The sequence below is a fragment of the Bacillus sp. RC51 genome (assembly GCF_044908115.1).
GTDB classification, from domain to species: Bacteria; Bacillota; Bacilli; order Bacillales; family Bacillaceae_G; genus Bacillus_A; species Bacillus_A mycoides.
Map to the genome: position 1 here is coordinate 1 of NZ_JBIYCW010000006.1, position 55,654 is coordinate 55,654.

Here is a 55,654-nt window from a genome sequence, read left to right on the forward strand (position 1 = left end):
TTGCTTTGAGAATTATCATCTTGCTTAGAATTTTGCTGTTTGTTTTGAGAATTATCATCTTGCTTAGAATTTTGCTGTTTGCTTTGAGAATTATCATCTTGCTTAGAATTTTGCTGTTTGTTTTGAGAATTATCATCTTGCTTAGAATTTTGCTGTTTGCTTTGAGAATTATCCACTTGTTTAGAATTTTGTTGTTTGTCTTGAGAAGAATCCTCTTGCTTAGAATTTTGCTGTTTGTCTTGAGAAGAATCCTCTTGCTTAGAGTTTTGTTGTTTGTTTTGAGAAGAATCCTGTTGCTTAGAATTTTGCTGTTTGTTTTGAGAAGAATCCTGTTGCTTAGAACTTTGCTGTTTGTCTTGAGAAGAATCCTCTTGTTTAGAATTTTGCTGCTTGTTTTGAGAATTATCATCTTGCTTAGAATTTTGCTGTTTGTCTTGAGAAGAATCACCTTGTTTAGAACTTTGTTGTTTGTCTTGAGAATTATCATCTTGCTTAGAATTTTGCTGTTTGTCTTGAGAAGAATCACCTTGTTTAGAACTTTGTTGTTTGTCTTGAGAATTATCATCTTGCTTAGAATTTTGCTGCTTGTTTTGAGAAGAATCCTCAGTTTTTTCCTTACTTTTTGGCTCGTCATTCTTATCTTTGTTATGTTCCTTTTGATCATCAGACTGTTGTTTCGAATCATCTGTCTCTTTTGTATTTGAGTTTTTTTTCTTACGTAACCAATTCCAAATCATATGTATGCCCTCTTTGATCTTGTAATATAGTGCTATTTTGTGGCTAATTTTGTATATTATTCATTTATTTATTAAAAGAAGGAGGAGATTGGTTTGCATAAAAAAAATCCTTTAGTAAGCAGTTCATAATATGACGGGAAGAAGGCGATTCTGTGCAAATTGTAAAAAAGGAGAAGTTTGTTTTAAAAAAGTTTGTGTTTGAAAATGGTAGGGAGATTCCTGTTCAAATGGGGTATGAGATGTACGGTACTCTAAATAGAGAAAGATCAAATGCGATTTTGGTTTGTCACTATTTTAGTGCAACAAGTCATGCGGCAGGAAAATATACAGAGCATGATGAGGAAGCCGGTTGGTGGGACGGATTAATTGGACCTGGGAAAGCAATTGATACAAATAAATATTTTATTATATGTACTGATAACCTTTGTAATGTACAAGTGAAGAACCCATATGTGATTACAACGGGGCCAAAATCGATAAATCCGATGACTGGTTTTGAGTATGCGATGGATTTTCCAGTTTTCACATTTTTAGATATAGCACGTATGCAATATGAGTTAATAACAGATATGGGGATTGCTAGGTTACATGCTGTAATGGGACCATCGGCAGGTGGGATGATTGCGCAGCAATGGGCTGTCCACTATCCTCATATGGTGCAGCGAATGATTGGAGTTATTACGAATCCGCAAAATCCAATTATAACGTCGGGAAATGTAGCGCAAAATGCGATTGAAGCAATTCAGCTTGATCCAGATTGGAAAGGCGGAAAGTACGGAGAGGAGCAACCAATGAAGGGGCTTCATTTAGCGAATAAAATGATGTTTATGAATGCATTTGATGAACATTTTTATGAAATGGCATTCCCGCGGAACAGTATAGAAATGGAACCGTATCAACAATTTTCTGCATTAACATCATTTGAGAAAGAAATAAATAAAGTGACATGTAAAAGTATAGATTTAGTAGATGCAAATTCATGGATGTATACTGCGAAAGCGGTCTTATTACATGATATTGCACATGGATTTTCTTCCTTAGAAGAGGCTCTTTCTAAGGTTGAAGCGAATGTACTCATGATTCCATGCAAACAAGATTTACTTCAGCCGCCTCGTTACAATTATAGAATGGTAGATATTTTGCAAAAGCAAGGGAAGTACGCAGAAGTATATGAGATAGAAAGTATAAATGGGCATATGGCAGGAGCGTTAGATGTTCATTTATTTGAAAAGAAAATTTATGAGTTTTTAAACCGGAAAGTATCTAGTTTTGTGTAGGAAATAATTAATGTGGAAAGGTGCATGATTTATAGTAGGCACCTTTTTTTACATGATTTGCAGACGGAAAATATATGAAGCGATTGATAAACCGAAGAAAGCTATACTAAGTAATAGAAATAAGAATGACATTTCTTGAGGGGATTTTATCTTTTTATTATTTTTCATACTAAGAGCAATAACTGCAAAAACTAAGAAAATGATGCCCATAATGAAAAGAAAAAGTGTCATTTTAACTGGCTCCTTTCATCAAACAAGTATATTGAGGATACAATGCGTCAGTTATGTTTGTAAAGAATAAGTTTTGCTGGAAAATTGAGAAATAAATGTTCCATTCTTTGCGTTCCTTCCTTCGCGTGCTAAAATTGATGAGAAATGATTGTTTAAAGAAGAAACTGAAGGTTTTATTGTATATAAGGAGGAACTACATATGACAGAAGTAAAAACAATTACTACAGAAGAAGTGCAAGAGCGTTTAGAAAATGGAGAAACATTATTTTTAGTAGATGTAAGGGAAGATGAAGAAGTAGCGGCAGGGAAAATTCCAGAAGCTGTACATATTAAAATGGGCGATATTCCAAATAAAGTGGATTTCTTTGAGAAAGAGAATGAATATATCTTTATTTGCCGTTCGGGAATGCGTAGTGAAAATGTATGCCATTATTTAAATGAGCAAGGATTTAAAACGGTGAACATGGTTGGCGGTATGCTTCAATATGAAGGCGAAACTAAATAAGTAGCTGCAAAAACTTGAAACGAGTCTGTTTCAAGTTTTTTTCTTTTGCATACAGTATACAAAAGGGGGAGGGGTAAATGGGGATTAACATGCGTAAAGTAAAAATTATTAATAATACAGGGGCTGTTAATGTTGGCGACTGTTATAATATCGCACCTTTTGCTGTATCGAAAATATATGCGGGTGCTGGAGGATCGAGTGCGGCTGTTTTTTTAAATGGGAAACGACAGCCAGAAGCTGTGATTAGAACATCAGTGTTTCTTCCGCCATTAGCGACGAGTACACGTACATTAGGTTCATAAAGGAAAGGTAGAGTGTAAGTATGCCTGCACGTATTAAAGAATTTATTATCGTTAATAATACTGGGAATATATTTACAGGGGATAATTTGAGTGATACTTCATTTACTGCTTCGAAATCGTATAGTGGTTCAACGGGTTGCACTTGGATTGACGTTGTTACAGTAATAGGGACGGAGACGAAGCTTTGTTTACAACCGGGAGATTCGGTGACGACAACCTATACACGAGGTACCCCTGCTGGTACTGTAACGGGAACAAACATGGGGCAAGGTGCAAATGTGTCGAGTATATCGCAAGCTGTCCCTAATACAGATAATATGGATTCAGTTTCTGGACTTCCTTAAGGAATTAAGGGAGTTTTTATTATTTAAAATAAAAATAGTCTTTGAGATTGTTTTTGTAAATACATATTAAGAAGAAGAGGTTTGTTTAAAGTAAAAAAGATGGTGTGTAGGTGGTGAAAGTGTGAAAGAGCGCGATAGACAAAATTCATTAAACTCTAATTTCAGAATTTCACCGAATCTTATTGGACCTACTTTTCCCCCCGTTCCAACGGGATTTACTGGCATTGGGATTACTGGTCCAACCGGTCCACAAGGCCCGACTGGCCCACAAGGACCAAGGGGATTTCAAGGTCCGATGGGGGCGATGGGCCCGACAGGACCTCAAGGAGTGCAAGGGATTCAAGGGCCAGCTGGACAAATGGGTGCAACAGGACCAGAAGGACAGCAGGGACCACAAGGATTAAGGGGACCACAGGGAGAAACTGGAGCGACAGGACCTCAAGGAGTGCAAGGGTTACAAGGTCCAATTGGTCCAACCGGAGCGACTGGGGCACAAGGTATACAGGGGATACAGGGATTACAGGGGCCGATTGGAGCTACCGGGCCAGAGGGACCTCAAGGAATTCAAGGAGTGCAAGGGGTGCCGGGTGCAACAGGTTCACAAGGAATACAAGGAGCTCAAGGGATACAAGGCCCACAAGGACCGAGTGGAAATACGGGAGCAACAGGAGCGACTGGTCAGGGGATTAGTGGTCCGACTGGAATAACAGGTCCAACAGGGATAACTGGCCCATCTGGAGGACCTCCAGGTCCGACTGGGGCAACTGGTGCGACAGGGCCAGGAGGTGGACCGAGTGGAAGTACAGGTGCGACTGGAGCGACTGGAAATACTGGAGTAACTGGAAGTGCGGGAGTGACTGGAAATACAGGTCCGAGTGGAAGTACAGGAGAAACAGGAGCACAGGGCCTGCAAGGAATACAAGGGGTTCAAGGGCCAATTGGATCAACGGGTCCAGAAGGTCCGCAAGGTATTCAAGGTATTCCTGGTCCGACAGGAGCAACTGGTGAACAAGGAATCCAAGGGGTTCAGGGAATTCAAGGGATAACGGGGGCAACTGGAGATCAAGGTCCGCAAGGTATACAAGGGGCCATAGGACCTCAAGGTATAACCGGAGCAACAGGAGATCAAGGCCCACAAGGAATTCAAGGGGTACCTGGTCCAACCGGGGACACAGGCTCACAAGGAGTCCAAGGAATTCAAGGGCCAATGGGTGATATAGGACCAACAGGCCCAGAAGGCCCAGAAGGACTTCAGGGTCCGCAAGGAATACAAGGAGTGCCAGGACCAGCTGGAGCAACAGGTCCAGAGGGCCCACAAGGAATCCAAGGAATTCAAGGACCAATAGGAGTAACTGGTCCAGAAGGCCCACAAGGCATTCAGGGAATACAAGGGATTCAAGGTATAACAGGAGCAACCGGAGCACAAGGAGCAACTGGAGTTCAAGGTGTTCAAGGGAATATAGGAGCAACAGGTCCAGAGGGCCCGCAAGGAGTGCAAGGTACTCAAGGGGATATAGGTCCAACAGGTCCAATGGGTCCACAGGGAGTTCAAGGAATCCAAGGAATTCAAGGACCGACGGGTGCGCAAGGGGTGCAAGGCCCACAAGGAATTCAAGGAATCCAAGGGCCGACAGGAGTAACTGGAGATACGGGTACAACAGGGGCGACAGGGGAAGGGACTACAGGAGCAACTGGAGTAACGGGTCCATCAGGTGTAACGGGTCCATCAGGAGGCCCAGCCGGACCGACTGGCCCAACAGGTCCATCAGGTCCGACGGGAGTGACAGGTCCATCCGGTGGACCACCTGGTCCGACAGGAGCGACAGGTGTAACGGGAGGAGTAGGAGATACGGGAGCAACAGGGGCGACGGGTGTGACCGGAGCAACTGGAGCAACTGGAGTAACTGGTGCAACTGGAGCAACGGGGCTGCAGGGTCCACAAGGAATACAAGGAGTACAAGGAGACATAGGCCCAACAGGTTCGCAAGGTGTTCAAGGTCCACAAGGGATCCAAGGTATAACGGGAGCAACGGGAGATCAAGGTCCGCAAGGAATTCAAGGCCCGCAAGGAATCCAAGGTCCAACAGGTCCTCAAGGAATCCAAGGAGGTCAAGGCCCACAAGGGATACAAGGGGCAACAGGTGCAACCGGAGCACAAGGCCCACAGGGAATTCAAGGGATACAAGGAGTGCAAGGTCCGACTGGTCCACAAGGCCCAACCGGAATACAAGGTGTGCAAGGAGAAATAGGTCCAACCGGTCCGCAAGGTGTGCAAGGTTTACAAGGTCCACAAGGCCCAACCGGGGACACGGGTCCAACAGGAGCGCAAGGCCCACAAGGAATTCAAGGTCCAACAGGAGCGACAGGTTCACAAGGAATTCAAGGTCCAACGGGAGCGACAGGAGCGACAGGTTCACAAGGAATTCAAGGTCCAACGGGAGCAACAGGAGCGACAGGTTCACAAGGAATTCAAGGTCCAACGGGAGCAACAGGAGCGACAGGTTCACAAGGAATTCAAGGTCCAACGGGAGGCACGGGTCCAACAGGAGCGACTGGGGTAACTGGAGTGACTGGAGTGACTGGAGTGACTGGAGTGACTGGAGTTAGTACAACTGCAACGTATGCATTTGCGAATAATACATCAGGAACCGCTATTTCCGTTTTATTAGGCGGTACGAATATCTCATTACCGAACAATCAAAATATTGGACCAGGAATAACTGTTAGTGGTGGAAATACTGTATTTACAGTTGCGAATGCAGGGAATTATTATATAGCCTATACAATTAATTTAACGGCAGGATTACTTGTCAGTTCTCGTATAACCGTAAATGGCAGTCCGCTTGCGGGAACGATAAACTCCCCGACAGTGGCTACTGGTTCATTTAGTGCACCAATAATTGCTAACTTGCCTGCTGGAGCTGCTATTAGTCTGCAGTTATTTGGATTAGTTGCAATAGCTACATTATCTACGACAACGCCAGGAGCTACTCTAACTATTATTAGATTAAGTTAATAAGCAAAAAAACCTTGGAACTTTTATGTTTCAAGGTTTTTTATCCCTCTATTTGTGGGCTAATAATCAGTGGGGATGGACAAAACCCCCACTGATTAAAGTTTCACTTTATTCACCTTAGCAAAAACATCGCGGTTCAAAAATATATTATAATAGAATGAAGAGAGGTATAAATTTGGCAGAAAGGGAGAGTGGCGATGCAGGAGAAGGTTAAAGATTTTTTCGGACGCCCACTTCAAGATTTACGCATCTCTGTCATTGATCGTTGTAATTTACGGTGTACGTATTGTATGCCAGCGGAAGTGTTTGGTCCTGATTATGCTTTTTTGAAAGATGAGTTTTTACTGACATTTGATGAAATAGAGCGATTAGCAAAAGTATTTGTTAGCATCGGTGTACGGAAAATTAGACTTACTGGTGGCGAACCCTTGCTCCGTAAGGACTTAACAAAACTTATCGAACGTCTCGTGAAAATTGACGGTTTAGTAGATATAGGATTAACGACAAATGCGATTCATTTAACGAAGCAAGCGAAGGCGTTAAAAGAAGCTGGGTTACACCGAGTAAATGTTAGTTTGGATGCGATAGATGATAATGTGTTCCGCGCAATTAATGGCCGGAATATGAATACGAAGCCAGTGTTAAAAGGAATTATGGCAGCGAAAGAAGCAGGCCTTGAAGTGAAAGTAAATATGGTTGTGAAAAAAGGAATGAATGATCATCAAGTACTTCCGGTTGCTACGTATTTTAAAGAACAAGGAATCACGCTTAGGTTTATTGAGTTTATGGATGTTGGCAGTACGAATGGATGGAATTTTGATCAAGTTATTACGAAACGAGAATTAATTGATATGATTCATGGGGTGTATCCAATTGAGCCAGCTGAAGCTCATTATTTTGGTGAGGTTGCGAAGCGGTATCGATACGTTGGAACGAATGTAGAGGTTGGTTTTATTACCTCTGTTTCTGATTCATTTTGTTCTTCTTGTACGAGAGCAAGAATTTCGGCAGATGGAAATTTTTATACTTGCTTGTTTGCGACAGAAGGAATGGATTTAAGGAAACTTCTGAGGGAGAACCTTTCGGATAATGAGTTATTAAAAGCTATAGAATATGTATGGAAGAATAGAAAAGATCGATATTCAGATGAACGGACAGAAGAAAGTGCGAAAAATCGTCCGAAAATTGAAATGTCTTATATAGGAGGATAAGAAAGGGGGATGTCGTATGCAAGAGCGATATTCAAGACAAATGTTATTTTCTGGTGTTGGGGAAGAAGGGCAACGGAAAATAAGAGGGAAGCATGTGCTCGTTATCGGTGCTGGTGCACTCGGAGCAGCGAATGCAGAAGCAATTGTTAGAGCAGGTGTTGGAAAAATAACAATTGCGGATCGTGATTATGTAGAATGGAGTAATTTACAAAGGCAACAATTATATACAGAAGAAGATGCAAAGCATTATAAACCGAAAGCAATAGCGGCAGCAGAACATTTAAAGGCAATTAATTCCGAAGTAGAAATTGTACCGGTTGTGACTGATGTAACGGTGCACGAAATGGAAGAATTAATTAAAGGTGTAGATTTAATATTAGATGCGACAGATAATTTTGAAACGCGCCTTCTTATTAATGATATATCGCAGATGTATAACGTTCCGTGGATATATGGAGGATGCGTTGGAAGCTACGGAGTAACTTATACAATCTTGCCAGGAAAAACGCCGTGTTTTCGATGTTTAATGGAGCATCCAGCGAGCGGAGCGACATGTGATACGGCCGGTATTATACAGCCAGCAGTGCAATTAGTAGTTGCACATCAAATAACGGAAGCCTTGAAAATATTAGTAGAAGATTTTGAGGCACTTCGTGAAACGATGCTATCATTTGATCTTTGGAATAATCAGCAGATGGCATTTAAAGTGAATAGGCAGAAAAAGGATACATGTTTATCTTGTGGAAAGTTACGTACATATCCGAGTTTAACATTTGAAGCACAAACGAAAACAGAAGTATTATGTGGGCGAAATACAGTTCAAATCCGTCCAGGTGTGCGTCAGGGTTTTAATTTAGAAGAAATTAAAAAGCGCTTACAAAAAAGTGTGGATGTAAAAGCAACGCCATATTTATTGTCATTTCCGGTGGAAGAATATCGTTTTGTTTTATTTACAGATGGTAGGGCGTTTATTCATGGTACGAATGATATGAATGTTGCAAAACGACTATATGCAAGATATATAGGTTGAACCTAAAGGAGAGTCCTTTAGGTTCAAATGGAAAAGGTAGGATTAAGAATTTCTAATATAATCTCCATTTTTTCCGCCCGTTTTTTCAAGTAAGTACGTTTCGCCAATAATCATACCCTTATCAACGGCTTTACACATGTCATATACAGTAAGAGCGGTAGCGGAAGCAGCTGTTAAAGCTTCCATCTCAACGCCGGTACTACCTTCTGTTTTAACTTTTACTTCAATAAGTAGTCGATATTGTTCTTCTGATTGTTTCCAATTGAAAGAGACGTCAACACCTTTTAATAATAAAGGATGGCACATTGGGATAATATCAGAAGTACGTTTTGCAGCCATAATACCTGCGATTTGTGCGACGGCTAATACGTCACCTTTACCAATTTCGTTGCGTGAGATTTTATCAAAAATTTCTTTCGAAACGAGAATGCTAGAGCATGCTATTGCTGTTCGAACGGTTATTTTTTTGTCACTTATATCAACCATTTTAGCGCGCCCTTGGTCGTTGAAATGTGTGAATGAAGACATGGAATTCCTCCTTGAAGTAATTGCGATTTAATATATAAAGTGTAATCGAGATTAGATATTTTGCAAATATGAGGTGAGAAACAATGGTAGAAAAACGAATCCCGATTCAAGTTGCTGAGGCTGTAGAGCGGGTTATGAAATATGCTAAGCATGGTGAAGTAGAAGAAGTTTCTATTACAGAAAGTTACGGGAGGATTCTTGGAGAGGATGTTGTCTCAGATCACGACGTTCCTCACTTTGATCGTTCTCCTTACGATGGTTTCGCAATTCGAGCAGAAGACACGAAGGAAGCGAGTCAAGAGCAGCAGATTGAATTTGAAGTAATAGGAGAGATCGGAGCAGGATCTGTTTTTGCAGAAGAAGTAGGGGCTTTTCAGGCGGTTCGTATTATGACAGGAGCAGCTATTCCAGAAGATTGCAATGCAGTCGTAATGCTAGAACTGACGGAAGGATTCGATAGGAACGAAAGTACATATATGAAGTTAAAACGTCCTTTCCAAAACGGTGACAATGTGTCGTTTAAAGGAGAAGATATAAAACAAAATCAAGTCCTCGTTAAGAAAGGTGTTGTAATCAATCCAGGTGTTGCCGCATTATTAGCGACGTTTGGATATAGCACTGTGAAAGTTGTAAAACAGCCTGTTGTCGGTATTGTAACGACAGGAAGTGAATTACTAGAAGTGCATGAGGCGTTAGAGCCAGGGAAAATTAGAAATAGTAACTCTTACATGATTGCCGCTCAAATTATGAAAGCTGGCGGGAAAGTGCGTTACTATGGACAACTTGCCGATGAGTTAGATGCATGTTTTACAGCTGTTAAATCAGCGATGGATAAGGTTGATATTTTAATTACAACGGGCGGTGTTTCAGTAGGGGATTACGACTATTTGCCAGCTATTTATGAAAGGTTACAGGCGAATGTACTCTTTAATAAAATAGCGATGAGACCGGGGAGTGTAACGACAGTAGCTGAAGTTGATGGAAAGCTACTCTTTGGTTTATCAGGTAATCCGTCAGCTTGTTATGTAGGTTTCGAATTATTTGTGCATCCAATTATGAAAACGTATTTGCATGCGAAGGAGCCTCACGTATATAGAACTGATGCTATTTTACAAAAAGATTTCCCGAAACCAAATCCGTTTACTCGTTTTGTAAGAGCGAAAGCGAGTATTGTTAATGGGGCACTACAAGCGATGCCAGTCGGTTTAGATAAATCGAGTGCGGTCTCTTCACTTGCGGATACAAATGCTTTTATCGTGCTGCCTGGAGGAACGAGAGGATTTGAAGCAGGAATGAAAGTGTCTGTATTATTGTTAGAATGCTCTGAGGGAAGTGATTGGCCGTGGACAAAGCCTCTTCAATCTTACAAATAGTAGGGTATCAAAATAGCGGGAAAACAACACTTGTAGAGAAGATGGTGCATGCATTAACTGAAAGAGAAATGAAGGTTGCTACAATTAAACATCATGGTCACGGGGGCTTTCCTGAAGTAGCGCAAAAAGATAGTGAAAGACACAGAAAAGCTGGTGCTGTAGTAAGTAGTGTAGAAGGTGCCGGATTACTATCTTTGTCCTCTTTGCGAGATGAATGGCCCTTGCAAGAAATTATCCGCTTGTACGAATTTTTTGAAGTAGATACGATTTTAATAGAGGGCTATAAAGCTGAGAACTATCCGAAAGTAGTGTTACTTCGTTCTGCGGAAGACGCTGAACTTTTACATAAAGTAGAAAATATAGCGGCAGTTATTACGTGGTATGATGCTTCGTCAAATGTACGAGAAGAATATAAAGTATTTCATATAACAGAAGAAAAATTGTATATAGACTGGTTTTTACAAACGGCTAGGGGTGCAAAATGATAAATACGTATTATGAAGTAATTGATACAGAAATCTCGATTGAAGAGGTGACAAAGAAAGTAGTTCGCCGTGAATGTGGTGCTGTTACAACATTTATCGGGACAGTTAGGGAGTTTACGAAAGGGCGTCGTACACTATACTTAGAGTATGTAGCTTATAAGACGATGGCAGAAAAGATGCTACAGAAAATTGGGTCAGAAGTGAAGGAGAAGTGGCCCGGTACACATGTTGCGATTACGCATCGCATCGGCACGCTGCAAATTTCTGATATAGCGGTTGTTGTTGCTGTATCAACGCCTCATCGTAAAGAGGCTTATGAAGCGAATGAATATATTATGGAGCGTATTAAGCAAATTGTTCCAATTTGGAAAAAGGAGTTTTGGGAAGATGGTGACTCATGGATTGGTGACCAATTAGAAAAAACACCATATCCAGCAGGAGAGCCTGGGAAGGAGTTATAAATATGATTCGAGTATTGTTATTTGCGAACTTGCAAGAAGAAGCAGGAACGAGTGAATTACAAATAGAGAAAGAAAATATTACTGTTGCAGAGTTAAAAGATATTGTTGCGAAAGAATATAATGTACCAGTGTCAGCGCCAATTATGGTTGCGATTAATGAAGAGTACGCAAATGAAGATGACACGATACACACTGGTGATGTAGTTGCACTAATACCACCAGTGAGTGGTGGTTAATATTGGATTTATGCTATAAAAAACGACTTTCCTAAATAGGGAAAGTCGTTTTTTTATGGCATTTTGGAGAACACTATCCTATAGGAAAAGGAGGAAGTTATGAAAAAGATATGTGTAATGATTGCAATGATATGTTCTGTTTTTTTCTTTTCTCCAAGCAATTCTTTGGCAAAGGAATCGACGGAACAGCTTTTAGAAAGTGCGTTACTGAATCGATATTACTCGGTTATAAGGCAAGTGACAGAAGATCAATATGAATGTGACTCAGTTACAAATATAAAGCGTCTAGGCAAGAAAGATGAGTTTGTTCCTAGGTTTGAAGTTACGATACAATTTCTTACATTTCAAGGGGCACATAATCCACCGAATGATAAAGTTACACTTACTTTGGAAGACAATTTAGATCACATAAAGATAAAGAAAGTGGAGCGAGAAAAGAATGTTTCTGGTGCTATTGTAGAAAAGATTTGTGCACGAAAAAACGAAAAAATAAAAGCTCACTCTAATGATTTAGAGCGATAACCTATGACATTTTGTAGAGAAAGGTAATGAGCGATGGATATACTTTTAGCGATTTTACCAGCTATATTTTGGGGGAGTATTGTGCTATTTAACGTGAAACTAGGCGGGGGACCGTATAGTCAAACGCTCGGTACAACGTTCGGTGCACTTATCTTCTCAATTGTCGTTTATATTTTTATGAAGCCGGTATTAACTCCGACCGTTATTGGAGTTGGAATTGTATCTGGCTTATTTTGGGCACTTGGTCAAGCGAATCAATTAAAAAGTATTGATTTAATGGGTGTTTCTAGAACGATGCCGATTTCAACAGGGCTTCAATTAGTCGCGACAACATTATTTGGGGTTATCGTGTTTCATGAATGGTCAACGACGATATCGGTCGTTCTTGGAGTTTTGGCGCTCGTTTGTATTATTATCGGGGTTATTTTAACATCGCTTCAAAGTAAAGAAGAGAAGAATGCAGAGCAAGCAGGAAATTTCAAAAAAGGAATTATTATTTTATTAATTTCAACAGTCGGTTATTTAGTTTACGTAGTAGTTATCCGGTTATTTAACGTGAACGGTTGGTCGGCTTTATTACCACAAGCGGTCGGTATGGTATTAGGCGGGATTTTACTCACATTTAAACATCATCCATTCAATAAATATGCGATTCGAAATATTCTTCCAGGATTGATTTGGGCAGCTGGAAATATGTTTTTATTCATTTCGCAGCCAAGAGTTGGGGTCGCAACAAGCTTTTCCCTTTCACAAATGGGAATTATTATTTCGACGCTTGGGGGGATTTTTATATTAGGTGAAAGGAAAACGAAGCGTCAATTAATTGGGATTGTTATTGGTATCGTTTTTATTATTGCAGCTGGAATTATGCTGGGGATTGCGAAAGGTTAAGGAGGTATTAAAATGTATAGCGATTTAGAAGGGAAAGTCGTCGTTATTACAGGATCAGCAACTGGTCTTGGAAGAGCCATGGGAGTAAGATTTGCTAAAGAGAAGGCGAAAGTTGTTATTAACTATCGCTCAAGAGAGTCAGAAGCGAACGATGTATTAGAAGAAATAAAAAAGGTAGGTGGAGAAGCGATTGCTGTAAAAGGTGATGTGACGGTCGAGGCAGATGTTGTAAATCTCATTCAATCTGCTGTGAAAGAGTTTGGTACGCTCGACGTTATGATTAATAATGCGGGGATAGAAAACGCGGTACCGTCGCATGAAATGCCGTTAGAGGATTGGAATAAAGTAATTCATACAAATTTAACAGGTGCTTTTTTAGGAAGTCGTGAAGCGATTAAATATTTTGTGGAACACGATATTAAAGGTTCGGTTATTAATATGTCTAGTGTTCATGAGAAAATCCCGTGGCCATTATTTGTGCATTATGCGGCTAGTAAGGGGGGGATTAAGCTTATGACAGAAACGTTAGCGTTAGAATATGCACCAAAAGGTATTCGGGTAAATAATATTGGGCCTGGTGCAATTAATACGCCAATTAATGCTGAAAAATTTGCTGACCCGAAAAAACGTGACGACGTAGAAAGTATGATTCCAATGGGTTACATTGGAAAACCTGAAGAAATCGCAGCAGTAGCAACGTGGCTTGCTTCAGCAGAGGCAAGTTACGTAACTGGAATTACGTTATTTGCAGATGGTGGAATGACTTTATACCCATCGTTTCAAGCGGGGCGTGGGTAATATGAAAGGCCAAAGAGATTTAACTCTTTGGCCTTTTTTACGCAAAAAAAAATAGCGGTCGGCTATTTTTAAAATTAATGATTGATTGTATCTTGAAGAAATTCTGTTGCTTGATGTTCTGAAACATTCTGTACGAGCGCAACTTCACTAATAACCATTTTACGCGCATTATCTAGCATTTGTTTTTCGCTCGCATTTAATGCTCTTTCTTTATTGCGACGAAGTAAATCACGAACAACTTCTGCACTATCTTGAAGATTGCCGTTCTTCATTTTTTCCATATTCATTGTATATCTTTGTTTCCAAGAGAGTGAGGGGTCTGATTCCCCATGATGAAATTCAAGAAGTATACCATCTAACGTACCTTTATCGACGATATAACGTATACCTGATTTTTGTAATTGATTCATCGGAAGCATTACTTGCATATCTTTACTAATGATGCGTATAACACAATATTGACGCGTAGTGCCTAATATTTCTTTCTCTTCAATTGCTTCGATGATTCCTGCACCGTGCATTGGATAAACGATTTTATCACCAATTTGAAACAAATCATCCACCTCCGTATGTGGTAACTACTTTTAATGATAACATACTAGGATAAAAATGTCAAATTTTATATAATATCACATCTGATATGCTGTAGTCAATATATAAAAGTCGTTTTTTTGTTTGTTTTTTTGCTCTTATAAGTTGAATAAATAGGGGGAATTTTTTTAGAAAAATAGTACAGGCGCAGAAAGAGAGCATATCCACTTATTTTTAAGCATAAAATATAAAATCGCTAATACAATATACCTAAATCCGTTCTTTGCAAGGGAGGGATAGAAGGTGGGGCGCACAATTAGAATTGATATTACAAATAAAGTTGTAGCTAAATTTAGGCAAGATTATTTGGAATTATATACGAGTAAGTTTATGATAGGTAAGTTTTATGTCTATACTGAAGATAAACAATATGTGTTAGAAGACGGATATATATATGAAGATGGAAAGTTTTATCGCATCATAGATACGCACCGTGGCAATAAACAAGCGGCGGAGGGCTGCGATCTAGGATGGTGTTAACATGATTCGTGTGAAAGTGTTTGATGAAAGTCATGAAAAGGACTTAGAAGACGCTGTAAATGTATTTTTGAAAAAAATTGATGATGGAAATTTTGTAGATATAAAGTATCAAGTTGGTGTTTCAATTAACGATGATGAAAATCAAATTTATTGTTTTTCAGCGATGATTGTTTATAAAGCATAAAAAAGAGCTGGGGAGCCAGCTCTTTTTTATGCTTTACGTTGGGACAACATGTGTCGGTAAAATATTCATAATAGATTGTGTTGCGCCTGTTTTCTTTTCCGTTAAAAGAACTTTTCCTGTTTCATGATCTTGAGCATCAGTGCACATACCGAGGTGATAACGATCACCTAAAAATGGATCAATATAAAAACCGTTTTTGAAAACTTTATCATTCGGGTGTTTTTCATGGTGAATTTCGGAACAGTTAATGCAATAGAACATAGCTTTCATCTCCTTTTTATTTTTGTTTAAAAAAGTGGGTCGGTAGTCATTTCGCTCCTAAGGAAATGTTGAGGAGAAGAGAAATAACTACCTACCCAAATGGCGGGCATACTCCTTCTGATCTTTACATATCTCGCGTATTGTCCCCGAGGGAAGGAGGAGAGACGAAGTACAGATGAGATAAGTTAGGCGCTTCTCTCAATAGGAGTGATAGGGTTCATGTTGAGGGAATTTTCTATTTTTCATTGCCTTTGTGAGTATATTATGAAGGAATGGTGAGAGGGTGTTTGTCCTGTTGAAAAAATGTTGAGAATTTCTCAACAGTGAAAAAGAGTCTTTCTTGACATGAAACCAAAAGGTGTTATATTGTTAAAGTGAAACTAAAAGGTGTTATATTTTAATGCCGAATAAAGGAGATATAAAATGGAACAACAAAATACATTAAATGATATTAAACAAACAATCGTTTTTAACGCGCCTATTCAAAAGGTATGGAATGTAGTATCAACTGCAGAAGGAATTTCGTCATGGTTTATGCCAAATGATTTTGAATTAAAGGTAGGACATGAGTTTCATGTGCAATCACCTTTTGGACCATCACCATGTAAAGTGTTAGAGATTGATGAGCCAAATCATTTATCTTTCTCATGGGATACAGATGGTTGGATTGTTTCATTTAATTTGAAAGACTTAGGAGATAGTAAAACAGAATTTACGTTAATTCACGGCGGCTGGAAACATCCTGATGAAATCCTCCCAAAACCAAATGCGAAGAGCTCTATTATTCACGAAAGAATGAGCGGCGGCTGGGTAGCGATTGTAAATGAAAAACTGAAAAAGGTTGTCGAAGGCTAAGTGTCCTCATCAGTAGCGAAATATGATGTATTTCAAGCAATTGCTGATCCAACCCGCCGAGAAGTAATACGGTTATTAAGTGACAAAGAGTTACCGATTTCAAAAATAACGGATCATTTTCCGATGAGTCGTACTGCTGTTGTAAAGCACCTTCATATTCTTTCAGAAGCGAATTTAGTGAGTGGAAGAAAGAGCGGAAGAGAGAAGATATATCGTTTGCATCCAGAACCATTAGAGGAATTACAGCAGTGGCTCTCGTATTATGAACGATTTTGGGATAATAAATTGTCCATGCTTAAACATATTGTGGAGAATGAAGAGTAGATTTTATGTAAAGAGGATGACCAAAATGGTCATCCTCTTTTTATTGTTCACTTGTTTGTTTAGCTGGCTTTAATAGGATCCAAGCGATAATTAATGTGAATACCGCTAATACGAAAGTGCTCATATAAATGACGTGTACACTTGATGCTAATGCGGATTGTGATTCGGTTGCTACGTTTGCTGTAGCCCCTCCATGTCCGCCAGAAGAAACAAGATCAAGGTTTTTAATGCCGCGTGCATGAATCATCGTATTGAAGATCGTTCCGAAGATTGCAGCTCCTAGTGTTTGACTAAATGTATTAATAAATGTATTTAAACCAACTGCCGTTCCGCGCGTATTCGCCGGTACAGCTGCTTGAATTGTTACCATGTAAATTGGTGTAACAAGCCCCATTCCTAAGCCGAATAATCCGACTGCAACATAAATAAGGAATGATGGTGAATCTGTTGATAATGTAAATAATAAGAAAGTAGCAACTGATAAAATGCTAGCTCCAAGTAAAATAATTTGTTTCGTTTGTAACTTGCCAACTAAGTTGCCGGAGAACATAGCACCGAATGTCCACATAACAGGAATCGGCATTAAAATGAGTCCAGCCTCTGTCGCATTTTTTCCTAAAACACCTTGGCTCCAAATTGGAAGATACACTGTAATACTAATAATCATTGCGCCAGCAATAAGTGTTAGTATGTTTATTGTAGATAATGTACGGTTAGAGAAAAGTGCTAGCGGAATTAATGGTTCCGGAGACTTTTTCTCGATGTATAAGAAAATAATGAATGAAACAGCGGCAAAGATTAATAGGCCGATAATTGAAATGTCTCCCCAGTTTTGCTTACTGCTACCTGTTAATAATGCGTATAGTAAAGCAATTGTACTTAATGAGAAAACTGTCGCACCAAGATAGTCGATATGTTGCTTAGCGGCGGACTTAACAGATTCCTTATAAGAAGTGGCAAACATTAAGCAAGCGATAATTCCAAAAGGAACGTTTAAGAAGAAAATATAGCGCCAAGAAAGAGAATCAACTAAAAATCCACCTACTAACGGCCCAATAACACCAGATACACCCCAAACTGCACTCATCCAGCCTTGTGCTTTCGCACGGTCTTTCGCTTCGCTATATAGGTCTCCAATAATCGTCATTGTGATCGGCATAACAGCACCAGCCCCTATACCTTGAAGAGCACGGAAGAAGATTAATTGTTCCATTGATGTAACGACTCCGCAAAGTGCAGAACCGATTAAGAAGATTGTTGCTCCGATGAGCAGAACTTTTTTACGGCCGAATAAATCAGCTAGCTTTCCGTATATTGGAGTCGAAACAGCTGTTGCAAGCATATAGATTGCATATACCCAACTAACAAGTTCGACGCCTGACAAATCACTCGTTATACGAGGGATCGCTGTACTAACAATCGTTCCTTCTACCGCAGAAAGAAACGTCATTAGCATTAAAGACATCATGACTTTTTTTCTCATTTGTTTTCCCCTTACCCTTTTTCGAATATTCAACAATATAAAATATAAAGGTACTAAGGTATATAAAGCAACAAAAAAGCAATGGGAAGTTAGGAGGAAGGGATATTTTTGAAGAAACGGTCGACATATTTAAAGTATCGCCGATATAATTTCGTGTATTACTTTGCTATTCCAACATACTAAAAAAAGAAACAGGAGTCCCTGTTTCTTCTTTAATATTGCATTTTTGAATTTTGTCCAGCGGTTGTTCCGGCAATTCGGCCAGTAACAAGGGCAGATGTAATGTTATAGCCGCCAGTATAACCGTGAATATCAAGAACTTCTCCGCAGAAGTATAAACCATTCGTGAATTTCGAAGCCATTTCTTTCGGGTTAATTTCTTTAACGGATACACCTCCGCCAGTAACGAATGCTTTTTCAATTGACTGCGTACCATTTACATGGACGGTAAATTCTTTAAAGTCTTTCACAAGTGCGCGAATCTTCTCATGAGAAACTTGTCCAGCTTGTTCGCTACCGTCAATTTCATTTTTTTCTAATAAGAATAGGAAGTAACGTTCAGGAACATAGCCTTTTAAAACGTTTTTAATTCCTTTTTTCGGATCTTCTTTCATTTGTTTCAGCATGCGCTGGAACAGTTGCTCACTATTTTCTTCTGGCAATGCATCGATACTCATGTGCACTGTGTTCGTTTTAAACTTTTTCATCGCTTTCACAACGAATTGGCTACAGCGAAGAGCAGCAGGACCAGATAGGCCGAAGTGAGTGAAAAGCATGTCCATTTTATGAGAAATGATAACTTTTCCTTTCGGGTTTAATACACTTAAGTTTACATCTCGTAAAGCAAGGCCTTGTAATGTGCGGTCACGAATAAACGGTTCGTTTGAAAGAATTGGTACTTCTGTTGGGAAAAGTTCTGTAATTGTATGCCCAGCTTTTTCAGCCCAAGCGTATCCGTCTCCAGTAGAACCAGTTTGAGGAACAGATTTTCCGCCAACAGCGATAACGACGTGATTCGTTTCTAACACTTCGCCTGTTTGTAATACAACTGCTTTCGTTTGACCGTTTTCATACTCAATCGTTTCGACAGGCGTATTCGTACGTATTTTCACACCTAAGTCTTTTAATCGTGTTAACAGTGCATCTACAACAGATTGCGCTTTATTTGATACGGGGAACATGCGACCATGATCCTCTTCTTTCAGTTGTACACCGAGATTTTCGAAGAATGTAATAATATCTTCATTACTGAAAATAGAAAAAGCACTGTATAAGAAGCGACCATTTCCAGGTATATGTTTAACGATTTCATCAAGTGGTAGACGGTTCGTTACGTTACAACGACCACCACCAGAAATCGCAAGTTTACGTCCTAGTTTATTTCCTTTATCAAGAAGTAAGACGCTTGCGCCTTCTTCAGCAGCACCGATTGCAGCCATTAGCCCTGAAGGACCGCCGCCGATGACAATAACATCATAATGCATAATATATCGACCTCATTTTCTACATTTCCTGCCTAAAAGAATAGCATGTTTTCCCTTAAAAGAAAAATAGAGTGAAGTACTGCTTAAGAGGAGAATTGTGGTACAATACAAAAGTTAGAGTTCAGCATTATCCTGCTATTTATGGGCAATAAGACTACTATCTTAAGATTTATGAGAAGTAAAGAGGGAGTTAAAAAGGTCCGTAAATGCTCGAATGATTAGTAGGAGGGGAGTCTCCCACTAATTATAGTTTCACTTTATTGTAGATGTAGGAGGATTTTCGTATGTCCGATTCAAAATTTCTGCGCGGAACGCTTATTGTGACGTTAGGGACATTTTTAGTAAAGTTCTTAGGCATGATTTACGTTTTTCCGTTTCATGCATTAGTAGGCACAGAAGGCGGAACGCTCTATACATATGGATACATTCCATATACGATATTTTTAAGTATCGCAACGGCAGGAGTGCCGCTTGCTGTTTCTAAGTTTGTTTCCAAATATAATGCACTTGGAGATTATAAAACGAGCCGGAGAATGTTCCGCTCGGGAATGGTTATGATGATAGTAACAGGAGTTCTTTCCTTCTTAGTACTGTACATGACCGCACCATTATTTGCAGAAGCAATGCTTGGTAAACAAAGTTTACAAAATAAGATAGAAGAAGTTACGACGATTATTCGCCTCGTAAGTTTTGCGCTTATTGTTGTGCCGGCAGCAAGTTTGATTCGTGGTTATTTCCAAGGCCACCAATCGATGGGACCGACTACGGTTTCACAAATTATTGAGCAAATTATTCGTATCGTCTTTTTATTAGCGGGTAGTTTCATCGTTATTAAAGTACTTGGCGGTACAGTAGCAACGGCAGTTGGGGTTGCGACATTCGCTGCGTTCGTTTCAGCAGTTGGAGCACTTGGCGTATTAATTTGGTACTGGTTAAAACGTAAAAAATATTTGGATCAATATTTAATTGAGCAAACTGTACCAGAATCGACGGTAAGTACCGCTCAATTGTTTAAAGAGTTGTTTGCATATGCAATCCCTTATGTTGTAATTGGATTAACAATTCCTTTATATCAACAAATTGATACATTGACATTTAACTCTATTATGCAGGCGATTGGTCAAGGAGATATCGCAGAGCGAGCACTCGGTATTTTCACGATGTGGACGCATAAATTAATTATGATTCCAGTATCACTTGCAACAGCGTTTAGTTTAACGCTCGTGCCAGCGATTACAAAGTCATTTACTGAAAAGCAATACCGTTATTTGAAATTACAAATTACACAAACATTCCAGGCGAATATGTTTTTAACATTGCCAGCAGTTGTCGGTATTTCTACACTTGCATATCCGATTTACACTGCTTTCTACGATTCAGACCCACTAGGTGGACAAGTATTAATGTGGTATGCGCCAGTTGCATTGTTATTCGCTTTATTCACAGTAACAGCAGCAATTCTGCAAGGGATTAACCAGCAGAAACATGCGGTTATTGCGCTTGTGATGGGTGTTATTTTGAAATTTGCATGTAACGTAATCTTTATTCGTTATTTCGGTACAGTTGGGGCGATCTTGGCTACTGCAGTCGGCTTCTTAGCTTCCGTATGGTATACGAATAGACAAATCAAAAAACACGCACACTATTCATTTGGTGTTGTATATAAGAGAACATTCCAAATTGCAGTCTTAACACTTGTAATGGTTATTGCTGTAAAACTATCACAATGGCTTCTATCCTTCATGATTTCGCCTGATGGCCGTATTGGTGCTCTTATTACAGTTGCGATTTGTGCAGGTATTGGTGGTCTTGTTTACGGATTGTTAGCGATTCGCACAGGAGTACTAGAAAGAGTATTTGGCGGAGAAGCTTTAGAGAAAATCCAGCGTAAACTTGGTAGTAGATTCAAAATAAAGTTGAAATCAAAAGGGGCGTAAATACGTCCCCTTTTCTATGATAAATAAAGAAGGTGAAGAACATGAGATTAGATAAATTATTAGCGAATATGGGACACGGAAGTAGAAAAGAAGTAAAGAAATTACTGAAAGACGGCGTTGTGAAGATTGATGGAACGCCAGTGAAAGATGCGAAGTTTCATGTGAATGTAGAAGAGCAAGAGGTTATGATTCACGGTGAAGTTGTGGAATATAAAGAGTTTGTTTATTTAATGATGCATAAACCACAAGGTGTTATTTCAGCGACAGAAGATGATAACCACGAAACAGTAATAGATTTATTAGAATTAGAAGATGCGATTTTCGATCCATTCCCTGTTGGAAGGCTCGATATTGATACAGAAGGTTTCTTATTAATCACAAATGATGGGAAGTTAACGCATCAACTATTATCTCCGAAAAAGCATGTGCCGAAAAAATATTATGCACACATTTCAGGCGTTGTAACGGAAGAGGATGTAATAGAATTCGCTAAAGGTGTAATTTTAGAAGATGGCTATGAAACGAAGCCAGGCGAACTTACAATTTTAAAAAGTGATGATATTTCTGAGATTGAACTCGTTATTACAGAAGGAAAGTTCCATCAAGTGAAGCGTATGTTTGAAGCGGTAGGGAAAAAAGTAGTTTATTTAAAGAGAACAGAGATGGGACCTTTAATGTTAGATGAAGAGTTAGAACTTGGGCAATATCGTGAATTAACAGATGAAGAAGTAGAAATGTTAAAGACGTATCAAGTAGATAACGAAAAGTAACGCCAATTTCAAAGTATAGAAAAGACCCCTTTCTAATGAGTTAGAAAGGGGGATGTATTTATTTACATACAATTATTTTTTATTATGAGGTCATTCTCACTTTCTTTCCTGTCGTTGTCCACTTGCCGCGGCAAGGGCTATACACGAGTTCATTAAACTGCAACACATTTAGATCACGTTGTATTGTTCGCGGTGTGATCCCGAACTCATCTACAAGGTCTTTCGTTGTTACCGTACCGTTTTCATTGATGTACATATAAATTGATTTAATGCGTGTTAGCATACGAGTAGTTGTAGGTTTCAAGAGAAAACCGCTCCTCTACTAGTTTTTTTGACCCCATTCAGGAAAGAAGGTCGTTACTACCATTGTACTCTACATGATAAAATTCATGCTTTAACTTACTTAAATTTTACAAAAGTTTAACAAATATTCATATAGAAAAATATTGGTAGTTGACATTTTATGTCTGGTCAGTCAACTAACTCATAAATTTCTACGTAAAACGCCAAATTCCTGCAAATTTTTTTAAAAAAATAAAAGAAAAACTAATAAGAAATATCTGAAATATTACAATTGTCCGTTATTAGGTTTTCATGTATGGCATAAGAGATTTTCGTTTGCTATGATGAAAGAGACAATATAGTGAAGGATGGATGCGTGATGTCGACGATTAATTGGACAGAAGAAGTTACAAAACGAAAAGATGATTTAATTCGTGATACACAAAAATTTTTACAAATTAAAAGTGTATGGGAAGAAGAATCTGCGAAAGAGGGCGCACCATTTGGTGAAGGTGTAGAAAAAGCCTTATCTTTCATGTTACATAAAGGAGAAGCAGAAGGTTTCGCTTCTAAAAATTTAGAAGGATATGCAGGTCATCTTGAAATGGGACAAGGAGAAGAACTAGTAGGTATTCTTTGTCACGTTGATGTTGTACCAGAAGGAGATGGCTGGACAACTCCTGCGTATAGTGCGGATATTCGCGACGGGAAGATTTTTGCACGCGGTGCAATTGATGATAAAGGGCCGACGATGGCAGCTTATTATGCGATGAAAATCGTTAAAGAATTAGGCTTACCTCTTTCAAAACGTGTTCGTATGATTTTAGGAACCGATGAGGAAAGTAATTGGAAGTGTGTAGATCATTATTTTAAAAATGAAGAAATGCCAACAATCGGTTTTGCGCCGGATGCAGATTTTCCGATTATTAATGCGGAAAAAGGAATTTCTGACATACAAGTTGTGCAAAGTGGTGGCGAAGAGAAAGAAGGCACATTTAAGCTTATTTCATTTGAGTCAGGTCGTCGTTTAAATATGGTTCCTGATTTTGCAGAAGCAGTTATTACAGGAGAAGATGTAAATACACTTACAGTAGCATATGAGGAGTATTTACAAACTGCTAAAAAAATAGGTAAAGCACTTGTAGAAGGAAAGACGGTGACGTTGCAAATCAAAGGGATTTCAGCTCACGGATCTACTCCGGAAAAGGGAGAAAATGCAGGTTTATTATTGGTAAACTTCTTAACGAAAGTTTCTCTTGATGGAAAAGGGGCTTCATTTGCCTCGTTTGTAACAGAAACATTTACGGGTGATATTATTGGAGAAAAAGCTGGTATTTCTTATAAAGATGATATTAGCGGGCCGTTAACAGTGAATGTTGGTCGCTTGTCTTACTCGCAAGAAAACGGTGGTAATTTAGGATTAAATGTACGCTATCCAGTTACAACTAACTTTGAAGAAACAATTGCAAAGTTAAAAGAATATGTTGGTACTCATGGATTTGAAGTAGCGGATTATTCTAACTCTCGCCCGCATCACGTTGACAAAGATCATACGTTAATTCGTACTTTGCAACGTGTATATGAAGAACAAACTGGTGAAAAAGCTGAATTGTTAGCAATTGGCGGTGGTACTTATGCTCGTTCATTGAAAGCTGGCGTTGCATTTGGCCCGTTATTCCCAGGAAAAGAAGAACTTGCGCATCAAAAAGATGAGTACATTGAAATTGAAGATTTATTAAAAGCGACAGCGATTTATGCTCAGGCAATTCATGAATTAGCGAAATAAAAGATATGTAAATAATGACCGCTCTCTACTTTAGAGGGCGGATTCTTTTTAGCTGAATGAGATAAGGAAGAAAAGCAACAATAACATAAAGGAGACGATGTAGATGGTGCCGCATTATTTTGTCGCAGTAACTTTACCACGTCATATAAAAGAAATTCTTTCTAATTATAAAGAGGAAATGAAGGATGAATTACCATTTCGCTCGTGGGTACATGAAGAAGACTATCATATTACCCTTTCATTTTTAGGAAGTGCGACAGAGGAACAGTTAGAAGGAATAAAGAATGGATTACAAACACTTACAGAAAAAACGGAATTATCGTTCACGTTACAAGGACTTTCTACATTCGGACAGGTGGACCAGCCTCGTATATTTTGGGCGGGGATAAGTGATAATCAAGATTTGTTTACTTTACAAAAGCAAGTGCATACAATTTGTGAAGAAAATGGCTTCTCTCTAGAGACACGTCCTTATCATCCACATATTACTGTTGCGCGTAAATGGGTAGGAGAAAAAGTGTTTGATCTGACAAATGTAAAAGAGTTACCTGTAACATCATTTCAAGCAGATACGATTACTTTGTATGAATCTCACGTTAAGGAAACGCCGAAGTATAAATCGATTACTGAAATAAAACTACAAAAATAGAATGTATGAAAACGTTTTTTATACAGGTGAATATACTATAGGGAATAATGTGTTACTGTATAGAGCTTCGCTGATAAGAAACCCCTTATCATTTGCAGCTCGTTTCATTTTAACTTTAAGAATGATGGTGATTTTTTATGTTGAAAGTAAAACGTCCATTTGATGCCTATTTAGATGAAATGAATAAAATTACAATTTTGCTCCCGCATGCGTATGGAACAAGCCGGACATTTCGTTTACAAGAAGGAAGCAATGTGAAAGAGTTACCGATTGTTCATACTATTGCTCTTCCAGATGCAACGAAGTATGAATGTTTTATAGAAGAGCCGATAGATGTGGGGAAGTATTATACAGTACGTGATGAACGGAATGAAGAAACAGATTTACAAATAGGCGCTGTGATTCGAACAGTAGTTTTCGATGAAAAATATTATTACGAAGGTACCGACTTAGGTGCTGTGTATAAAAAAGAAGAAACAATATTTAAAGTATGGGCTCCGACTGCAAGGCTTGCGAAAGTACGGATTTATAAAAGTGATAAAGAATATATTGATTATGAAATGTACAGAGAAGAAAACGGAGTGTGGATTCATACATTACAAGGTGATCATGATGGAGCACGATATACATTCCTTGTTTGTATTAATTTAATATGGAACGAAGCGGTTGACCCTTATGCAAAGTCTGCGACGATAAATGGAAAATACGGCGTCGTTATCGATTTGGAAAAAACGAATGTGACAAAACGAGTAGAATTATCACCATTACAGTCAATGACAGATGCCATATTGTATGAACTGCATATTCGTGACGCTACTATTCACCCAAACAGTGGAGTGAATAAAAAGGGAACATATAAAGGATTGATGGAAGAAGAGACAATGGGACGAAATGGGACATTAACAGGATTGTCTCATATAAAAGATTTAGGCGTTACACATGTTGAACTATTACCTTTACATTGTTTTGGTGGTGTAGATGAAGTGAATCCTGCTTCCGCATATAATTGGGGCTACAATCCGTTATATTACAATATACCAACAGGATTTTATGTTACAAACCTTTCTGATCCATATAACAGGATAGTAGAGTGTAAACAACTAATTGAAACATTTCATGATCACGGCATCAGGGTGATTATAGATGTTGTATATAATCATGTTTATGAAAGAGAATTATCATCATTTGAGAAGCTTGTCCCGGGATATTATTTTCGTCATGGGGAAGACGGTATGCCTTCTAATGGGACGGGAGTTGGAAATGATATAGCATCTGAACGGAAAATGATGAGGAAATTTATTATAGAATCTGTTTTATATTGGCTTACTGAATACAATGTTGATGGATTCCGATTTGATTTAATGGGAATTTTAGATGTTGAAACGATGAATGAATTAGAAAAAGAAGTACGAAAAATAAAGCAGGATGCGCTGTTATTAGGTGAAGGATGGGATTTGCAAACACCGCTTCCTCTTGAAGAGAAAGCGACGTTAAATAATGCGAATAAAATGCCATGTATCGCACAGTTTAATGATCAATTTCGTGATGGAATAAAAGGAAGTACTTTTAATATTAATAAACGTGGCTTTGCATTTGGTGGGCATGTAGATTGTAATCATTTGCAGTATATAGTAGCTGGTAGCCTTTTAAGTATGAAAGAAACAGGATTGTTTCTAGAGCCAATGCAAAGCATCAACTATGTAGAATGTCATGACAATATGACGATGTGGGATAAACTAGTGCAAAGTAATCCAGAATCAGAAGAAATTTTGAAAAGGCGTCATCGTTTAGCAACTGCAATGGTTATTCTTTCACAAGGGATTCCTTTCTTACATGCGGGGCAAGAGTTTTATCGTACGAAGCAAGGGAATGAAAATAGTTATAATGCAAATGATGAAATTAATCAATTAGATTGGGATCAAAAAGAGAAAGAGATGGAGACCGTTAACTATATAAAAGGGTTAATTGCGATTCGCAAAGGGCACGGGGCATTCCGATTACAAAATGCAGACCTTATAAAAACGCATATGACTTTTTTGCAAACATCTACAGAAGTACTGGCATACCACCTAGAGCATGTAGAATTATTTGGACCGTGGAAAGAGATTGTAGTTTTATTTAATAGCGGTTTGGAAGCTAAAACGGTGCAGCTTCCAAAAGAAGAAACGTGGCATGTGTTAGTAAACGAAAAGCAAGCGAAAATAGAGCCAATTTCTTCATTTAGAGGAAAGGAACTTCAATTGGCTCCAATTAGCACGTATATATTGACGATAATGTGACAAATCGCTACTTGACGATGAGAATGTAATAAATGTAGAATTGACAAAGGTGACGATTTTCATAAGTTGTCATTCTATGATTGATTTTGTAAAATAAACTAGAAGAACAGGTGATTTATCCTGTTTTCGGCTTATGCCAAGTTTTTTCATTCAAATACAGTAAAATATATGAATCCACAACATGTGTAGAAATGTTGCGGTTTTTCTTTTCATAACTATAAAAGATAAGGATTTGTTAACGGGTAATGAATATGGAATGGTTGGAACAATTATTAGGAAAAGAGTGGAGTCTTATACCGGCTGGTGGAGTAACGGGCGATGCATATATTGCGCAAAACGGACAACAAAAGTTATTTTTAAAGCGGAATACATCGCCCTTTTTAGCGGTATTGTCAGCAGAAGGAATTGTTCCAAAATTACTTTGGACAAGAAGGGTAACGAACGGTGATGTAATTTCTGCTCAAAAATGGCTTCCGGGACAGAAGTTAGAGCCAGAGGATATGAAACTAGAACGTGTTGCGAAACTTTTGAAGAAAATACACTCCTCTAAAGCGCTTGTGCAGATGATTCAAAGGCTAGGAAAGCAGCCGCTTCATGCGCAAGAGTTATTACAACAATTACAGCTCGTTTTAAGAGGAGATATAAGAGTTGATGAAACAATTCAGCAAGGTCTTCAATATTTAACGGAGTCATTAAAAGATATTGAGTACAATGAATTCGTTGTATGCCATTGTGATGTAAACCATAACAATTGGATATTGTCGGACGAAGATGAATTGTTTTTAATTGATTGGGATGGGGCTGTTATTGCTGACCCAGCTTTAGATCTTGGTATGTTATTATATTGGTATGTTCCGCGCCATGAATGGAGTGAGTGGCTCGGATATTATGAGATTGAACTAGATGAATCATTGCTTAGGCGTATGAGATGGTATGTGATAGCACAAACGATTTTATCTATGCAATGGCACACAACAAAAAAGCAGCAAGCAGAAGCTAAATATTGGCATCAATATTTACAGCAACTACTTGCTTCAGAATAATACTTAAGAAAAATTGTCCATTCCAGCAATCCACTGAGTAAGTTGTTCTTGATTATTGGAAATATGGTTGTCCAAATTAGAGGAAGATTTACCCGATTGACTATAAGAATATACATCGTTTAGCATTACTTTAGTGTCACTACTTATACTATCGTTTGCGAGTAACGATTGAATGAGTCGCTCTAATTGCTCGCATTCAGAAACTGTCCCGCAGCAATCACTTTGATGGTTGATTAAAATATCTTTTAACACTTCTAATTGATGCTGTTGATTAATTGGCATGAACGGATCATCCTTTCGAGTGTTTTTCTCTCTCTAGAAATGTAAGAGAAAAAGCTATTTCGTCATGGAATGTTTAATGCTTTATGTAGTTTTTATCAAAATGGTACATCTTATACTTGAAAGAAACGGACCGAGTGCTCGTACGTACTTGGTTTTTTGTTTGATAGATTGATTAAAACAGAAAGAAGGAATTTTTCCTTTAAAATAGTTTTGTAAAGAGAGGGAGACATCTATGCGTTTAAGACATAAGCCTTATGCAATGGATCGAATTAATGAGTATTCACATATCGTAATTGGAAACCCAGAGGAGAGCGCTGGTAACTGGAAAGAAATATTTGGAAATGAACAGCCAATTCATATTGAAGTAGGTACAGGACGTGGCCGCTTTATGTATGATATGGCAAAAGCAAATCCGCATATTAACTATATTGGAATTGAAAAATTCACAAGTGTTGTTGTAGATGCACTTGATAAATTAATTGAAGAAGAAGTACCGAACTTAAAGTTAATTAATAAAGATGCTGAAGATTTAACAGTTTTCTTTGCGAAAGGTGAAATTGACTGCGTTTATTTAAACTTCTCAGATCCATGGCCGAAGAATCGTCATACGAAGCGTCGTTTAACGTATAAAACATTTTTACGCAATTATGAAGAAGTGTTAGTAGATGGCGGAGAAATTCATTTCAAAACTGATAACCAGGGATTATTTGAATATTCTCTTATGAGTATGGCTGAGTATGGTATGTTATTAACTTACCTTAGCTTAGATCTTCATAATAGTGATTATGAAGGAAACATTATGACAGAATACGAAGAGAAATTCTCTAGTAAAGGTCATCGTATTTACCGAGTTGAAGCAAAATATCGTACGGAGCCTATGCAGTAATGCATAGGTTTTTTATATGAAAAATAATCGGAATATTATGTTAAAATTAAATGAAAAAGGGGGATGGGATATGGAACAGTTACAAATTGGAAATATAAAAGTGACGTGGCTAAAAGGTGGGAATACACATTTAGATGGAGGCGCGATGTTTGGAGTTGTGCCAAAAGTACTTTGGTCACGAAAATATAAACATAATGATACAAATCATATTTATTTACGAACAGATCCGTTACTCTTACAAACGAAAGAAGGAAACATGCTTATTGATTCAGGGATAGGGAATGGTAAATTGAATGAGAAAATGAAGCGGAATCAAGGTGTAACAGAAGAATCATCAGTTAAGGAATCCTTAGAAAAATTGGGACTGCATAATGAAGATATTCATTACATCTTAATGACGCATCTTCATTTTGACCATGCATCTGGTTTAACAAAATGGGAGGGAAATCGCCTTGTTCCGGCGTTTCCGAACGCAACGATTTATGTAAGTGAGACTGAATGGAATGAAATGAAAAATCCGAATGTTAGATCGCGTAATACATATTGGAAGGAAAATTGGGAGCCAATCGTTGATAAGATTGTTACGTTCAGGCAAGAAATAGAAATTACGGATGAAATAAAGATGGTGCATACGGGTGGTCATAGCGATGGACATGCTGTTGTCGTCCTTGAAAGTCAGGGTGAAACGATGCTTCATTTAGCGGACATTTTACCGACGTATGCACATCAAAATGTATTATGGGTAATGGCATATGATGACTATCCAATGACATCGATTGAACATAAACAAAAATGGATGAAGTATGGTGCTGAAAAAGAGGCGTGGTTTACTTTTTATCATGATGCATATTACCGTGCAGTAAAGTGGAATGAGGAAGGGCATATAGTCGAGAAGATAGAGAGAAAAACAAATATAGAAGCTTAATATTAATAAGAGGAAGGTGTCCAAAAATATTTATTGGAACAATCTCCACTTATTATGTATTGCTGTTATTATCAGCTTTTGTTGGTAATTCTAAAAAAAAGAGGTTCACCTAATGGGAAACCTCTTTTTATGCTGCTATAACCTCTAAAACAGTACCTGTTTTAGCATCAACTAAAAATTCAAATCGTTCTTGTATTTCATCTAACATCGTTGTAAGACCGCCGCGATAAACTTCGTACGCGACATCATATTTTTCAAATGCCTCTGGAACCATATGTACCCAAGAGCCAGTAATTTCACCTTTATGACTTAATGCTTGTTTCACCATTTTCAATGCTTTTTCTGAAGAAATATGGGATTGTTCTTGTACTTTGTTTGCAACGAAATAACCAGCTGCGAACCCAACGCCAAGACCTGTGACTAAACCTTTCCAGCTCATATATTCACCTCAATTCTGTAAAATAAAAATAGTGTACCAATAATAATTATAATGCAAATGCAACTAAAAAAGAAGAAACTAGAAACATTTCGAAAATTTCGTTACAATAAAAGAGGTATTCTACTAAGGTTTGAAAGAAGGGGACTTCGTGAATAAAGAGACATTACAATTATTTCGTACGTTAACAGAATTACAAGGTACATCAGGTTTTGAACATGATGTGCGCAGTTTTATGAAGCAAGAATTAAGCAAATATGCTGATGAGATTGTGCAAGACGGTTTAGGTAGCGTATTTGGCCTGAAAAAAGGGGACGAAACTGGCCCGCGCGTTCTTGTAGCAGGTCATATGGATGAAGTAGGTTTCATGGTTACGCAAATTACGAAAAATGGGATGCTTCGTTTTCAAACGTTAGGTGGCTGGTGGAGCCAAGTACTATTAGCTCAGCGTGTACAAGTTATGACGAAGAATGGTCCTGTTATTGGGGTTGTTGGTTCCATTCCTCCTCATTTATTAAGTGATGCGCAACGTGCAAAACCGATGGATATAAAAAATATGTTAATTGATATAGGTGCAGATAGTTATGAAGATGCGATTGAAATTGGCATAAAGCCAGGGCAACAAATCGTTCCAATCTGCCCATTCACGCCAATGGCAAATGAAAAGAAAATTATGGCGAAAGCTTGGGACAACCGCTATGGATGTGGCCTTGCTATCGAATTGCTAAAAGAATTAAAAGATGAAACATTACCAAACACATTATACTCTGGTGCGACTGTACAAGAAGAAGTAGGTCTTCGCGGAGCACAAACTGCTGCAAATATGATTCAACCAGATATTTTCTATGCGCTTGATGCAAGTCCAGCAAATGATGCATCTGGTGATAAGACGCAGTTCGGTCAATTAGGAAAAGGCGCTCTTCTTCGTATTTATGACCGTACAATGGTAACACATAGAGGAATGCGCGAATTCATTTTAGATACAGCAGAAACACATAACATTCCGTACCAATACTTTATTTCACAAGGTGGTACAGATGCGGGCCGTGTGCATACAAGTAACTCTGGTATCCCATCAGCAGTAATTGGTGTTTGTGCACGCTACATTCATACACATGCTTCTATTTTACATGTTGATGATTATGCGGCAGCGAAGGAATTAATTACGAAGCTTGTGAGAGCGACGGACAAAACGACGTTAGAGACAATTAAGGATAACGCGTAAAGAGGAAGAAGGGCTGAAGAGCCTTTCTTTTTTTAGGTAGGAGAGATGGCCCAGCGATGAGTGGTGGCGGTTAGTGCTTAATTGGTGCTCGAATGATGTGTTTAAACCCCGGATAGGAAGCGAGAGGAAGGCTGTTTTTGTGTTCGAGGCCGGTAATGATTTTAGAAAAGCTCTTTCTTTTTTTGATTGAATAGATGGCCCAGCGATGAGTGGTAGCGGTTAGTGCTTAATCGGTGCTCACTCCGAATAGATAGTGAGAGTATGATCTATTTTAACGTTTGAGTCCCGAAGTTGTGAAAGTGAAAAGTTTGAATGTAGAAGGAATATGAGTATGAATTTATATAGAGGTGAATGAAATGAAGGTAGTAGTTGGATCGAAGAATAAGACGAAGGTTGGGGCTGTGGAGAAGGTTTGGGAAGATGCTGAAATTACATCTCTTTCTGTTCCATCAGGAGTAGCAAATCAGCCTTTTTCAGATGAAGAGACGATGCAAGGAGCAGTAAATAGAGCGAAGAGAGCATTGCAGGAAGGTGCAGCTCATATCGGCATTGGGCTAGAAGGCGGCGTTATGAAAACGGAGCATGGGTTATTTATGTGTAACTGGGGTGCTTTAGCGACGATTGAAGGTAAAACATTTGTTGCGGGCGGGGCGCGTATTAAGTTACCAGACGATTTTTTAGCACCGCTTGAAGAAGGAAAAGAGCTAAGTGAAGTGATGGAAGAGTTTGTAGAGCGAAAAGATATTCGTAGTCACGAAGGTGCTATCGGTATTTTTACAGATGATTATGTCGACCGAACGGAATTATTTGTACACGTTGTTAAGTTACTTGTTGGGCAATATAAGTATGATGAAAAGCAAGCATAAACCTTGCACCATGCGCGATGTATGGTAGTATAAAGAAAAGATTATAGTGTGAAAAAGTGCACTCGTTAGAGGAGGAAATATAGATGAAATCATTAGAAAGCATGGAACAATTCCAAGAATTAAAAAATGAAGAGAATGTAGTCTTCATGTTCTCAGCAGAATGGTGCCCAGATTGCCGTTTCGTTGATCCATTTATGCCAGAAGTAGAAGAGAAGTATAGTGATTTCTCATTTTACTATGTAGATCGTGATGAATTTATTGATTTATGCGTGAAAGTAGACGTATTTGGCATTCCAAGCTTTGTAGCGTACAATAAAGGTGAAGAAACTGGACGCTATGTAAATAAAGATCGTAAAACACAAGAGCAAATCGAAGAGTTTATTGAAGGTTTAAAATAAGACAATTAGCCAATTGAATTGTAAAAACAACCTCTACCTTCGCGGGGGAGGTTATTTTTTTGGAAGGGAGGAAAAAGAGATGAAAATGACAAGTAAAAAGATGAAAGACGAGTTAATGAAGAAATTATCTCGACCAGAATGGGACTGTCATTATGATAGCGAGAAAGAAGTTCTTCGTATTGAACAAACAGACTCGAAAAAAGGTATTAACGTATCACTTCCAGGAGTAGTTGCAAAATGGGAAGTGAACAAAGAAAAAGCAATTGAAGAGGTCGCTTATTACGTACAAGAAGCGCTAATTGCAATGCATAAAGAAGAAAATAGCACGGCGAAAATTTTACCTGTTATTCGCTCTACTTCTTTCCCGAAACAATCAGAAGAAGGAAATCCGTTTATTATGACGGACCATACGGCGGAAACACGTATTTACTATGCGCTAGATTCTAATAAAACGTATCGATTAATTGATGAGCGCTTATTGCAAAAATTAGAGCTTACAGAGGAACAAGTACGTGAAATGGCATTATTTAATGCTCGCTCATTAGGCTATGAATTTAAGCAGGAGACAGTAGCAGGTAATACATTCTACTTTTTAAACACAAATGATGGATACGATGCGAGTCGTATTTTAAACGAATCGTTACTACACTCGATGCGGGAAAAGATCTCTGGTGATATGGTTGTTGCAGTTCCTCACCAAGATGTATTAATTATTGCTGATATCGTCAACGAAATCGGTTATGATATTATTGCACAAATGACAATGAAATTTTTTGCCGAAGGGCATGTTCCGATTACATCACTTTCATTCGTATATGAAGATGGGGACTTCGAACCAATCTTTATTTTAGCGAAGAATCGGAAGAAGACAGATGGAAAAGAGAAAGGATGAACGAAGTGAACGTTTTTTACAACCTTGAAGGAATTGGTGACACTTTAATTGTTACCTTACAAGATATTACTTTAGAAAACCGTACATTTGACCGCAAAGGAGATGTTGCTCGCGTATACGATCGTGAAAGCAACGTAACAGCAGGATTCAACATCTTTAATGCGTCTTCTTATGTAGAAGTAACAGACAACGGAAACGTTACATTAACGAAAGAGTTTGTTGAAAAAATTAACGGAATTTTAGCGAAGAATGGCTTTGAAGAAAAAGTAGAAGCTGATTTCACGCCGAAATTTGTTGTAGGCTATGTAGCTGAAAAAGAGAAGCATCCAAATGCTGATAAATTAAACATTTGTACAGTAGAAATCGGTACAGAAACATTACAAATCGTATGTGGTGCACCAAACGTTGACGCAGGACAAAAAGTTGTTGTTGCAAAAATCGGTGCTGTAATGCCAAGTGGTATGTTAATTAAACCAGCTGAACTTCGCGGTGTTCCTTCTTCTGGAATGATTTGCTCTGCACGTGAGTTAGAGCTTCCAGATGCTCCAGAAGAAAAAGGTATTCTTGTATTAGAAGATAGCTTTGAAGTTGGACAAGAATTTAAATTTTAATTGATGTTAGAAAAAGTAGTCTCGCATATGTGAGGCTATTTTTTTGTGCGAAATTCCTAGGATTGTAACGTTTCCTCTCGAAATCTATATTGTATTTCAAAAGTGGATTAGGTAAAATTTAGAAAAAAGAAGGGGGTAGACGTATGAAACAACAACCAAAAATTGTAGAACTTCTGAAACGAATTGAAACTTCAAAACAGCAAGATATCGAACTAGGTTCCTATGAAATATATGTGTTTAGCGAAAATGAATTAGAAAAAGGACAAATCGGTTATCGATATGATAAACATAAAAATTCATTAATAAGTGAAGAAAGTGGAAAATGGAAAGAGGAATGGATTGTTATCGGATATGAAACGGATATGGGGGATCCTGTTTTCGTAAATGTAGCTGATGATGCTTATCTAGTCTATACCGCAGAGCGTGGTACAGAAACGTGGCAACCCGTTCATATTGGAAATATGGATGGAATTATAAAACAATTATAAGAAAAACTTTGAGACCGGTGCAAAGTGATAGGAGAGAAAAATGAAGTATATAAAAATAATGAGTGCTATTGCAGTCATTGGAATATATATGGGAGGTTGTTCGCAAGAAGAGCCGAAAAAAGAAACAACATTTTCTATACAAGAAAAAAACAAAGATAACAAGGAAGACGCACCGGTAGAAAAGCAGCAAGAAGAACAAGAAAAGAAAGAACAGCCGCAAGCAATTCAAACGAATGAGCAAGTGGAACATAAGCAGGAGGAAGTGCCGGCCGAGGAAAAGAAAGAGGAAACTACACCGCTACAGCCAACTGAGCAACCGCTGCAAAATAATGAACAAAAAGTAGAGAGTAATGAAAAACAAGAAAAGTTTCTCGTCGTTATTGATCCAGGTCATCAACAAAAAGCGAATTTAAATTTAGAGCCAATTGGTCCAGGAGCAACTACGCAAAAATATAAAGTAACAGACGGAACAGCGGGAGTTGTAACGAAAAAGAGGGAATCAGTTCTTGTATTAGAGATGGCTTTTATATTGAAAGAAAAACTGGAAGCAAAAGGTATACAAGTATTGATGACGAGAACGTCACATGAGGTTGATGTAAGTAATAAGGAACGAGCAACATTCGCGAATGATCATAAAGCGAATTTATTTTTGCGCCTTCATGCAGACGGTTCTGAAAACAAAAACCAAAGTGGGTTCGCTGTATTGACGCCAGCAGAAGGAAATCCGTATACGAAAGAGATTTATGCTGAAAGTCTTCAAATCTCTCAAACGATAGTAAATAAAATGAGAGAGAATCATCAAGTGAAAGTAAATGGAATTAAATTTAGGGACGATCTTTCTGGATTTAATTGGGCAAAAGTTCCTGGGTGCTATTAGAACTTGGATTTATGTCAAATCCTGAAGAAGACAAAAAATTATCTGACCCACAGTATGTAAATTCTTTATTGCAAAGTGTAACGGATAGTGTGGATGAATATCGGAAGGGTAAAGATTAAACGAGGTCTTACATGTAAGACCTCGTTTTTCTATATGAAAAACAATCGTGAATTAGAATATTATGTATAAAACTAATATGCTTAATTTTACCTGCACTTTTTGCCGAATGCTGATACAATAAAGGATGTTACTATTTAGTAGAAAGAGTGGTAAACATGTTAGATTGGATGAAAAAGCTGTTTAACAAAGAGGAAGAAAAAACAGTGATGAATAAAGAAGTACCGGCACAAATTGAAATTCAGCCGAAAATTCCTCGTGTAAACCACTACACTGAAGCAAGAGAAGCACAAATGGCAAGTCGGAATGCAGGGAAATGTCGTTTTCCATTAATACCAGATAATGGCTTCGATGAGGAGGATGTAAGAGAACTGCCTAACTTTGAAGAACAACCTGTTCAAAGAGGAGCATATGAAGAACAGCCTACTCAAAGAGGAATAAAAGTGGAAAGAAGCAGACGACCGTATGTGGAAACAGAAGCACCTACATATGAGGAACCGGAATTGCAATATGAACCGGAACCAGAGCCTGTCGTAAAAAAAGCATTCGTACCGTCGCAAGAAAGTAACCGTAGACCATTTCGTCCAACAGAAATGATTTCTCCGATTTATGGATATAACCGTCCTTCAGTAGAAACGAAGGTTGTGCAGGAGGAAGAAAAGGAAAGAGAAGATCTTGAAATATCTGTTGAAGGAAAAGCTGTTGTTGACGCATGGTTAGAGAAAAAGGGATATACATTATCTGACTTTTCGGGAGTTCTACAAGGAAGTTCATCTGTTAAGAACGGAGTGAACGAACGAAGTAATAAAGTAGAAGAAAAATCGGTTGTGGATACATGGTTAGAGAAAAACGGTTACGAAGTTGAACGTCAAGCCCCTTCATTAGAAGAAAGCCTAAGTGATGATTTGCTTCATAAAACAGTAGGACAGCATGTGGAAAAAGAGGATACAATTGTACAAGCCTTGAAGCAGGAGCAAGATGTAGTGGCGTTATCATCTACAGAAGATAACGAAGAAACTTTACAAGAAGAGTCAATAGATTCTAAAGTAGAGCATGTGTATTCGATATTAACAGAAGAAAATGAATGTAATACAGAAATAGAAGAAACTGTTGCTGAAGTTGCAGCAAATCAAGTCGAAGAAGAAACCTTAGAAGATGTAGTGATTGTAAAAGCAGATGAAAAGCTTGAAGAAACAATTACTATAGAAATACCAGATGCTTTTGAAGAAGAAGCTAAGGAAGCAGAAGAAGTTGCAGAATTAGAGAGATTTGAGGAAGTGACAGAAGAAGTTGTGGAATTAGAGGAAGCTGAGGAAGCAGAAGAAGTTGCAGAATTAGAGAGATTTGAGGAAGCGACAGAAGAAGTTGTGGAATTAGAGAAAGCTGAGGAAGCAGCAGAAGAAGTTGTGGAGTTAGAAGCAACTGAGAAAGCAATAGAAGAAGTTGCGGAGTTAGAAACAACTGAGGAAGCAATAGAAGAAGTTGTGGAATTAGAGAAATCTGAGGAAGCGACAGAAGAAGTTGTGGAATTAGAAGAAACTGAGGAAGCGACAGAAGAAGTTGTGGAGTTAGAAGAAGCTGAGGAAGCGACAGAAGAAGTTGTGGAATTAGAAGAAGCTGAGGAAGCAATAGAAGAAGTTGCAGAATTAGAGGAAGCTGAGGAAGCGACAGAAGAAGTTGTGGAATTAGAAGAAACTGAGGAAGCAATAGAAGAAGTTGTGGAATTAGAGAAATCTGAGGAAGCGACAGAAGAAGTTGTGGAATTAGAAGAAACTGAGGAAGCGACAGAAGAAGTTGCAGAATTAGAGGAAGCTGAGGAAGCTGAGGAAGCAGCAGAAGAAGTTGTGGAATTAGAAGAAACTGAGGAAGCAATAGAAGAAGTTGTGGAATTAGAGAAATCTGAGGAATCGACAGAAGAAGTTGTGGAATTAGAAGAAACTGAGGAAGCAATAGAAGAAGTTGTGGAATTAGAGGAAGCTGAGGAAGCAGCAGAAGAAGTTGTGGAATTAGAGAAATCTGAGGAAGTGACAGAAGAAGTTGTGGAATTAGAAGAAACTAAGGAAGCGACAGAAGAAGTTGCGGAGTTAGAGGGTACTAAGGAAGAAGAACCAACTTCTCAAGAAACAGTAATTGAAGAAACGATGAATACAGATTTAGTGGAAAATACACCAGTTGCAGAGCAACCAGTGATTTCTCAACAAGAAACAATTACGTTCAAGGAAGAAAGTGAAGTATTCGTACCAGTTTCAGAAACGGATGAGCAAACGAAGAAAGATGTTCAAAGCTTTGCGAATGTTTTAATTGAAGAAGCTGATGAAAAGAAACAAGTTGTCGAAGAACAGCCTGCAGCACAAAAAGAAGAGCCGAAACGCGAGAAAAAGCGTCATGTTCCATTTAACGTTGTCATGTTAAAACAAGACAGAAAGAAGTTAATGGAAAGACATGCGGTAAGAACGAACGTAACACAATCTACTGTCGGTGAACGAGTAACGGAAAAACCGATGCAGCAAGTGGTAGTAGAACCACAAGTGGAAGAAAGTCCAGTGCAGCAAGTGGTAGTAGAAGCCCAAGTGGAAGAAAAACCGATGCAGCAAGTGGTAGTAGAAGCCCAAGTGGAAGAAAAACCGATGCAGCAAGTGGTAGTAGAAGCCCAAGTGGAAGAAAAACCAATGCAGCAAATGGTAGTAGAACCACAAGTGGAAGAAAAACCAATGCAGCAAATGGTAGTAGAACCACAAGTGGAAGAAAAACCAATGCAGCAAGTTGTAGTAGAACCACAAGTGGAAGAAAAACCAATGCAGCAAGTGGTAGTGGAACCGCAAGTGGAAGAAAAACCGATGCAACAAGTAGTGGTGGCTGGACAAGTACAAGAGCCAATTTCAAGTACGGAAGTACAAGAGAAAGCATATGCTGTAAATCAAAAAGAGAACGATATGCGCAACGTACTACAAGCGCCACCGAAGTATGAACTTCCGCCATTAACGTTGTTGTCAATTCCACAGCAGGCAGCATTAGATAATACGGAGTGGCTAGAAGAACAGGAAGAATTATTAAATACGACATTTAATAATTTCCATGTTGGAGCACATGTTATTAATGTGTCACAAGGGCCGGCGGTAACTCGTTTTGAAGTACAACCAGACCCAGGTGTGAAAGTAAATAAAATTACAAATTTAAGTGATGATATTAAGTTAAGTTTAGCTGCGAAAGACATTCGAATTGAAGCGCCAATTCCAGGGAAGAGTGCAATTGGAATTGAAGTTCCAAACAAGGAAAGTAAGCCAGTATTCCTGCGTGAAATTTTAAGAAGTCCTGTATTTACAAAGAGTGAATCACCGCTTACAGTTGCGCTGGGACTTGATATTTCAGGTGATCCAATTGTAACGGATATTCGAAAAATGCCACATGGACTTATTGCGGGTGCAACTGGTTCAGGGAAAAGTGTGTGCATTAACGCGATTTTAACGAGCATTTTATATAAAGCGAAGCCGCATGAAGTGAAGTTGATACTAATTGATCCGAAGATGGTTGAGCTTGCACCATACAATTCTGTTCCACATCTTGTAGCACCTGTTATTACTGACGTAAAAGCAGCTACAGCTGCGTTAAAGTGGGCGGTTGAAGAGATGGAACGTCGTTATGAATTGTTTGCTCATGCTGGTGCTCGTGATTTAACTCGTTACAATACGATTGTAAGTGGTAGAGAAATCCCAGGTGAGACATTACCTTATATTGTAATTGTCATTGACGAGTTAGCGGACTTAATGATGGTTGCACCTGGTGATGTGGAGGAAGCGATTTGTCGTATTGCACAAAAAGCTCGTGCTTGTGGTATTCACTTATTAGTTGCGACGCAGCGTCCATCTGTAGACGTTATTACAGGTTTAATTAAATCAAACATTCCAACGCGTATTGCGTTTACAGTATCATCTCAAGTTGATTCGCGTACGATTATCGATATTGGGGGCGCGGAGAAGTTACTTGGTCGTGGTGATATGCTATTTTTAGGAAACGGCACATCTAAACCAGTTCGTGTACAAGGTGTATACGTATCAGATGATGAGATTGAAAGAACAGTTGATCATGTGAAAAAGCAAATGAAGCCAAACTACTTATTTAAGCAAGAGGATTTATTAGCAAAATCAGAGCAGAGTGAGTCTGAAGATGAACTATTTTTTGATGCATGTCAATTTGTTGTAGAGCAAGGGGGAGCGTCCACATCTTCTGTACAGAGAAAATTCCGCATAGGTTATAATCGCGCGGCACGTCTAATTGAAGAGATGGAGTCACAAGGGATTATTTCTGAAGGAAGAGGAACGAAACCGAGAGATGTCCTTATTTCTGAGGATGAATTCGCTGCTATGCAGGAAACAAATGTATAGGAAACGGTTTTGCTGTATACTAATAGAAAATGTTGGATAGTAAAGTAGGGAGTAAAGCGACATGAAAGAAATTGAATTAAAATTAAAAGGTGAAATAAATCGACTAACAAATAAAACATTTAAATTTGATGAACGTGTTGGAGAAGGCTGGTTCTCTGCCGTTTACTTTTTAAAAACTAGAGAAATCATTGAAGAATTTCGCCCGAAAAGTGTTGTAACAATGCAGTTTTTTCAAAAAGAACATGCAGTTCTTTGCGGAGCAGATGAGGTAATCGCATTGCTACAAACATTTGCCAAAAATCCTGAGGAATTAGAAATTCATTCTTTAAAGGATGGCGATAATATTAGTCCGTTTGAAACAGTTTTAACAATTCATGGTCCTTATGAATACTTCGGCTTTTTAGAAGGTGTAATTGATGGGATTTTAGCTCGTCGTACATCAGTTGCGACAAACGTATATAACGTTGTCCAAGCTGCACGTAGTGTAGATAAAGAAAAACCGGTTATTTTCATGGGAGATCGTGACGATCATTATACGCAACAAGCTGGTGACGGCTATGCGGCATACATCGGAGGTATGAGCGCGCAAGCGACGCATGCAATGAATGAATGGTGGGGCAGAAGTGGTATGGGGACGATGCCTCACGCTTTAATTCAAATGTTTAATGGTGATGTTGTTGAAGCTGCAAAGGCATATCATAAAAAATTCCCAGAAGATGAATTAGTCGTACTAATTGATTATAACAATGATGTCATTACAGATGCACTTCGCGTAGCGCGTGAATTTGGATCAACATTAAAAGGTGTACGTGTCGATACGTCTCGCACAATGATTGATCAATACTTCATTCGTCACCCAGAAGTACTTGGAACATTCGATCCACGTGGTGTAAATCCATCACTTGTATTTGCACTTCGTAAGGCTCTTGATGAGGAAGGGTTCCAACATGTAGATATCGTTGTAACTGGTGGGTTTGATGAGAAGCGTATTCGTGAATTTGAAGCTCAAAATGTTCCTGTCGATATATACGGAGTAGGAAGTAGCTTATTAAAAATGAATATTGGTTTTACTGGTGATAACGTAGAATTAAATGGAAAACCAGAAGCAAAAGCTGGTCGTAAATACCGTCCAAATTCACGTCTAGAGCGTGTTCAATTAGAAACAAAAGAAGATATGTAAAAGCGAGAAAAACTGATAGGTGATTGACCCTATCAGTTTTTCTGTTATCATAGTATAGCGGCTTGTTTTTTGCTATAATAAATGTGTTATGGACATAAAAGAAGTACGTACGAGTTTATCACTGATAAGTGAATATAAAAAGAAATTCACTGCATCAGAAATGTATGATGATTACCAAAATAAGAAAAGATTCATATACTGTCTTATAGATAGGCCGTTGTATTAGTTCGAAATGTTGGAGGTTCTTTAAGATGACAGTTTACCATTTTGTAGGAATTAAAGGAACAGGAATGAGTTCATTAGCACAAATTCTTCATGACATGAAGCATACTGTTCAAGGGTCTGATTATGAAAAGCGTTTCTTTACACAAACAGCATTGGAAAAGCGTGGTATTTCCATCCTTCCTTTTGATAAGAATAATATTAAAGAAGGACAAGTGATTATCGCAGGAAATGCATTTCCTGATACGCATGAAGAAATCGTAGCAGCAAAAGAATTAAATATCCCAGTACATCGTTACCATCACTTCTTAGGTGATCTTATGAATCAGTACACAAGTGTTGCTGTAACTGGTGCACATGGAAAAACATCAACAACTGGTTTGTTAGCCCATGTAATGCAAGGTGCACACCCAACATCATACCTTATTGGAGATGGAACGGGGCATGGGGTAGAAAATAGTAAGTATTTTGTATTTGAAGCTTGTGAGTATCGTCGTCATTTCTTGTCTTACTATCCAGACTATGCAATCATGACAAATATCGATTTCGATCACCCAGATTATTTTGCAGACATCAATGATGTATTTAATGCATTCCAAGAGATGGCATTGCAAGTGAAAAAAGGTATTATTGCATGTGGTGATGATGAAGAACTTCAAAAAGTTCAAGCGAAAGTACCTGTTATTTTCTATGGATTTGGAGAAGATAATGATTTCCAAGCACGTAACATTCAAAAGAGAACTGATGGGACTATATTCGATGTATTCGTTCGTAATACGTATTATGACACGTTCAAAATTACAGGATACGGCGATCACAGCGTATTAAATGCATTAGCAGTAATCGCGCTTTGCCATTATGAAAACGTTGATGTAGAAGCAGTTAAGCATCAGCTAACAACTTTTGAAGGCGTAAAACGTCGCTTTAATGAAAAGCCAATGGGAGAACAAGTTATCATTGATGACTATGCACACCATCCGACAGAAATTAATGCAACGATTGAAGCAGCACGTCAAAAACATCCAGAGCGTGAAGTTGTCGCTGTATTCCAACCACATACATTCTCACGTACAGAGAAGTTTTTAGATGAGTTCGCGGAAAGCTTAAGTAAAGCTGACCAAGTATACTTATGTGATATTTTCGGATCAGCACGTGAAAACAAAGGTGAATTAACAATTGAAGATCTGCAAAAACGTATCGATGGCGCAGAGCTGATTACAGATACAACAACGGATGTGTTAAAGAAACATAAAAACGGCGTTCTTATTTTCATGGGCGCAGGAGACATCCAAAAATTCGAAGCAGCTTACGTAAAAGAAGTTCAAGTTGCAGAGAAGTAATAGAAAAGACGCATAGCTTGGCTGTGCGTCTTTTTTTGTTGTGTCCGATTTTTATTTATGTATTGACCTAGAGTTAGCTCTAGGTTGTAAGATGAATATGTAAAAACAAGGGGGAGAAAACATGTATAAAATCGGTGAAGTAGCAGAGCTAACAGGGATGGGTATTCATACTTTGCGCTATTATGAGAAACTAGGTTTATTGCCACCACCAACGCGAAATAGTGGTATTCGTCAGTATACAGAAGGTGATGTGCGCCTGTTAAAATTTTTATATTCATTAAAGCAAACTGGAATGTCTTTAGAAGAGATGGCTGAGTTTGCAAGTGACGGATGTATTATAGAGGAGATTAGACAGCGGGAAGAGGAAGTACCTGCGAAAATAAAAAAGAGGATTTCAATTTTAACAACACACTTAGATCGTTTAAGGGAACAGCAGGAGCAATTGCAAAAAGTAGTTTTGTTAACAGAGGAGAAGTTAGAAATTTATTATGGTTTTCTAGAAGAGAAAAACTCGGAGGCCAACAATGAAGAATAAAGTATACGCTCAGTTACTAGGGTTTGCGATTTTCACTGGCGGAACATTTAATGCTTCGAAATATGCGGTGCAATATTTCGAAGCAATTCATATAGCGGCATGGCGTTTTGTGATTGCTGCATTTGTGATGTTATGTCTGTTAAAAATACGAAAAGATTTTGAGGTGGAGGTATGGAGGCAGAATAGGGCTTATTACCTTTTGCTAGGTATTGTTGGTATATTTGGTTTTAACTTCTTTTTCTTTTTAGGTATGAAACATACAGAAGCTATTAATGGTGCACTTATTATGGCGACGAATCCGCTCGTTACGACGCTGTTAGCAAGTGTTATTTTACGAGAAAAAATTATAAAGCGCCAAGGTATTGGAATGTTACTTGCATTACTTGGTGTTGTTTTTGTACTTACACAAGGTTCGTTTACAATACTACAAAGCTTATCATTTTCAAAAGGGGATTTTTATATTTTATTAGGGAATATTTGCTGGGCGTTATACGGTGTACTAGGCAGAAGGTTTATTAAAACTGGTAGCCCGATACAAACTACGACATATACGATGACGATTGGTGCTCTTGCCTTTATTGTGATATCTGTCACTCAAAAAAGTATAGTACCAGTTTTGGAAATTCCTTTGTTAGCTTGGGGAGCGATTCTCTTTATGGCAATTGGAATGAGTGTGCTCGGTTACTTATGGTGGAATAATGGAATTGCTCAAATTGGGGCAGCAAGGACATCTTTATTTTTTAATTTAGTGCCTGTTGTTACAATGATTATTTCTTTTATTGAAGGAGTAAATATAACACCCGCACAATCTATAGGAATGATATTAGTTGTTACGGGAGTATTATATTCTTCTGGTTTTATACAAATAAAACCGAAAAAAGTGTGAATATTTAACATTTTGTATCTGTAAGTGTTAGAATAATAAGAAAAATAAAAAGGGGCTAAAAAACATGTTCACACTCCGAGTAGATGACGAAATCGAACTACAACTATTAGAAAAACATCATAAAGAGGAATTATATCAATTATTAGATCAAAACCGTAACCATTTAAGAAGATGGCTCCCTTGGGTAGATGGAACGAAATCAGCTGATGCGTATAATGAGATTTTTCCGATGTGGTTAAAGAAATTTGCAGAGGGAGATGGGTTTGAGGCTGGTATACGCTATAAAGGAAAGCTTGTTGGGATGGTAGGTATTCATCCGGTGAGCTGGGGTAAGAAAGCTACGAGTCTTGGTTATTATCTTGCAGAAGATGCTGGCGCGAAAGGTATTATGACGCGAAGTGTGAAGACTGTGCTTCATTATGCATTTGATAATTTAAAGCTGAATAAAATTGAAATTCGTTGTGGTGTTGAAAATGCGAAAAGCCGTGCGATTCCAGAGCGTTTAGGTTTTAAGTTAGATGGTATTTTAAGAGATGAAGAATGGTTATATGATCATTTTCACGATATCGCTGTATATAGTTTACTAGCTTCAGAGTGGAAGGAGATTCGATGAACGAGAAGTTACGCATTATTCCGTATGAAAGTACGTTTCAAGATGAAGTAGTAGATCTTATCGTTCATATTCAGCGAAAAGAGTACAATGTCCCTATTACGAAAGAAGAGCAGCCGGACTTACTTGAAATAGAAATGTTCTATCAAAGGGACAACGGAAATTTTTGGGTAGCAACTTATGATGGGAAAGTAGTTGGAACGATAGCTTTATTAGATATTGGGAAGCATCAAGTAGCGCTAAGAAAAATGTTCGTGAAGAAAGAGTTCCGCGGAAAAGAATGGGGCGCATCACATACGCTACTTCAAACAGCAATTTCTTGGGCGAAGGAAAAGAACTTGGAAGACATTTATTTAGGAACAACAGTTAAATTTCTAGCAGCACACCGTTTCTACGAAAAGAATGGTTTTCAAAGCGTGAGTATAGAAGAGTTGCCAAAAAGTTTTCCAGTGCTAGAGGTAGATAAGAAATTTTATAGGTATACTGTTTAAAAAGGTCATTCATAAATGACCTTTTTTTATGAACTAAAATGGAAAACATGGTATAATTTGGTTAGGGGGTGCATGTATGGATTTTCCAATTCAAAGAAGTAAGTCAGCAGTAATTTTCGTTAGTCTCACGTTAGCTTTTATGTTTGTGTATCCAATTGTCATGCTTTTCACAAATAAAGAGCAGTGGATGTCAGCGTTGATTGGAATGGGTTTATGCTTCATTGTAAATGTACCAATCGTTTGGGAAATATTTATTAAAAAACATAAGGTGGAAAATGGCGTATTAAAGTACGGTATTTTAAATGATGATGTTGTATTAAAAGATATAATAATTGTTCGTCAAGTTGGGAAATCCCTTGAAATTACGACGAATGCATATAAAGTACATATGATCGCGATGCCGCAACATATGACGCAGTTTTTATCGCTTGTAGAAAAAGAGAATCCAAGTGTAAAAATAGAAATGGTAGGGTAAAAATGAAATATGTAAAACCTTTATTTTGTTTGGAAATTTTGTTTGTGCTTGTTGGTTGCACTAGAGTATATATGAAATGGGATCTGCCCTTATATGAACCAATATTAATAGGTACTATCGCAGTGGCGCTTTTATATTATTTTCATTTTCAGCAAACAAAAAACGAAAAAAGTAGCTCTATGTAGTTAGGAGGATTAGAAATGAAAAAAGCCCTTATGTCATTTTTACTTCTGCTAACTGCATCCGTTCTTTTAATAGGGTGTAGTGCGAAGAAGGAAAAGGCTGATATGAACTTTGAAAAGGCACAAAAGGTTGAGATTGAATCACTTACAGATTCAAGTGATAAAAAAGTAATTACAGATAAGAAAGAAATTAAAAAGCTGTTTGAAGTCATGAAAATGGATAAGTGGGAAATGCAATCGGCTCCTTTAGATACTCCGCAAGGGAAAACATTTAAAATGTATCAAGAAGATACACCAAAATTATTAGAGTCGAGTAAAGATAAAAAAGAGTTACATGAAGTTGGTACAATGACAGTATATAAAGATGTCCCGTATGTTGAAGTTGAAATGAAAAATAAGAAGATGAGTTTTAAAGTGCCAGAAGATGTGGCGAAAGACTTATTAAAGTATTAAAAAAACGCTCGGAGAAAATTCCGAGCGTTTTATTATTATTTTAAGTTCTCAGGATTTAAAGCTTCTAGTTCAGTTACAACGAAGCGTCCGTCTTTACGGATTAATACGTCGTCGAAGTAAATTTCACCGCCGCCGTATTCAGGGCGCTGAATGCATACTAAATCCCAGTGAATGTTAGAGTTGTTGCCGTTCCATGCATCATCATAAGCTTGTCCAGGTGTGAAGTGGAAGCTGCCATCGATTTTTTCATCGAATAGAATGTCTCCCATTGGATGTAAGATGTATGGGTTTACGCCGATTGCGAACTCACCAACGTAGCGTGCGCCTTCGTCCGTATCGAAGATTTTGTTAATGCGCTCTGAATCGTTTGCAGTTGCATCAACGATTTGGCCATTCTCAAATTTAAGTTGTACATTTTCAAATGTATAACCGTTGTAAGGAGATGGTGTGTTGTAAGAAACTGTACCGTTAACAGAATCGCGAACTGGTGCAGAGTATACTTCACCATCTGGAATGTTTAAATGACCCGAGCATTTAATAGCTGGAATGTCTTTAATAGAGAATGTTAAATCAGTTCCAGGGCCAGTTAAGCGAACCTTATCTGTTTTATTCATTAATGTAACAAGGCTATCCATCGCCTTATCCATTTTACCGTAGTCTAAGTTACAAACTTCGAAGTAGAAGTCTTCGAAAGCTTCTGTGCTCATTTTAGCAAGCTGCGCCATAGAAGCATTTGGGTAGCGAAGAACAACCCAGCGTGTTTTCGGAACACGGATGTCTCTATGAACTTTTTTGCCAATTGTTTGGCCGTGAACTTTCATACGTTCACTTGGAACGTCAGCTTGTTCGTTAATGTTATCGCCAGAGCGAAGGCCAATGTAAGCATCCATATCTTTCATTACGCTCGCTTCATATGCAGCGATTTGTTCGAAATGTTCTTCAGTAGCACCCATTAATAAAGAGCGATCTACTTGATGATCTTTTAAAGAAACGAATGGGAAACCACCAGCTGCATATGCTTCTTTTACAAGTGCAGTTACAAGTTCTTTTTGTAAGCCAAAGTTTTCAATTAATACTTTTTCGCCTTTTTGTAAACGAATAGAGTAGTTAATTAAATTGTATGCTAACTTTTCAATGCGTGGATCTTTCATATGTAAAGCCTCCCTACTAATTATGTATCCTCTCCTATTGTAACCTACTTAGTGGAATTTGTTGAATCATTTATGTTAAAGTTAACGAATAAGTATGAAAATTCTAATGAAAAGATAGGGATTAGAATGAAACGGAAAATGATTGTATAATAGGGGAAAGTATGAAAAAGATAAAGGAAGTGATGAAATGCAAGTTCTTCTATATGTAAGTGCGGCTATTATCGCGGTTGCTTTCGCAGTATTAGTAGTGTATGTATGCAGAACGTTGTTATCGGTTCAGAAGACGTTAGAAAACGTTGCGAGCACGTTAGAAGGTTTAGAAAAGCAAATGCAAGGAATAAGCGTAGAGACGGAGCAATTATTACATAAGACAAATGCGTTAGCTGATGATATTCAACAGAAGTCACAGTCGCTAAATAAAGTAGTAGAAGGTGTGGATGGAATCGGAACGACGATCCACTCTTTAAATACGAAGCTTCGCAACGTTTCAGAGTCTGTTACGGACGAAATTGAAAATAATGCAGATAAAGTGGCACAAGTTGTACAGTGGAGCAGCGCAGCAATTGAAGTATATAATCATTACCGTACTACGAGACAAGAGAAAAAGATTGAAAAAGAAGAGCGTAAACTTGAGAAAGCTGAGCAGAAGGCTGAAAAGAGAGAGAAGCGCTCTAGACTTCGCATGAGAGGTGAGTAACGATGAGTATGATGAAGATTGAAACGATTGAAGAACTTGAAGCGTTAGTAGAAAAGAACGAGCCTTACGTTCTTTTTAAGCATAGTACGACATGCCCAATTAGTCACGGTGCATATACTGAGTTTCAAGCGTATTGCGGTGAAGAAAGAGAAGTGCCAGCATATTACTTATACGTACAAGAGGCGAGAGATGTTTCGAACCATGTTGCAGAGCAGTACAGCATTAAGCATGAATCTCCGCAAGTGTTATACATAAAAGATGGAATGGTAGTATGGCATACATCGCACTGGAATATTAAAAAAGAAGCTTTAGAAGAGAATGTAAAATAGGGAGAGGCAAGCGAAGGGCTTGCTTCTTTTTTATTTTGTTACAATATATTTAGTGGTACACTAGAGATACTTTAAAACTAAGTAAATTGACTTTTGAAAGTGGGTTTTAAGCAATGAAGAAAATGGCATTATGCATCGCAAGCTTAAGTTTATTACTGGGGGCTTGCAGCAATAATACTATTGAGAAGAAGGATGAAGTTGTACAGAAAGATACGAAAGAAAAAAGTATGATTCCAAGAAATGCTGTTTCTAAGGATTACTATAGAACTGTTATTCCTTTAAAAGAACAAAAGGTAATTAATACAGTTAATGTTAAAACTAATTCTAAACTAGATTTAGCAGAATATGAAAATGGTTTAATGGATATTGCTTCAAAACAATTCGATACAGAAAATTACGTATTACAATTAAATCAATATATTCCAGAGAAAACAATTGATGAATTAGTTACGAAACAAGAAGTACCAGTTTTGACTAATATTATAGAACAGGACTACTTCGGCAAACAAAATTCAAATGAACTAAGCTTATCTGGTGTTGTTATTGGTTTATCTATGTCTTCAAGTGTATCTAATGAGGAAGCTATTTCTAAAGGTACTGAAGTCGCTAAGGGGCTTATAGAAGCTATTAATAAAAATGATAAATATAACAAATCTCCAATTACATTTGCTATATTCAAGCAAGAAAGTACAAGTTCTTTAAAGAATGGTACTTATATTTCAAGCGCTACTGTTCAAAAGAACGAGACTAATCTTGGAAATTGGGATACTATTGATGAAAAGTCGTATTCGTATCCTTCTCAAGAATTTGGGGGGGCACATGGAGAAGATAATGATAAGCTAAAGAAATTTTCTGAAGCAATGAAGGCATTTTCTCCAGGAGATTATATCCCTGTTAATGCTAAGATTTCTTATAAGCAAAATAAGATGGATAAATTAAAGATGGATATTGTCGTTAAATATAACGGTAAGTCAGAATTAATGGCACTCTCTCAAACGGCTGCTCAAAGTATGTTAGAACAATTTCCTAAAGATGCTAAAGTTCAATTACAAATAAAGTCCGAGAATAAAATCGAGGCTGTTATTATAAAAGAGAAGAACAGCGATAAACCGTTTGTTTCTTTCCTATAATAAAAAAAGACAGTTTTTAAGCTGAGGCTACTGAAAAAGTGAATACTTCGAGAAAAACATTTCGAATTTCCTAAAGATGTTGAAAGAAGAAAGGAGGTCATTACCTGTACATAGTAGGTAATGACCTCTTTTTTCTTATGAAATAGACTCTTTCAGTGCCTTCTTTAAAGTGTCAGATTATGTTGATGTTATTCAAATTGGCGCTCGTAATATGCAAAACTTTGAACTGTTAAAGGCAGCTGGTGCTGTAAATAAACCAATATTATTAAAGCGTGGTTTATCAGCAACAATTGAAGAATTTATTAATGTAGCAGAATATAGTATGGCAGAGGGGAATGGTAATATCATTTTATGTGAGCGTGGTATTCGCACATATGAAACAGCAACGCGTAATACGCTTGATATTTCCGCTGTGCCAATTTAAAAGAAAGAAACACATTTGCCTGTTGTTGTCGATGTAACGCATTCTACAGGGCGACGTGACCTTCTATTACCGTTTGCAAAAGCGGCTATGACAATTGGTGCTTTTGCTATTATGGCTGAAGTACATCCAGACCCAGCAGTTGCATTATCAAATGCAGCGCAGCAAATGGACATTCCAGAATTCAATGAGTTTATGAAAGAATTAAAAGCATTCGGAAGTAAATTATAAAAAGATTTCTTAGTCTATGTAGCCCTTGTTACATAGCTTTTTTACAAAAATTGACCTTTTTTGCATAAAAAATACGAAAATACGAGAAAAGAAGCGAATTTTTTCGAAACTTTTGCGGGAAAATATTGTATGACCCTGTGTTTTTAGCGTATCATTAGTAAAAGGAAGAACTCGGGACGATTGTTGGCATCTGCAAATAGAGTTGATGTCTTTTTTTCATTCAAGTGAACCGATACATAAAAATAGATAACATAAATAGAAGGAGTGTGCGAAGAGATGAACGTAACAATCTATGATGTAGCGCGTGAAGCAAATGTTTCAATGGCTACCGTATCACGCGTTGTGAATGGTAACCCAAATGTAAAGCCTACAACAAGAAAGAAAGTATTAGAAGCAATTGATCGTTTAGGATACCGCCCGAATGCGGTAGCACGTGGACTAGCAAGTAAGAAGACAACTACAGTGGGTGTTATTATTCCTGATATCTCAAATACGTTTTATGCAGAACTTGCTCGTGGAATTGAAGATATCGCAACAATGTACAAATATAACATCATTTTAAGTAACTCTGACCAGAACAAAGAGAAAGAGTTCCACTTATTAAATACGATGCTTGGGAAACAAGTGGACGGGATTGTTTTCATGGGTGAAGACATTACAGATATTCACGTTGAAGAGTTCAAAAAATCTCCAGTACCAATTGTATTAGCAGCGTCATTTGATGAACAAAATGAAACGTCATCAGTAAATATTGATTATACACAAGCAGCTTACGATGCAATGAAGCATTTTATTGAGCAAGGACATAAACGTATCGGTTTCGTCTCTGGTCCTTTCATTAATAAAGCAGGAAGCGCGAAGAAGTTACAAGGTTATAAAAAAGCTTTAGAAGAAGCAGGTATTTCATATGATGAAAATCTTATAATTGATGGAGATTACACATATGATTCAGGTATAGAAGCGTTTGAAAGACTTTGGGGCATGGATGAAAAACCAACAGCAATCTTCGTATCTTCTGATGAAATGGCACTAGGTGTAATCCACGCAGCACAAGACGCAGGATTAAACGTACCAACGGATATCGAAGTGCTTGGTTTTGACAACACACGTCTTGCATTAATGGTTCGTCCGCAACTTTCGACAGTTGTACAACCAATGTATGATATCGGTGCAGTAGCAATGCGTCTACTAACGAAATATATGAACAAAGAAAAAGTAGAAGATCACTCAGTTATCTTACCTCACCGTATCCAATTTAGAGATTCAACGAAGTAAGAATAAGAGAGCTCACAGCGATAGCTGTGAGCTTTTATTCATATTCAGGATAATGGTGTTTAACTACTGTATCTACACTTTCAGTTTTCTTAACATGTAAAAAGCGTGCATATAATTCTTTTCCTGTCTCAAATGGTGTGTCATCTAATTCGAAAACATGCAGCACTTTTCTAAACGTCCATGTTACTTGCTCACCGTACATATTATCGTACGTATCTTCAGACTGTTGAGCTATCTTTTCACCTAGCTCATGAGCTTCCTCTAAACTGTTCGCCTTAACGAGAATGATACTTTCTTCAAAAAGTGTATCGTGATTCTCTTCATAATGTTCATCAATTTTACTAGGATTAGGCTCACCTGAATGGACAGATTCAAATAATAATTTTACAGCATACACATGAGATCAGTCTCCTTATGCTGAATGTTTTATTTTATAAACAATACTCGCGATAAGTGAAGCGGGTATTGTAAATACGTTGCTTTGATAATGGTAATGTATTTGGGATTCTTTATAAGACATTTTGTCGTAAAGTTCATTTTGGGACACGTTCATTTTTTTCTGTTTTTCCTTGAGCATCTTAATATAGTTGTACTGTATTGGGACGAGAATGATGAAATAGGCTAATACGATTAGTGAAATCCAAATCATTATGAACACATCCTTATAAAGAATATTTCTATATAACAATTATATCAATAAAAAGAAAAAATAACCATTTTTTTATTGGAGCTAATTTTCTTCTAAAAATGCGAACAGTTCCTCTTGGTTTCTTAAATTGCGATCAATACATGTTTGAGCAATACATTTTAATCCTTGTAATAATGTGTCTATGTACAAAGTATCGTACTGAATTATATTTCCCTCTACCATTGTTTCATCTTTTTCCAAGTTAATTGATATTTTTAGTACAGCTGTATTGCTTTGCAAATTTACAACGTCGATGCAAAAAAACTGTTTTTCTAAGTCAATCGTAACATAATCGAATCTTTCGGATAGCTCCAAATTGCATGTGGTAGTGTATTCCAAATGAAAGCCTCCTTATTGTGTAAGTTGTATGTTGTAATGCTTTCGCTACAGTGGGGGAGATTCCTTGTTATATGTCACACAAGTGCAAATTTAACTATTATAGGGCAATGTCATGTATAATAGAAAGAAAAGGCTTGTGAGGGGGGAGAAGAGATGATCGTTCTTTGGATAATTACGCTTTGCATGACTGCTATTTTTGCATATATGACGTTAAAACAAAATGGCTTAAAGCGATTTGTTCCAGGAAGTATTCTTGCAGGAATCGCCCTTATCACGTATGTAATTTCTATTTTTATTGAAAGTGTATCAGTGGACATGAGCACAAGTTTAATGTTCATGGGTATTACACTATTTGCAGGTAGTATTATGGTACTTATGGTTGCTGGTATTATTTTATTTATTCATATGAATTCAGAAACGTTGTAGCATATAAAAAAGGCATGTCCCGAGAGGGGCATGCCTTTTATCCGTTCAATTATGCTCTATCTTTAGAAGAGTTTTGTTGTTTTAGTAAGTCGCGAATTTCGCCAAGAATTTCTTCTTCTTTTGTTGGTTCTGGAAGTTCTTCTTTCTTTTCTTCTTCTTCTCTTTTAGATGTTAGTTTGTTGAAAACTTTAACAAACATAAAGATAGCAGCTGCAATAATTAAGAAATCAAAAATAGTTTGGATGAAGTTACCATACATAATAGATGATTTACCGAATGTAAGTTTTAAATCTGTAAAGTTAACGCCGCCCAGTACCATACCAAATAATGGTGTGATGATATCTTTAACTAAAGAACTAACGATTTTACCGAATGCAGCACCGATTACAACCCCGACAGCTAAATCGATTACATTCCCTTTGAATGCGAATTTTTTAAACTCGTTCCACATGTGTTAATCCCATCCTTTCCACGATTCAATATGAAATTTATAATTCCTATCAACATATTCTATAGAAATTTGTGATAGAAATAAAGAGGAAATGGGAATGAAAGTAAATTCTGAAAAATGTATCCGTTTTAATTTTTGCTTACAGCTTGCAGTAGAGATTGGAGCATTTGTTGAGATTTTAATCCTTCTAATCCATCTACAATAGGCTGTGTATCACCTTGTACACATTGGATAAAATGATGAACAGCATCTTCAAATCCGCGCTGCTTTAACGTTGTCTCCCATGATGGTGAACCACTTTGTGAAACGGAGTTTTCTTGCTCAATTTCAAATGTGTTCATATTTTTTACGCGAATGATTTTACCTGCCGTTACAAGTTCAATTTGTTCTAAATTTGTACCTGCATGGCGGTGCATCGCCGTAGAAAGTAAAAGTCCATTTGCAGTTGTATATGTATGATGTCCGTAAAGAAGTTCGTTCTTTTCATTGATTTGCATCATATTATGAACGATGTTAAGGTCATCGTTAGCTAACCAGCGAGCAGTATCTACAATATGTAAGTAATCATCTAACATAGTAAAGTCATACGTATATGGCCCCACCTTATTTGTGCGGTGCTTTTCAATTCGAATCCATGAAATATCATTAGCTTGCTCTTTGGCAGTAACGTACATAGGAACGAAACGGCGATTAAATCCCACCATTAACTTTCGGTTATACTTTTCACTCATTTCAACTAGCTTCTCTGCTTGCTCAGTAGTAGCAGCTAGCGGCTTATCAACATAAACGTCGATTCCTTTTTTCAGAAGTTCAGAAACGATTTCATAATGTGTAGCAGTCGAACTATGAACGAAGATGGCATCGCATTCCGAAGCTAGTGTTTCCATAGAATGAAAGTCTTGAATGCGATATTGTTGGCAAATTTGTTTTCTTTTCTCGGGGTTAGGTGTAAAGGCCCCTACAAAATTCCAATCTGTTTCTTTTGTAAGTGTTGGAAGATAGGCTTTTTGTGCGATACTTCCAAGTCCAATCATCCCGATTTTAGGTTTGTTCATGTTTATTCCCACCCTATTAATATTGATGTAACGGGTTAAATGTAGCATAGGGCGGGGGAGGAAGGCAAAAATTAGCTTTTTACTTACGTCCTTCTAACAAAATCTTTTCTATTTCTGCAAAGTTATGAGCGCGAGCATGTTGTAATGAAGGGAGTATCATTATTGTCGGAATGCCTATGACTGTAAGGAAAAGGATATATAAGGTAATTTATGTTAAAATTTAAAAGGGAATAAAAGATCTGTGCCAACACGCACGATAGTTTGAGAGGGAGTGCTAGATTTTGGGGGCTGAATTAAAGGATAATAAATTAAACAAAGCTGTAAAGATTGGAACTAATATCGTACTT

63 protein-coding genes and 3 pseudogenes (1 of these 66 cut by a window edge) are annotated in these 55,654 nt (G+C 37.8%); 50 read left to right on the top strand and 16 right to left on the bottom strand.

Annotated features, from left to right (window positions below; translation table 11 throughout):
* Positions 1-737: pseudogene (locus ABH959_RS13860) on the bottom strand (spore germination protein); the annotation flags it as partial.
* A 152-nt stretch (positions 738-889) separates the two neighbouring features.
* Between ABH959_RS13860 and ABH959_RS13865 the strand changes: the two are divergent.
* Positions 890-2,014, top strand: a complete 1,125-nt coding sequence (locus ABH959_RS13865) for a homoserine O-acetyltransferase family protein (RefSeq protein ID WP_404492741.1) — start codon at positions 890-892, stop codon at positions 2,012-2,014.
* Positions 2,015-2,062: 48 nt separating this feature from the next.
* Here the strand turns inward: ABH959_RS13865 and ABH959_RS13870 are convergent, their stop codons facing one another.
* Positions 2,063-2,245 (bottom strand): hypothetical protein, encoded by a 183-nt coding sequence (locus tag ABH959_RS13870; protein WP_002129493.1) that lies wholly within the window; start codon positions 2,243-2,245, stop codon positions 2,063-2,065.
* A gap of 199 nt (positions 2,246-2,444) precedes the next feature.
* Here ABH959_RS13870 and ABH959_RS13875 point away from each other — a divergent pair, with 199 nt between their 5' ends.
* From ABH959_RS13875 to ABH959_RS13900, 6 genes are all read left to right on the top strand, one after another.
* The gene (locus ABH959_RS13875; RefSeq protein ID WP_000141214.1) at positions 2,445-2,750 is read left to right on the top strand and encodes a rhodanese-like domain-containing protein; all 306 of its coding nucleotides are present in this window, start codon (positions 2,445-2,447) and stop codon (positions 2,748-2,750) included.
* A gap of 77 nt (positions 2,751-2,827) precedes the next feature.
* A complete protein-coding gene (locus ABH959_RS13880) occupies positions 2,828-3,052 on the top strand; it encodes a spore germination protein (protein ID WP_113935770.1) in 225 nt (74 codons plus the stop codon).
* A 20-nt stretch (positions 3,053-3,072) separates the two neighbouring features.
* Positions 3,073-3,396 (top strand): hypothetical protein, encoded by a 324-nt coding sequence (locus tag ABH959_RS13885; RefSeq protein WP_113935769.1) that lies wholly within the window; start codon positions 3,073-3,075, stop codon positions 3,394-3,396.
* Between the two features lie 121 nt (positions 3,397-3,517).
* Positions 3,518-6,412 (top strand): BclA-related collagen-like exosporium protein, encoded by a 2,895-nt coding sequence (locus ABH959_RS13890; protein WP_404492743.1) that lies wholly within the window; start codon positions 3,518-3,520, stop codon positions 6,410-6,412.
* Positions 6,413-6,609: 197 nt separating this feature from the next.
* On the top strand, positions 6,610-7,623 hold the full coding sequence (gene moaA, locus ABH959_RS13895) for a GTP 3',8-cyclase MoaA (protein WP_404492745.1): 1,014 nt from the start codon (positions 6,610-6,612) through the stop codon (positions 7,621-7,623).
* A gap of 16 nt (positions 7,624-7,639) precedes the next feature.
* A complete protein-coding gene (locus tag ABH959_RS13900; protein ID WP_113935766.1) occupies positions 7,640-8,653 on the top strand; it encodes a molybdopterin-synthase adenylyltransferase MoeB in 1,014 nt (337 codons plus the stop codon).
* 42 nt (positions 8,654-8,695) lie between these two features.
* Here ABH959_RS13900 and moaC read toward each other — a convergent pair whose 3' ends face one another.
* A complete protein-coding gene (gene moaC / locus ABH959_RS13905; protein ID WP_002089070.1) occupies positions 8,696-9,181 on the bottom strand; it encodes a cyclic pyranopterin monophosphate synthase MoaC in 486 nt (161 codons plus the stop codon).
* Positions 9,182-9,264: 83 nt separating this feature from the next.
* Between moaC and ABH959_RS13910 the strand changes: the two genes are divergently transcribed.
* From ABH959_RS13910 to ABH959_RS13940, 7 genes are all read left to right on the top strand, one after another.
* Positions 9,265-10,554 (top strand): molybdopterin molybdotransferase MoeA, encoded by a 1,290-nt coding sequence (locus ABH959_RS13910; protein WP_404492747.1) that lies wholly within the window; start codon positions 9,265-9,267, stop codon positions 10,552-10,554.
* Positions 10,518-11,039: a molybdopterin-guanine dinucleotide biosynthesis protein B gene (gene mobB / locus ABH959_RS13915; RefSeq protein WP_113935764.1), complete on the top strand. Its 522-nt coding sequence runs from the start codon at positions 10,518-10,520 to the stop codon at positions 11,037-11,039. The genes ABH959_RS13910 and mobB overlap by 37 nt, the downstream gene beginning before the upstream one ends.
* Complete coding sequence (gene moaE, locus ABH959_RS13920; protein WP_002129479.1) at positions 11,036-11,500, top strand: molybdopterin synthase catalytic subunit MoaE; 465 nt, start codon at positions 11,036-11,038, stop codon at positions 11,498-11,500. Before mobB ends, moaE begins: the two co-directional genes overlap by 4 nt.
* Positions 11,501-11,502: 2 nt before the next feature.
* Entirely contained in the window at positions 11,503-11,736 is a 234-nt protein-coding gene (gene moaD / locus ABH959_RS13925) for a molybdopterin converting factor subunit 1 (protein ID WP_002089064.1), read from the top strand.
* Between the two features lie 99 nt (positions 11,737-11,835).
* Positions 11,836-12,258 (top strand): DUF3888 domain-containing protein, encoded by a 423-nt coding sequence (locus tag ABH959_RS13930; protein ID WP_002089063.1) that lies wholly within the window; start codon positions 11,836-11,838, stop codon positions 12,256-12,258.
* 33 nt (positions 12,259-12,291) lie between these two features.
* Complete coding sequence (glcU, locus tag ABH959_RS13935; protein ID WP_002129475.1) at positions 12,292-13,149, top strand: glucose uptake protein GlcU; 858 nt, start codon at positions 12,292-12,294, stop codon at positions 13,147-13,149.
* 12 nt (positions 13,150-13,161) lie between these two features.
* Complete coding sequence (locus ABH959_RS13940) at positions 13,162-13,947, top strand: glucose 1-dehydrogenase (protein WP_002015659.1); 786 nt, start codon at positions 13,162-13,164, stop codon at positions 13,945-13,947.
* Positions 13,948-14,021: 74 nt separating this feature from the next.
* Here the strand turns inward: ABH959_RS13940 and ABH959_RS13945 are convergent, their stop codons facing one another.
* Entirely contained in the window at positions 14,022-14,501 is a 480-nt protein-coding gene (locus ABH959_RS13945; protein ID WP_002089061.1) for a CarD family transcriptional regulator, read from the bottom strand.
* 280 nt (positions 14,502-14,781) lie between these two features.
* On the opposite strand from ABH959_RS13945, the gene ABH959_RS13950 reads away from it, so the two are divergent.
* Together ABH959_RS13950 and ABH959_RS13955 are read left to right on the top strand one after the other, a co-directional pair.
* Positions 14,782-15,018 (top strand): DUF2553 family protein, encoded by a 237-nt coding sequence (locus tag ABH959_RS13950; protein WP_002089059.1) that lies wholly within the window; start codon positions 14,782-14,784, stop codon positions 15,016-15,018.
* A 1-nt stretch (position 15,019) separates the two neighbouring features.
* A complete protein-coding gene (locus tag ABH959_RS13955) occupies positions 15,020-15,202 on the top strand; it encodes a sporulation protein Cse60 (protein WP_000621746.1) in 183 nt (60 codons plus the stop codon).
* 33 nt (positions 15,203-15,235) lie between these two features.
* Here ABH959_RS13955 and ABH959_RS13960 read toward each other — a convergent pair whose 3' ends face one another.
* On the bottom strand, positions 15,236-15,463 hold the full coding sequence (locus tag ABH959_RS13960) for a DUF3973 domain-containing protein (protein WP_002138690.1): 228 nt from the start codon (positions 15,461-15,463) through the stop codon (positions 15,236-15,238).
* Positions 15,464-15,886: 423 nt separating this feature from the next.
* Between ABH959_RS13960 and ABH959_RS13965 the strand changes: the two genes are divergently transcribed.
* Together ABH959_RS13965 and ABH959_RS13970 are read left to right on the top strand one after the other, a co-directional pair.
* Positions 15,887-16,318, top strand: coding sequence for an SRPBCC family protein (locus ABH959_RS13965; RefSeq protein WP_113935763.1), 432 nt, complete (start codon positions 15,887-15,889; stop codon positions 16,316-16,318).
* Entirely contained in the window at positions 16,319-16,642 is a 324-nt protein-coding gene (locus ABH959_RS13970) for an ArsR/SmtB family transcription factor (protein WP_113935762.1), read from the top strand.
* A 40-nt stretch (positions 16,643-16,682) separates the two neighbouring features.
* On the opposite strand, the gene ABH959_RS13975 is transcribed toward ABH959_RS13970, so the two are convergent.
* Positions 16,683-18,125 carry an MDR family MFS transporter gene (locus tag ABH959_RS13975; protein WP_044444001.1) on the bottom strand — a complete coding sequence of 481 codons (1,443 nt, stop codon included), beginning with the start codon at positions 18,123-18,125 and terminating at the stop codon, positions 16,683-16,685.
* A gap of 212 nt (positions 18,126-18,337) precedes the next feature.
* Positions 18,338-19,609, bottom strand: coding sequence for a BaiN/RdsA family NAD(P)/FAD-dependent oxidoreductase (locus tag ABH959_RS13980; protein WP_088040268.1), 1,272 nt, complete (start codon positions 19,607-19,609; stop codon positions 18,338-18,340).
* 284 nt (positions 19,610-19,893) lie between these two features.
* Between ABH959_RS13980 and ABH959_RS13985 the strand changes: the two genes are divergently transcribed.
* Positions 19,894-21,546 (top strand): putative polysaccharide biosynthesis protein, encoded by a 1,653-nt coding sequence (locus ABH959_RS13985; RefSeq protein WP_002089053.1) that lies wholly within the window; start codon positions 19,894-19,896, stop codon positions 21,544-21,546.
* Between the two features lie 41 nt (positions 21,547-21,587).
* On the top strand, positions 21,588-22,316 hold the full coding sequence (locus ABH959_RS13990; protein ID WP_002034388.1) for a pseudouridine synthase: 729 nt from the start codon (positions 21,588-21,590) through the stop codon (positions 22,314-22,316).
* Between the two features lie 82 nt (positions 22,317-22,398).
* Here ABH959_RS13990 and ABH959_RS13995 read toward each other — a convergent pair whose 3' ends face one another.
* The gene (locus tag ABH959_RS13995; RefSeq protein ID WP_000805512.1) at positions 22,399-22,620 is read right to left on the bottom strand and encodes a DeoR family transcriptional regulator; all 222 of its coding nucleotides are present in this window, start codon (positions 22,618-22,620) and stop codon (positions 22,399-22,401) included.
* A gap of 357 nt (positions 22,621-22,977) precedes the next feature.
* On the opposite strand from ABH959_RS13995, the gene pepV reads away from it, so the two are divergent.
* The 4 genes from pepV to ABH959_RS14015 all read left to right on the top strand — a co-directional run bounded on the left by pepV (position 22,978) and on the right by ABH959_RS14015 (position 28,355).
* Positions 22,978-24,384 carry a dipeptidase PepV gene (gene pepV, locus ABH959_RS14000; protein ID WP_113935761.1) on the top strand — a complete coding sequence of 469 codons (1,407 nt, stop codon included), beginning with the start codon at positions 22,978-22,980 and terminating at the stop codon, positions 24,382-24,384.
* A gap of 103 nt (positions 24,385-24,487) precedes the next feature.
* On the top strand, positions 24,488-25,033 hold the full coding sequence (thpR, locus tag ABH959_RS14005) for an RNA 2',3'-cyclic phosphodiesterase (RefSeq protein WP_113935760.1): 546 nt from the start codon (positions 24,488-24,490) through the stop codon (positions 25,031-25,033).
* Between the two features lie 137 nt (positions 25,034-25,170).
* Positions 25,171-27,312 carry a type I pullulanase gene (gene pulA / locus ABH959_RS14010; RefSeq protein ID WP_016092461.1) on the top strand — a complete coding sequence of 714 codons (2,142 nt, stop codon included), beginning with the start codon at positions 25,171-25,173 and terminating at the stop codon, positions 27,310-27,312.
* A 245-nt stretch (positions 27,313-27,557) separates the two neighbouring features.
* Entirely contained in the window at positions 27,558-28,355 is a 798-nt protein-coding gene (locus ABH959_RS14015; RefSeq protein WP_002034382.1) for a phosphotransferase family protein, read from the top strand.
* Positions 28,356-28,358: 3 nt separating this feature from the next.
* Here ABH959_RS14015 and ABH959_RS14020 read toward each other — a convergent pair whose 3' ends face one another.
* Complete coding sequence (locus ABH959_RS14020) at positions 28,359-28,637, bottom strand: YtzH-like family protein (protein WP_002015625.1); 279 nt, start codon at positions 28,635-28,637, stop codon at positions 28,359-28,361.
* A 232-nt stretch (positions 28,638-28,869) separates the two neighbouring features.
* Between ABH959_RS14020 and trmB the strand changes: the two genes are divergently transcribed.
* Both trmB and ABH959_RS14030 read left to right on the top strand, forming a co-directional pair.
* A complete protein-coding gene (trmB, locus tag ABH959_RS14025) occupies positions 28,870-29,523 on the top strand; it encodes a tRNA (guanosine(46)-N7)-methyltransferase TrmB (protein ID WP_404492752.1) in 654 nt (217 codons plus the stop codon).
* A gap of 70 nt (positions 29,524-29,593) precedes the next feature.
* Positions 29,594-30,448, top strand: a complete 855-nt coding sequence (locus tag ABH959_RS14030) for a YtnP family quorum-quenching lactonase (RefSeq protein ID WP_235661809.1) — start codon at positions 29,594-29,596, stop codon at positions 30,446-30,448.
* Between the two features lie 127 nt (positions 30,449-30,575).
* Here ABH959_RS14030 and ABH959_RS14035 read toward each other — a convergent pair whose 3' ends face one another.
* Positions 30,576-30,887: a PepSY domain-containing protein gene (locus ABH959_RS14035; protein WP_002015622.1), complete on the bottom strand. Its 312-nt coding sequence runs from the start codon at positions 30,885-30,887 to the stop codon at positions 30,576-30,578.
* 148 nt (positions 30,888-31,035) lie between these two features.
* On the opposite strand from ABH959_RS14035, the gene ABH959_RS14040 reads away from it, so the two are divergent.
* From ABH959_RS14040 to ABH959_RS14120, 17 genes and pseudogenes are all read left to right on the top strand, one after another.
* Positions 31,036-32,109 (top strand): M42 family metallopeptidase, encoded by a 1,074-nt coding sequence (locus ABH959_RS14040; RefSeq protein WP_404492755.1) that lies wholly within the window; start codon positions 31,036-31,038, stop codon positions 32,107-32,109.
* Between the two features lie 356 nt (positions 32,110-32,465).
* Complete coding sequence (locus tag ABH959_RS14045; protein WP_002089045.1) at positions 32,466-32,975, top strand: DUF84 family protein; 510 nt, start codon at positions 32,466-32,468, stop codon at positions 32,973-32,975.
* 83 nt (positions 32,976-33,058) lie between these two features.
* On the top strand, positions 33,059-33,373 hold the full coding sequence (locus tag ABH959_RS14050; RefSeq protein WP_002015619.1) for a thioredoxin family protein: 315 nt from the start codon (positions 33,059-33,061) through the stop codon (positions 33,371-33,373).
* A gap of 79 nt (positions 33,374-33,452) precedes the next feature.
* Positions 33,453-34,265: a DUF1444 domain-containing protein gene (locus ABH959_RS14055; protein ID WP_002089043.1), complete on the top strand. Its 813-nt coding sequence runs from the start codon at positions 33,453-33,455 to the stop codon at positions 34,263-34,265.
* Complete coding sequence (ytpR, locus tag ABH959_RS14060; RefSeq protein WP_002089041.1) at positions 34,262-34,876, top strand: YtpR family tRNA-binding protein; 615 nt, start codon at positions 34,262-34,264, stop codon at positions 34,874-34,876. The genes ABH959_RS14055 and ytpR overlap by 4 nt, the downstream gene beginning before the upstream one ends.
* Before the next feature lie 143 nt (positions 34,877-35,019).
* Positions 35,020-35,364 (top strand): thiamine transporter, encoded by a 345-nt coding sequence (locus ABH959_RS14065; protein WP_113935758.1) that lies wholly within the window; start codon positions 35,020-35,022, stop codon positions 35,362-35,364.
* Positions 35,365-35,404: 40 nt separating this feature from the next.
* Positions 35,405-36,360: pseudogene (locus ABH959_RS14070) on the top strand (N-acetylmuramoyl-L-alanine amidase).
* A gap of 156 nt (positions 36,361-36,516) precedes the next feature.
* Positions 36,517-40,740, top strand: a complete 4,224-nt coding sequence (locus tag ABH959_RS14075) for a DNA translocase FtsK (RefSeq protein ID WP_404492758.1) — start codon at positions 36,517-36,519, stop codon at positions 40,738-40,740.
* A 61-nt stretch (positions 40,741-40,801) separates the two neighbouring features.
* On the top strand, positions 40,802-41,920 hold the full coding sequence (locus ABH959_RS14080) for a nicotinate phosphoribosyltransferase (protein ID WP_002015597.1): 1,119 nt from the start codon (positions 40,802-40,804) through the stop codon (positions 41,918-41,920).
* A 251-nt stretch (positions 41,921-42,171) separates the two neighbouring features.
* Positions 42,172-43,482 (top strand): UDP-N-acetylmuramate--L-alanine ligase, encoded by a 1,311-nt coding sequence (gene murC, locus ABH959_RS14085; RefSeq protein ID WP_002015598.1) that lies wholly within the window; start codon positions 42,172-42,174, stop codon positions 43,480-43,482.
* 121 nt (positions 43,483-43,603) lie between these two features.
* Positions 43,604-44,017 (top strand): MerR family transcriptional regulator, encoded by a 414-nt coding sequence (locus ABH959_RS14090; protein WP_002015599.1) that lies wholly within the window; start codon positions 43,604-43,606, stop codon positions 44,015-44,017.
* Positions 44,007-44,903 (top strand): DMT family transporter, encoded by an 897-nt coding sequence (locus tag ABH959_RS14095; RefSeq protein WP_372475028.1) that lies wholly within the window; start codon positions 44,007-44,009, stop codon positions 44,901-44,903. Before ABH959_RS14090 ends, ABH959_RS14095 begins: the two co-directional genes overlap by 11 nt.
* 64 nt (positions 44,904-44,967) lie before the next feature.
* The gene (locus tag ABH959_RS14100; protein WP_404492760.1) at positions 44,968-45,516 is read left to right on the top strand and encodes a GNAT family N-acetyltransferase; all 549 of its coding nucleotides are present in this window, start codon (positions 44,968-44,970) and stop codon (positions 45,514-45,516) included.
* Positions 45,513-46,004, top strand: coding sequence for a GNAT family N-acetyltransferase (locus tag ABH959_RS14105; protein WP_404492761.1), 492 nt, complete (start codon positions 45,513-45,515; stop codon positions 46,002-46,004). The genes ABH959_RS14100 and ABH959_RS14105 overlap by 4 nt, the downstream gene beginning before the upstream one ends.
* 76 nt (positions 46,005-46,080) lie before the next feature.
* Positions 46,081-46,479 carry a PH domain-containing protein gene (locus tag ABH959_RS14110; RefSeq protein ID WP_113935754.1) on the top strand — a complete coding sequence of 133 codons (399 nt, stop codon included), beginning with the start codon at positions 46,081-46,083 and terminating at the stop codon, positions 46,477-46,479.
* Between the two features lie 2 nt (positions 46,480-46,481).
* Positions 46,482-46,664, top strand: coding sequence for a hypothetical protein (locus tag ABH959_RS14115; protein ID WP_000878349.1), 183 nt, complete (start codon positions 46,482-46,484; stop codon positions 46,662-46,664).
* A gap of 15 nt (positions 46,665-46,679) precedes the next feature.
* A complete protein-coding gene (locus ABH959_RS14120; protein ID WP_113935753.1) occupies positions 46,680-47,114 on the top strand; it encodes a hypothetical protein in 435 nt (144 codons plus the stop codon).
* Between the two features lie 35 nt (positions 47,115-47,149).
* Here ABH959_RS14120 and ABH959_RS14125 read toward each other — a convergent pair whose 3' ends face one another.
* On the bottom strand, positions 47,150-48,265 hold the full coding sequence (locus ABH959_RS14125; RefSeq protein ID WP_002067601.1) for an aminopeptidase: 1,116 nt from the start codon (positions 48,263-48,265) through the stop codon (positions 47,150-47,152).
* A gap of 187 nt (positions 48,266-48,452) precedes the next feature.
* Here ABH959_RS14125 and ABH959_RS14130 point away from each other — a divergent pair, with 187 nt between their 5' ends.
* The 5 genes and pseudogenes from ABH959_RS14130 to ccpA all read left to right on the top strand — a co-directional run bounded on the left by ABH959_RS14130 (position 48,453) and on the right by ccpA (position 52,348).
* On the top strand, positions 48,453-48,962 hold the full coding sequence (locus tag ABH959_RS14130) for a DUF948 domain-containing protein (protein WP_012261840.1): 510 nt from the start codon (positions 48,453-48,455) through the stop codon (positions 48,960-48,962).
* Positions 48,963-48,964: 2 nt separating this feature from the next.
* A complete protein-coding gene (gene ytxJ / locus ABH959_RS14135) occupies positions 48,965-49,291 on the top strand; it encodes a bacillithiol system redox-active protein YtxJ (RefSeq protein ID WP_002067603.1) in 327 nt (108 codons plus the stop codon).
* A 113-nt stretch (positions 49,292-49,404) separates the two neighbouring features.
* Complete coding sequence (locus ABH959_RS14140; protein ID WP_012261839.1) at positions 49,405-50,421, top strand: CamS family sex pheromone protein; 1,017 nt, start codon at positions 49,405-49,407, stop codon at positions 50,419-50,421.
* A 172-nt stretch (positions 50,422-50,593) separates the two neighbouring features.
* Positions 50,594-51,073, top strand: a pseudogene (locus ABH959_RS14145) (bifunctional 3-deoxy-7-phosphoheptulonate synthase/chorismate mutase); the annotation flags it as partial.
* Between the two features lie 276 nt (positions 51,074-51,349).
* Entirely contained in the window at positions 51,350-52,348 is a 999-nt protein-coding gene (gene ccpA, locus ABH959_RS14150; RefSeq protein ID WP_002034370.1) for a catabolite control protein A, read from the top strand.
* Positions 52,349-52,382: 34 nt separating this feature from the next.
* On the opposite strand, the gene ABH959_RS14155 is transcribed toward ccpA, so the two are convergent.
* From ABH959_RS14155 to dhp61, 3 genes are all read right to left on the bottom strand, one after another.
* On the bottom strand, positions 52,383-52,745 hold the full coding sequence (locus ABH959_RS14155) for a DUF4288 domain-containing protein (protein WP_404492762.1): 363 nt from the start codon (positions 52,743-52,745) through the stop codon (positions 52,383-52,385).
* Between the two features lie 15 nt (positions 52,746-52,760).
* Positions 52,761-52,997 (bottom strand): DUF3949 domain-containing protein, encoded by a 237-nt coding sequence (locus ABH959_RS14160; protein WP_404492764.1) that lies wholly within the window; start codon positions 52,995-52,997, stop codon positions 52,761-52,763.
* Positions 52,998-53,078: 81 nt separating this feature from the next.
* Positions 53,079-53,375, bottom strand: coding sequence for a protein Dhp61 (gene dhp61, locus ABH959_RS14165; protein WP_002143417.1), 297 nt, complete (start codon positions 53,373-53,375; stop codon positions 53,079-53,081).
* Between the two features lie 153 nt (positions 53,376-53,528).
* Here dhp61 and ABH959_RS14170 point away from each other — a divergent pair, with 153 nt between their 5' ends.
* Entirely contained in the window at positions 53,529-53,801 is a 273-nt protein-coding gene (locus ABH959_RS14170; RefSeq protein WP_000636592.1) for a DUF3917 domain-containing protein, read from the top strand.
* 49 nt (positions 53,802-53,850) lie between these two features.
* Here the strand turns inward: ABH959_RS14170 and mscL are convergent, their stop codons facing one another.
* Both mscL and ABH959_RS14180 read right to left on the bottom strand, forming a co-directional pair.
* A complete protein-coding gene (mscL, locus tag ABH959_RS14175; protein WP_061674728.1) occupies positions 53,851-54,252 on the bottom strand; it encodes a large-conductance mechanosensitive channel protein MscL in 402 nt (133 codons plus the stop codon).
* A gap of 128 nt (positions 54,253-54,380) precedes the next feature.
* Positions 54,381-55,307, bottom strand: a complete 927-nt coding sequence (locus tag ABH959_RS14180; protein ID WP_113935750.1) for a Gfo/Idh/MocA family protein — start codon at positions 55,305-55,307, stop codon at positions 54,381-54,383.
* Positions 55,308-55,588: 281 nt separating this feature from the next.
* On the opposite strand from ABH959_RS14180, the gene ABH959_RS14185 reads away from it, so the two are divergent.
* Positions 55,589-55,654, top strand: the beginning of a protein-coding gene (locus ABH959_RS14185; RefSeq protein ID WP_113935749.1) for a hypothetical protein. The gene runs 222 nt beyond the window's last position; the window shows 66 of its 288 coding nt (coding positions 1-66); the start codon lies at positions 55,589-55,591; its stop codon lies beyond the right edge, outside the window.

What these genes read in the sequence shown, in the direction of transcription:
- ABH959_RS13870 (WP_002129493.1), bottom strand. Translation starts at nt 2,245, where the DNA reads ATGACACTTTTTCTTTTCATTATGGGCATCATTTTCTTAGTTTTTGCA.
- ABH959_RS13875 (WP_000141214.1), top strand. Translation starts at nt 2,445, where the DNA reads ATGACAGAAGTAAAAACAATTACTACAGAAGAAGTGCAAGAGCGTTTA.
- ABH959_RS13880 (WP_113935770.1), top strand. Translation starts at nt 2,828, where the DNA reads ATGGGGATTAACATGCGTAAAGTAAAAATTATTAATAATACAGGGGCT.
- ABH959_RS13885 (WP_113935769.1), top strand. Translation starts at nt 3,073, where the DNA reads ATGCCTGCACGTATTAAAGAATTTATTATCGTTAATAATACTGGGAAT.
- moaA (WP_404492745.1), top strand. Translation starts at nt 6,610, where the DNA reads ATGCAGGAGAAGGTTAAAGATTTTTTCGGACGCCCACTTCAAGATTTA.
- ABH959_RS13900 (WP_113935766.1), top strand. Translation starts at nt 7,640, where the DNA reads ATGCAAGAGCGATATTCAAGACAAATGTTATTTTCTGGTGTTGGGGAA.
- moaC (WP_002089070.1), bottom strand. Translation starts at nt 9,181, where the DNA reads ATGTCTTCATTCACACATTTCAACGACCAAGGGCGCGCTAAAATGGTT.
- ABH959_RS13910 (WP_404492747.1), top strand. Translation starts at nt 9,265, where the DNA reads ATGGTAGAAAAACGAATCCCGATTCAAGTTGCTGAGGCTGTAGAGCGG.
- moaE (WP_002129479.1), top strand. Translation starts at nt 11,036, where the DNA reads ATGATAAATACGTATTATGAAGTAATTGATACAGAAATCTCGATTGAA.
- moaD (WP_002089064.1), top strand. Translation starts at nt 11,503, where the DNA reads ATGATTCGAGTATTGTTATTTGCGAACTTGCAAGAAGAAGCAGGAACG.
- ABH959_RS13930 (WP_002089063.1), top strand. Translation starts at nt 11,836, where the DNA reads ATGAAAAAGATATGTGTAATGATTGCAATGATATGTTCTGTTTTTTTC.
- glcU (WP_002129475.1), top strand. Translation starts at nt 12,292, where the DNA reads ATGGATATACTTTTAGCGATTTTACCAGCTATATTTTGGGGGAGTATT.
- ABH959_RS13940 (WP_002015659.1), top strand. Translation starts at nt 13,162, where the DNA reads ATGTATAGCGATTTAGAAGGGAAAGTCGTCGTTATTACAGGATCAGCA.
- ABH959_RS13955 (WP_000621746.1), top strand. Translation starts at nt 15,020, where the DNA reads ATGATTCGTGTGAAAGTGTTTGATGAAAGTCATGAAAAGGACTTAGAA.
- ABH959_RS13960 (WP_002138690.1), bottom strand. Translation starts at nt 15,463, where the DNA reads ATGTTCTATTGCATTAACTGTTCCGAAATTCACCATGAAAAACACCCG.
- ABH959_RS13965 (WP_113935763.1), top strand. Translation starts at nt 15,887, where the DNA reads ATGGAACAACAAAATACATTAAATGATATTAAACAAACAATCGTTTTT.
- ABH959_RS13975 (WP_044444001.1), bottom strand. Translation starts at nt 18,125, where the DNA reads ATGAGAAAAAAAGTCATGATGTCTTTAATGCTAATGACGTTTCTTTCT.
- ABH959_RS13980 (WP_088040268.1), bottom strand. Translation starts at nt 19,609, where the DNA reads ATGCATTATGATGTTATTGTCATCGGCGGCGGTCCTTCAGGGCTAATG.
- ABH959_RS13985 (WP_002089053.1), top strand. Translation starts at nt 19,894, where the DNA reads ATGTCCGATTCAAAATTTCTGCGCGGAACGCTTATTGTGACGTTAGGG.
- ABH959_RS13990 (WP_002034388.1), top strand. Translation starts at nt 21,588, where the DNA reads ATGAGATTAGATAAATTATTAGCGAATATGGGACACGGAAGTAGAAAA.
- pepV (WP_113935761.1), top strand. Translation starts at nt 22,978, where the DNA reads ATGTCGACGATTAATTGGACAGAAGAAGTTACAAAACGAAAAGATGAT.
- thpR (WP_113935760.1), top strand. Translation starts at nt 24,488, where the DNA reads ATGGTGCCGCATTATTTTGTCGCAGTAACTTTACCACGTCATATAAAA.
- pulA (WP_016092461.1), top strand. Translation starts at nt 25,171, where the DNA reads ATGTTGAAAGTAAAACGTCCATTTGATGCCTATTTAGATGAAATGAAT.
- ABH959_RS14015 (WP_002034382.1), top strand. Translation starts at nt 27,558, where the DNA reads ATGAATATGGAATGGTTGGAACAATTATTAGGAAAAGAGTGGAGTCTT.
- ABH959_RS14020 (WP_002015625.1), bottom strand. Translation starts at nt 28,637, where the DNA reads ATGCCAATTAATCAACAGCATCAATTAGAAGTGTTAAAAGATATTTTA.
- trmB (WP_404492752.1), top strand. Translation starts at nt 28,870, where the DNA reads ATGCGTTTAAGACATAAGCCTTATGCAATGGATCGAATTAATGAGTAT.
- ABH959_RS14030 (WP_235661809.1), top strand. Translation starts at nt 29,594, where the DNA reads ATGGAACAGTTACAAATTGGAAATATAAAAGTGACGTGGCTAAAAGGT.
- ABH959_RS14035 (WP_002015622.1), bottom strand. Translation starts at nt 30,887, where the DNA reads ATGAGCTGGAAAGGTTTAGTCACAGGTCTTGGCGTTGGGTTCGCAGCT.
- ABH959_RS14045 (WP_002089045.1), top strand. Translation starts at nt 32,466, where the DNA reads ATGAAGGTAGTAGTTGGATCGAAGAATAAGACGAAGGTTGGGGCTGTG.
- ABH959_RS14050 (WP_002015619.1), top strand. Translation starts at nt 33,059, where the DNA reads ATGAAATCATTAGAAAGCATGGAACAATTCCAAGAATTAAAAAATGAA.
- ABH959_RS14055 (WP_002089043.1), top strand. Translation starts at nt 33,453, where the DNA reads ATGAAAATGACAAGTAAAAAGATGAAAGACGAGTTAATGAAGAAATTA.
- ytpR (WP_002089041.1), top strand. Translation starts at nt 34,262, where the DNA reads ATGAACGAAGTGAACGTTTTTTACAACCTTGAAGGAATTGGTGACACT.
- ABH959_RS14065 (WP_113935758.1), top strand. Translation starts at nt 35,020, where the DNA reads ATGAAACAACAACCAAAAATTGTAGAACTTCTGAAACGAATTGAAACT.
- ABH959_RS14075 (WP_404492758.1), top strand. Translation starts at nt 36,517, where the DNA reads ATGTTAGATTGGATGAAAAAGCTGTTTAACAAAGAGGAAGAAAAAACA.
- ABH959_RS14080 (WP_002015597.1), top strand. Translation starts at nt 40,802, where the DNA reads ATGAAAGAAATTGAATTAAAATTAAAAGGTGAAATAAATCGACTAACA.
- murC (WP_002015598.1), top strand. Translation starts at nt 42,172, where the DNA reads ATGACAGTTTACCATTTTGTAGGAATTAAAGGAACAGGAATGAGTTCA.
- ABH959_RS14090 (WP_002015599.1), top strand. Translation starts at nt 43,604, where the DNA reads ATGTATAAAATCGGTGAAGTAGCAGAGCTAACAGGGATGGGTATTCAT.
- ABH959_RS14095 (WP_372475028.1), top strand. Translation starts at nt 44,007, where the DNA reads ATGAAGAATAAAGTATACGCTCAGTTACTAGGGTTTGCGATTTTCACT.
- ABH959_RS14100 (WP_404492760.1), top strand. Translation starts at nt 44,968, where the DNA reads ATGTTCACACTCCGAGTAGATGACGAAATCGAACTACAACTATTAGAA.
- ABH959_RS14105 (WP_404492761.1), top strand. Translation starts at nt 45,513, where the DNA reads ATGAACGAGAAGTTACGCATTATTCCGTATGAAAGTACGTTTCAAGAT.
- ABH959_RS14110 (WP_113935754.1), top strand. Translation starts at nt 46,081, where the DNA reads ATGGATTTTCCAATTCAAAGAAGTAAGTCAGCAGTAATTTTCGTTAGT.
- ABH959_RS14115 (WP_000878349.1), top strand. Translation starts at nt 46,482, where the DNA reads ATGAAATATGTAAAACCTTTATTTTGTTTGGAAATTTTGTTTGTGCTT.
- ABH959_RS14120 (WP_113935753.1), top strand. Translation starts at nt 46,680, where the DNA reads ATGAAAAAAGCCCTTATGTCATTTTTACTTCTGCTAACTGCATCCGTT.
- ABH959_RS14125 (WP_002067601.1), bottom strand. Translation starts at nt 48,265, where the DNA reads ATGAAAGATCCACGCATTGAAAAGTTAGCATACAATTTAATTAACTAC.
- ABH959_RS14130 (WP_012261840.1), top strand. Translation starts at nt 48,453, where the DNA reads ATGCAAGTTCTTCTATATGTAAGTGCGGCTATTATCGCGGTTGCTTTC.
- ytxJ (WP_002067603.1), top strand. Translation starts at nt 48,965, where the DNA reads ATGAGTATGATGAAGATTGAAACGATTGAAGAACTTGAAGCGTTAGTA.
- ABH959_RS14140 (WP_012261839.1), top strand. Translation starts at nt 49,405, where the DNA reads ATGAAGAAAATGGCATTATGCATCGCAAGCTTAAGTTTATTACTGGGG.
- ccpA (WP_002034370.1), top strand. Translation starts at nt 51,350, where the DNA reads ATGAACGTAACAATCTATGATGTAGCGCGTGAAGCAAATGTTTCAATG.
- ABH959_RS14160 (WP_404492764.1), bottom strand. Translation starts at nt 52,997, where the DNA reads ATGATTTGGATTTCACTAATCGTATTAGCCTATTTCATCATTCTCGTC.
- ABH959_RS14170 (WP_000636592.1), top strand. Translation starts at nt 53,529, where the DNA reads ATGATCGTTCTTTGGATAATTACGCTTTGCATGACTGCTATTTTTGCA.
- mscL (WP_061674728.1), bottom strand. Translation starts at nt 54,252, where the DNA reads ATGTGGAACGAGTTTAAAAAATTCGCATTCAAAGGGAATGTAATCGAT.
- ABH959_RS14180 (WP_113935750.1), bottom strand. Translation starts at nt 55,307, where the DNA reads ATGAACAAACCTAAAATCGGGATGATTGGACTTGGAAGTATCGCACAA.